Below are 57,671 nucleotides of genomic sequence, written 5' to 3'. Positions count from 1 at the left end.
GCCGACAAGGCCACCGCCAAGGCGCCACCCAAGAGCGCGCGTCGCCGCTCGCGCGAACTGGCGCTGCAGGGCCTGTACGAATGGCTGCTGAACCGTACCGATGCCGGTGTGGTGGAAGCGCACCTGCGCGATGCACAGGGCTTCAACAAGGCGGACAAGGCGCATTTCGATGCCCTGCTGCATGGCGCGATCCGCGAGGAAGCCACGCTGACCGCGTGCGTCCAGCCCTTCCTGGACCGCCCCGTGACCGAGCTGTCGCCGGTTGAGCGCGCCGCGCTGCTGGTCGGCACCTACGAACTGACACATTGCATCGATATTCCGTATCGCGTTGTCATCAACGAAGCTGTCGAACTGACCAAGACCTTTGGCGGCATGGATGGCTACAAGTACGTCAACGGCGTGCTCGACAAGGTCGCCGCGCAACTGCGCGCGACGGAAATCGCCGGCCGCCGCTGAGCGATGAGACGCCCGGCCGGCTGGCCGGGTGTGCTCACCCGGTGAGGGCCTGCCTTGCCACCCGGTTGTCGTCGCTCGACGCGTAACCACCTGATTCGCCGTCATCTACAGCGATTCGCCGCCATTCCACACGCTTGTCCACCCTTTTCGCGCTTTTACCATGTCCGCCGACCGCCTTCGCACCGCAGCCCGCCTGGCCCACATCGCCCCATTCCACGTCATGGAACTGGCCAAGCAGGCTGCGGCGCTTGAACGCGAGGGTCGCCATATCGTCCACATGGGCATCGGTGAACCCGACTTCACCGCGCCGGAACCGGTACTGCGCGCCGCCACGGAAGCCCTCCGGCAAGGCATGACCCAGTACACCGGCGCGACCGGCATCCCCGCGCTACGTGAAGCCATCGCCGGGTATTACGCGTCGTACTACGGGTTATCGGTTGCGCCGGAGCGGATCATCGTCACCGCCGGCGCCTCGGCAGCGCTGCTACTGGCGTGCGCAGTGCTGGTAGACATGGGCGACGAAGTGCTGATGCCGGACCCGAGCTACCCATGCAACCGCCATTTCGTGGCGGCTTTCGATGGCCGTGCGGTGATGATCCCGTCGGGACCGGCACAGCGTTTCCAGCTGTCGGCCAGCCAGGTCGAGCAGCATTGGGGAACGCGGACACGCGGCGTGCTCCTGGCGTCGCCATCCAATCCGACGGGCACGTCGATCCTGCCCGACGAACTGGAGCGCATCGTGCAGGCGGTCCGCGCGCGTGGCGGCTTCACGATCGTCGACGAGATCTACCAGGGCCTGAGCTATGACGCCACCCCGGTGTCAGGGCTGAGCTATGGCGACGATGTCGTCACCGTCAACAGCTTCTCGAAGTACTTCAACATGACGGGCTGGCGCCTTGGCTGGCTGGTGGTGCCGCCGTCGCTGGTAGACGCTTTCGAGAAGGTGGCGCAGAACCTGTTCATCTGCCCTTCGGCGGTCTCGCAGCATGCCGCGGTGGCCTGCTTCTCCGAGGAGGCACTGGCCATCTACGAAGCGCGCAAAGCCGAGTTCCGCCAGCGTCGGGCCCTGGTGGTACCGGCCTTGAAGGACCTGGGGTTCGAGATTCCGGTCGAACCGGATGGTGCGTTCTATGTCTACGCGGATTGCCGCAATGTCGCCCACCCCGCCGCCGGCGATGCTGACCGCCTCACCCAGGCCATGCTGCAGGATGCTGGCGTGGTGATCGTGCCCGGCATGGATTTCGGCCCGAGCACGGCACACAGCCATGTGCGCGTGTCCTACGCTACCTCGCAGGCGAATATCGCGCTGGCGATGGAACGGCTCGCGGCCCTGCTCGGGAAAACGCACGGGTAGCAGCAACCTCTGGCTGGCGCCCCTGTTCACGATGGCCAAGGCCGGCAACCATCACAGATACCAATCCCTCGGCGTGCGCTCGCGCGTGAATACCCCGGCCGTGATACAGCCGCGCTCCAGCGCCGGCGCATGACACGGATGCAACGTCGCAAATGAAATACTGCGAATGAAGCGCCCATGAAAAAAGCGGGATCGATCGACTGATCGGTCCCGCTCTTTTACATCTTGCAGGCGAATCTTGTGGCAGATGGGCGCAACGTGCGCACATGACCAGGGTAAACGGCGGGCGTCAGGCCTTGCCGCTGGCCGCAGCCATGACCGGAGCCGTGGCGGGCGTGACACGGGATTCGATGCGCACGGCGTCGGCCTTGGCATCCGCCGCGTCGGCCGATACCGGCGTGAGCTTCGCCTCATGCATTTGCTGTGCCGGGGCGATCGGGGCGGATGGGGCTGCAATGCCTGCGGCCTGGCGCAGCCGCGCACGTTCTGCCAGCACCTTGGCGCCGTAGCCGCCATCGGTGGCCGTGGTTGCACCGACGTAATACTTCAGGCCGCCTTCCAGCGAGCCGGCGCGGGCGATGCAGTCCTTCAGGACCAGCGCGCCGATCTTGATATTGGCATAGGGATTGAGCGCCGCCTTGACGCCGCCGACTGCCTCGTACTTATCCTGATGCACGCGCGTCATGACCTGCATGAGTCCCTGCGCCCCCATGCCGCTCTCGGCATAGGGATTAAAGCTCGACTCGATGGCCATCACGGCCAGCAGCAGCATCGGGTCGACGCCGACTTCCTTGCCGGTGACATAGGCCGCTTTCACCAGTTGCAGTGTCGCGTCATGCGCCACGCGGAACTTGCGGGCGATATAGCTCGCCACCGCCTGGCGCTGTTCGCCGGACGCGAGCGCGCCGGAGCTGCGGGCTTCGGCAGCCACGCGCTGCAGTGGAATCCGGTCGGCGAGATGCGCAACCGACGGCACCGCATGCAAGGCATTCCAGGCGTCCGCGGCATAGCTGGCGGTCGCCTTGCGCACGCCCGCCAACGCACCCGCTTCGGGATGGCTGACAGGCTGGGTAGCCGTCGATGCGTTATCCATGGCATCGCCAGGTACCGGCGCTGCGGACGATGCGCCAGACACGAGGTGATCGGCGACAGCAGCGCGCCAGTCGGTATTCAGGGTCAGCAGCACCGCAGCCACGATGGCCAGCACGCCTGTCCCGCTCAACACCACCTGGCTGCCGCGCTTTGCGCGATGTGCCAAGGGGTGGGTGGCAAACCGCTCGCGCAGCTTGCCGACTGCATTGGAATGAAGGGTTTTCCAACCGTCCATACTTACCTCCACACGGGCCTCCGGCCGGATGACGCAGTGACATCCTGCGATTGCTTCCTGCGGGAGCGTCCCGCAATGGCTTCCATCAACCGGCAGCTCGCTGCCAAGTAAGGACACCCGTCGTTGCCGACGGTGTCGGTGGGGGGCATTCCCCGTGTGCCCCGATCAGGCGCGGCCACGGTGTGGCCACGCACGTCAAATGCGCAAACCTGGCCAGGTACTGACACGCAGTGTCCCGGGCAGGCAGCCTTCCAGAGCGATGAGCCAGCGCGCCGATACGGAGAATTGGTCGCGAAAGCTCACTGTGAAGGCCGGGCGTTTGCTGCCAACATTTATGTTGCAGCGCACCATTCAAATCAGTGAACCGGATTTTAAGTAAGGCTTTTATATCGAGTCAAGCATAAAGAATCTCATAAACATTCTATTTTTATCTAAAGAACAGCCTCCTTGAGCCTGCTGTTGCCCCGTTCGGCCTGACTACGCCTCGGCTTCTGCAATTCCGCCCACTTTTCCAAGACATCGCCAACCAAGGTGTGACGAGGTGTAAAAAAGGGATTTGGCACGGCTTCAGGCACAATCACGGGAACGCACATGCTGCAAACGCATGCGGCACCCCGCTCACTTTTTGCAAATTTCGATGCAATACAAGGACTTACGCGATTTCATCGCCCAACTCGAACGCACCGGCGAATTGCGGCGCGTGCGCCAGCCCGTCTCGCCGCGCCTCGAAATGACCGAGATCTGCGACCGCCTGCTGCGCGCTGGCGGTCCAGCCGCGTTGTTCGAGAACGTGGTTGAAGAAGGCCGCCCCCCCAGCCAATCCCACAGCATGCCCGTGCTCGGCAATCTGTTCGGCACGCCTCGCCGCGTGGCCCTTGGCATGGGCGCGGAATCGATGGAAGCGCTGCGCGACATCGGCCGGGTCCTGAGCGCGCTGAAGGAACCCGAGCCACCGCGCGGGCTGCGCGAGGCGGGCAAGCTGCTCGGGCTGGTGAAGGCGGTGTGGGACATGGCGCCGAAGTCGGTCTCGTCACCGCCTTGCCAGGAGATCGTCTGGGAAGGCAACGATGTCGACCTTGCCCGGTTGCCGATACAGACCTGCTGGCCCGGCGACGTGGCGCCGCTGATCACCTGGGGACTGACCATCACCAAGGGCCCGCACAAGAAGCGGCAGAACCTCGGCATCTACCGCCAGCAGGTGATTGGCCGCAACAAGGTGATCATGCGCTGGCTCGCCCACCGCGGCGGTGCGCTCGATTTCCGCGAGCACGCGCTGGCTAATCCCGGCCAACCCTATCCCGTGGCCGTGGCACTCGGTGCGGATCCGGCGACCATCCTCGGTGCCGTGACGCCAGTGCCCGATACCCTGTCGGAATATCAGTTCGCCGGCCTGCTGCGCGGCGGACGGACCGAGCTGGCGAAGTGCCTGACGCCTTCCCTGTCGCACCTGCAGGTGCCGGCACGCGCCGAAATCGTGCTCGAGGGCCACATCCTGCCGGACGCCAGCCACCGCAGCGGCTACGAGCATGCGCTGGAAGGCCCATACGGCGACCATACCGGCTACTACAACGAGCAGGACTGGTTCCCGGTGTTCACCATCGAGCGCATCACCATGCGCCGCGACCCGATCTATCACTCGACGTATACCGGCAAGCCGCCGGACGAACCCGCCGTGCTCGGCGTGGCGCTCAACGAAGTGTTCGTGCCGCTGCTGCAAAAGCAGTTTCCGGAAATCACCGATTTCTACCTTCCGCCCGAAGGCTGCAGCTACCGCATGGCGGTGGTGCAGATGAAGAAGCAGTACGCCGGCCATGCCAAGCGCGTGATGTTCGGCGTGTGGAGCTTCCTGCGGCAGTTCATGTATACCAAGTTCATCGTGGTAGTGGACGAGGACGTCAACATTCGTGACTGGAAGGAAGTGATCTGGGCCATCACCACGCGCGTCGATCCGGCGCGCGACACGGTGATGGTGGAAAACACGCCGATCGACTATCTCGATTTCGCCTCGCCGGTCTCCGGCCTCGGTTCGAAAATGGGGATCGACGCCACCAACAAATGGCCGGGCGAGACGACGCGCGAATGGGGGCGGGTGATCGAGATGGACAGCGCGGTGCGCGAGCGCGTGGATGCCTTGTGGGAGAACCTGTTTGATGGGGCAGCGCCGCGCTGAGCCGAGGGCGGCACAGCGCGGCTGCGACTTCGGTTAGCATCCGCGCCCGGTCATCGAGGTCTGCGACCGCGGCCGGGCCAGCCTGATATAGAACCGGCCGTCGCGTACTTCGGCAATCTGTCGACCCAGGAGCACGGCTTGCAGCACCGCCTGTGCCTGCACCAGGTCCCGGTCCGCACAGGCTGCCAGTTCGCCCAGGGTCGCGCCGGTCCGGCCGCACGCGATCAGATGGTCCATCATCGCCAGCGCAGCCGTGTGCATCCCTGACGCGATCAGCGACACTGGCGGGCACGGTGCGCTTGCAGGCGGATCATGCGTTGCCGTGAGTGCGTCGGCCCGGCGACGAGCATTTGGCGCCGCTTGTGCGCCTGACGATCCTCTGCGGGAACCTTGCTCCCGCACGCTGACATCGGGACCGGTTTGGCTGGCTGGCCGGTTTCTCGAAATGCATCCGCCGATAGGACTCTCCACAGACAAGTTCGCGGACATACCGGGAGCCGCTTTCGCCATTTTGGCGGCCGCGACATTTGCCGCGTGGTCAAGAAAATGTGGCCCGATCTTACAAAAGCATTCATGTGGAGGCCGGGTTTTCATACCACCAGACATTCATGTTTGTCGCATCTAACGACATGACTGCCGATTTCCTGCATATCCCCGTGACTGCAAACGGATCGGCCTGCCCGGGGAGCTGGTCCAGGTGTGCCCTGAAGACTCGCGTGCTTTGGAGTATTCTTGCCGAATATTGCCAATCCCCCACCCGGAGTTCTCCATGTCGTCCGCGCTTTCCCGCCTGTCTGAACCCGCCCTGCTGAAGAGCCAGTCGTATATTGACGGTACCTGGGCCTCTGCGGCCGATGGCGCTACCTTTGCCGTCCACGACCCGGCAACCAACCAGGTGCTGGCGCAGGTCGCCAATCTCGGCCAGGCCGAAACCGCACAGGCCATCGCCGCAGCCGAGGCCGCGCTGCCTGCCTGGCGGGCCAAGACGGGCAAAGAACGCGCCAACCTGATGCGCCGCTGGTTCGATCTCATTACGGCGGCCACTGACGACCTCGCGATCATCATGACCGCCGAACAGGGCAAGCCGCTGCCCGAAGCCAAGGGCGAAGTCGCCTACGGCGCATCGTTCATCGAATGGTTTGCGGAAGAAGCCAAACGCGTCAGCGGCGATGTCATGTCGAGCACCTGGAGCGACAAGCGCATGGTGGTGCTCAAACAGCCGATCGGCGTGTGCGCTTCGATCACGCCGTGGAATTTCCCGATCGCGATGATTACCCGCAAGGTCGCGCCGGCCATGGCGGCCGGCTGCACCATCGTGGTCAAGCCGGCCGAGCAGACGCCACTCTCGGCGCTGGCACTAGCCGAGCTCGCGCATCGCGCCGGCATCCCGAAAGGCGTGATCAATATCGTGACCGGCGACAGCGAGCGCTCGATCGCCATCGGCAAGGCGCTGTGCGAATCGCCGGTGGTGCGCCACCTGTCGTTCACCGGCTCGACCCCAGTAGGTCGCATCCTCATGGAACAATGCGCGCCGACCGTCAAGAAGGTCGCGCTGGAACTTGGCGGCCATGCGCCGTTCATCGTGTTCGACGACGCCGATATCGATGCGGCAGTGGAAGGCGCAATCGCGTCGAAGTACCGCAATGCGGGCCAGACCTGCGTCTGCACCAACCGCTTCTACGCGCACGCCGACATCTACGACGAATTCGTCCGCAAGCTCGCCGCCAAGGCGGCGGAAATCACGGTGGGCAACGGCTTCGACACCGGCGTCAGCCAGGGCCCGCTGATCGACGACCAGGCGGTCGCCAAGGTGAAACAGCACATCGCCGATGCGCAGGCCAAGGGTGCCACCCTGCTGACCGGCGGCAGCGAGATCACCGGGCTGGGCACGGACCGCTTCATTGCCCCTACCGTGCTGGGCAACGCCACACCTGCCATGCTGATTGCCCGGGAGGAGACCTTCGGGCCGGTAGCGGCCGTGTTCAAGTTCCATGACGAAGCGGAAGTGGTGCGCCTCGCCAACGACACCGAATTCGGCCTGGCATCGTATTTCTACAGCCGCGACATCGGGCGCATCTGGCGCGTGGCGGAACAGCTGGAATACGGCATGGTGGGCATCAACACCGGCCTGATCTCCAATGAAGTCGCACCGTTCGGCGGCGTGAAGCAGTCCGGGCTGGGGCGCGAGGGTTCGGTCTACGGCATCGACGAATATCTCGAAATGAAATATCTCTGCATGGGCGGCATCTGAAGCCGGCGCGCGTCGGTACCGCTGCCCGGCAGGCCGGCGGTACCGGAGGCTTGCCGCCAACTGCCGGCCTGGCCTGCGTCGGCGCTCTCACAACACACTGAACCCATGCCCTCTCCCGCCTCGCTGCGCACGGCCGTTCCCATCCTGATCGGCGCGAGCCTGATGCTCAGCCTGAGCATGGGGCTGCGCCAGAGTCTCGGCATCTTTGTCCCGCCGGTGACGCGCGATCTCGGACTGTCGATTGCCGACATGACACTTGCGGTGGCCATCCAGAACGTCGCGTGGGGCGTGGTGCAGCCGTTCACCGGAGCACTGGTTGCGCGCCTTGGCTTCCGCCCCATCATGCTGACGGGCGCCCTCACTTATATCCTTGGTTTGCTGCTGATGTTCTGGGCCAATGGATTCCTGATGATCATGCTCGGCGCCGGGATCTGTATCGGCATTGCACTGGCTTGCCTCGCCAGTTCGATCTCGATGGCCGTCGCCTCGCGCGCGGTCAGCGGTGCCCACCGCAGCCTGGCGCTGGGCATGGTATCGGCGGCGGGCTCCCTGGGCGCGATGGTCGCGGCTCCCATTGGTCAGCTATTGATCCAGGGATTCGACTGGCGCATTGGCATCCTTGGCTTCGCCGTCCTGGCAGGCGGCCTGCTGCCGGCCGTGTGGCTGGCAGGGAAGGTGGACCGGCTACCCATCGCGCCGTTGGCGGGCAATGGCCTGCTCGGCGAGGGGCAGAACGGCGGCGAGATCATCCGGCGTGCGCTGCGGCACGGACCTTTCCTGATCATGGCGGGATCGTACTCAGTGTGCGGCATGCAGCTGGTCTTTCTGACCACGCACCTGCCGTCCTATCTCGAAATCTGCGGCATGGACCCCATGCTGAGCGCCCAGGCGCTGGGCCTGATCGGCGGCTTCAACATGCTGGGCAGCCTGTTCTATGGTTGGGCGGGCGGACGCTGGAACAAGCGGGCGCTGCTCGGCAAAATCTATATCCTGCGTTCGCTCACGCTCGCCGCCTATTTCGTGCTGCCAGCCACGCCGGCCAGCACCCTCCTGTTTGCTGCCATCATCGGTTTCTTGTGGTTTGGCGTGGTGCCATTGATCGCCGGCGCGATCTCGGACATGTTCGGCCTGCGCTGGCAGCCGATGCTCCAGGGCGTGGCCTTCCTCAGCCACCAGCTTGGCAGCTTCATCGGCGCCTATGGCGGCGGGCTTGTCTATGATCTGCTTGGGTCATACAACGTGGCTTGGAAAACCGGCGTGACGCTCGGGCTGATTGCCGGCATCGCGCAGCTCTGCTCGGCATGGCGGCGTCAGGATCCACCGCTGGCAGCAGCGCCTGCATGATCCGCTGCGCGGCGCGACCACGGTGTGACCATTGCGGTGCGATGACCACTGGGCCATGAAACGGTTCGAAAGCGGATGATCCCCGCCTGACTCACGAACCTGGTGGCACGCTTACACGCGGCCGAACCGGGAATTGCGCGGAAGATTGCACCGGCAGGCTGCCCAACCCCGGCCGCCTGCGCTAGAATACGCGCCACGCAGCTGAATATGGGGCTGAATGCGAATGCGCACCAAGCCTTCAAGCAGTTGCCGCAATGCGGGTGTAGTTCAATGGTAGAACGGCAGCTTCCCAAGCTTCATACGAGGGTTCGATTCCCTTCACCCGCTCCAGTTTCCTTCGCCGCCTTGGCGCTTTCCGGACCGTCCTGGAGCGTCGCCCCCCTTCCGTCGTTGGTCGTTGCCCCCAGCTACCCAGCCAGCCTCAGGGCGCGCCCTGGATCATCGCGGTCGCACCCTCGCCCAGCTCGTAGACCTTGCCTTCGGCGGTCGTGAGGTAATACATGCCATTCCAGGGATTCATGCGGATCGTGCCGTGCTCGATGCAGTCGTTCGAGGCACAGCCGGGCAGGCGCACGGTTGCATTCTCCGCCTTCCAGAAAAACGCTGTGACGCGCTGATGGCCAAACGTGCCGCCGATGACGAGCAGCGCGGCGCCCACCAGTAAAGCAATGCTTTTTTTCTTCATGCCGCTACCTGATGCCGGTCAATTTGCGTGAACGGCGCGCCGAGCGGCGTGCCTGCCGGTGAGTGATGATTGATGCGGGGTAGTTCCACATCTCCGCATCGAACGGCGGCAGGTACGTGATACAGCAATAAACATTCCCCTGCTTCCACGCATGGCCTGAGCACACTGTGAACAAGTGCAAGATCGCAACGGATTGTTAAATAAATTCACATTCTTGCGCAGCCATCGACGCAGCACATGGGTGATACGAAGTCATCTGGCATGCCGCGTAGAACTTACGATTTGTATTGCAAATTGCAAAATTTCCCACGCGGCCAGTGCAATATGGTGAATTTGTCATCAAAAGTTAAATTCGTTAACTCAGACAGAAATTTTCTTCAGTGGCATCTGCGCCATCGGCCTTCCACCATGCATAGGTCTGTGGCAGTGCGGTAGCCGCACACCAACGATTCAGCGAGAGGGGCGCATCCGGCCATAGAAGCCGGCATAGGTGTCTCGCTACGCCGCCACAGGCTTCCCGGCGGCCATGCGCATGTGCGCATGGCAGACGCCAGGGGTCACGGGAGAGAATCGTGCGGACGAGCATTCGAAACACTTCGAAACGCCATCTTTCATGGGCGCTGGCATTGGCAGCCGCGGCTGCAGTCATGGCATGCGGCGGCGGTGGCGGCGGTGGCAGCGGTGGCAGCGGTAGCGGATCATCCGCGAGCCTCTCGGGCGAGGCAGGCAACCTTCACGATCTGAGTGGTCAGGTGCGGTTTTCCACGACCGCGCCGCAGGCCGGCGAGATGCTGGAGATCCGCGGCGCCGGCCTCGAGCCGATTGCACTGCTCGACATCGCCGGCATCCGCCTGTCTCCCGAGAAACGTCGCGATGCCAATGGCGAGACCGTGCTGCGCGTCACTATGCCGCGCCTGACGCTGGCAGAAAACCAGCCGGTCAACGTCGTGGGCTACGGGGGTGACGGACAGGCCATGAAGCTGTCGAACAGCACATTCGCCTGGTGCCCCATCGGCATCGACCGTCTGTCAAGCGCTACGGCATCGCCGGGCATGGCGGTGGAGTTGAGCGGGGCATGCCTGGATCGTGCGACACAGGTCCGCTGGGGCGGCATGGACATTCCGATCCTGCGGCGTTCCGCACGTGGCGTCGTGATCGCCATCAACGCCACGCAAAGCGCCAGCTACCGGGTAGAACTCCGCACCGCCAGCGGCTTCGCGCTGAATGGGCCGACGCTCGACTTCAATGCAGGACTGGCCCCGGGATTGCGCATCGACCCGATGATCGGCCAGGTCAATCTGCTGCCGGCCGCGAGCCCTATGCTGCGCCTGATCCCCGGCAAGACGGCAATGGTCATGGCGCGTATCAGCCGCCCATACGGCGTGTCGGTATCGCGCGCCAGTGCCCGCGTCGAACTGCTGGACACGCTGGGCACCCGCTTTGCCACCTATCCGCTGCAGGGCGACGATGCGTTTCCCGATGTGCCGGGCGCCGACAATGCGATGGAGAACAACTACTTTGCCGTGATCCCGCCCGATCAGGTCGCCAATATCCGCACCGTGCGCATTGTCGCGGAGGATTCTGCCAGCAACCTGACACAGTCGGTGTCCTTCCAGCCGCCAGTCGCCCCGGGGACCAGCTTTCGACTGCACTTGGTGCCGATCGCCCGGCCGGGTGGCGCACCGGCCCCGCTGCCCAACCCGAACCGCGTGCAGGCGGTACTGTCCGCGATGTTCCCCGTCTCGCGCATCGAGGTCGTCGCGCATGCGCCCGTCACTTTCTCCGGCAGCAGCGATGCGTTCAGCCAGAAGGACCTGTTCGACCTGACGGCGCTGCGTGCACAAGAGGGTGCGCAGAGTTACGAGTTTTACTTCGGTGTCCAACCCGAGCCCCGCAATGCCGGGCTGGCCTATGTGGGCGGCACCACCGCCACCGGCTTCCACACCTGGCCGACCAATACCAGCACAGCGGGCCTGTTTGGCGGTGCTGACGCTGCGTTGATCACCGAACTGATTGCCCATGAAGTCGCGCACAACTTCGGCCGCACGCATACCTTCGAGGACAGCAGCTATCCGTACGCCAATGGGCGGCTTGGCACATACGCCGGCCTGAGCCTGTTCCAGAATAGTCCGGCGGCATTGCCCGGCTCGCAGTGGTATGACGTCATGTCGTACTCGGCGCCCAAGTGGTTCTCCGACTACAGCGCCTATGGCGTGCAGCGTGACGCCGAGCTGCGCGCCATCCGCTTGCCCACGGCGGGCGCGCTCGCTGGGCTTCGTTCGGACAGCACGCTGCAGGCCGTGGTGGCCCCGCTGCGATTGCTGGAAATCAGTGGCGACCCCGCAAGCGGCAATGTCAGCCTGCACAGCACGCTCGACCACACGGTGGATACGCTCGCGGCCCAGCCTGTGGCCGACGCCCTGCGCAGTGGCGTCAGCCAAAGCCTGTGGATCCGCATCGGCCTTGCCGACGGCAGCACACAATGGTTTGTGCCGACGCTGCGCAGTGTGTCCGATGGCGATGCCCAGGCGCTCACTGCGTCAGTGCATCTGCCGGCAGCCATGCAGATCGCCAGCGTCGCCCTGGTGCGCGACGGCTCCGTCGTCCGATCCTGGCCGCAGACGGGCGATACCGCCAGTACCGCGCCCACGGCCATGCTGCAAGAGAGCGCCGGACGCATCACCGTGCGCTGGGATCCGCAATACCGGCTGTCACTCGTGCATCTGTCGGCGCGCGGCGTGCGCACGGCGGTGGCGGTCAACCTGACCGGCGTCCAGGTCACGCTGAATGCCCCGCAGGAAGCCGGGGGCAGCTGGATGTGGAGCCTGACCGATGGCCTTGCCCTGCATCAGGGCAGCCAGAGCAGGACAGCAGGCATCTGAGCGTCGACGGGTCGGCAGCATAGCCTGCCGGCCACGATCACTTGGCGACGGGAATGACGGTCGACCGCGGTACCGGCACCGCGGTCACCGCATTTTGCGCCGAGCCGGAAATGATGCGATCGGAATAGGTGAGATAGACGAGGGTATTGCGCCGGGCATCGACGGTGCGCACCACGTGCAGGGCCTTGAAGATGACCGACATGCGTTCGGTGAACACTTCCTGCTGCTGCCGCAGGGGCTCGCGAAAACGTAGTTCGCCCACCTGGCGGCAGGCGATCGACGCCTCGTTCGGATCCTCGGCCAGGCCCACCGCACCCTTGATGCCGCCGGTCCGTGCACGCGACACATAGCAGGTCACACCTTCGACCAGCGGATCGTCATAGGCCTCGATCACCACGCGATCCGATCCGGTCAGCCGCCAGTTGGTGTTGACGCTGCCGATCTCTTCGGCGCGCGAGCAGGCGCTCAGCAGGGTACAGGCAGCAAGCGGCAGGAGCATCAGGCGTTTCATGGCAGCATGAGGCGAAGTTGGACGGTCGCCCATGGTAGCGGAATTCGCCGGCCTCCGGCTGGTACAATCCGGCCTCATTCGATTGCCTGCGCGCCATGCGTCCTGCCAGTGGTCCCGGATCCATCCGGGCTGCCCTCAAGGACGCGATTGTCCGCGCCAGCCCTGACACGCTGCTTCGCACGCCCGATTGCCATGCATTCTTCCGATCATCCCGACGCGCCGCCATCCCAGGATCACCCTGCCACGCCCGGCGGCGAAGCCGACGCGCGCCGCAGCCCGGCGGATGCCGCCCAGCCGGACACGACACAGCATCGCCGCATCCGCTCCTTTGTGCGGCGCGCTGGCCGCACCTCCGTGGCCCAGCAACGCGCACGCGACACGCTCGGCCCGCGCTTCCAGCTGCCCTATGCCGAAGCGCCGCTGGACTGGGAAGCCGCCTTCGGTCGCAGCGGTGCGCCGCGCATCCTGGAAATCGGCTTCGGCATGGGCGAGACGACAGCGCATATCGCCACGATCCGTCCCGCTGATGATTTTCTTGGCGTGGAAGTCCACGAGCCGGGCGTCGGCGCCCTGCTCAAGCGCATCGGCGAACAGGAGTTGACCAACCTCCGCATCATTTCGCACGATGCGGTCGAAGTCATCGACCACATGCTGCCGCCGGGTACGCTCGACGGCATCCATATCTTTTTCCCGGATCCCTGGCACAAGAAGAAGCACAACAAGCGTCGCCTCATCCAGACGCCGTTCGTCAGCCGCCTCGCGGCGCGCCTGCGGCCCGGGGGCTACCTGCATTGCGCCACGGACTGGGAAGACTACGCGGTCCAGATGCTCGAAGTCCTGAGCGCCGAACCCACGCTCGAGAATACCGCCGCCGGTTACGCGCCGCGCCCGGACTACCGCCCCGTCACCAAGTTCGAGAACCGCGGCCTGCGGCTGGGGCATGGCGTGTGGGACCTGGTGTTCCGCAAGCGCGTGGCCTGAGCCTGACACTGGCAACCGGGCGCTCGCCCGGTTGCGTCGAACGGGGGATCGACTGCCACGGGGTTGGCAAAGCGTGGCCCGGCAGTACGCACATGCCGGTGACACGGCTCCCTGAAATGGATCGCGGCAAACCCAGCGTCCGCCAATAGCCGCTCCCCTTGCGACAATCCGTCGCATTGCAATCAATAATGAGAACGGTTATCATAATCATCGCCTTTCCGGCCTGAGTCCGCTCACGGCTGGATTCGGCAGCCGTTCGCCGCGACTGTATGGTGCGGCTTCGTTTTGACTTCCTCGCGATTCTGTTTCGAGGCACGCGCGCAAGCGGGCCCGGGTCATTGTGCCCGCCAGCCGATCCTGCGGTGCAGGCTTCAGCGTTTTTTCAGGCACCTTAGCACCACACGGGTTGATGGCTACCACACCGAATCCTGCCAGCCGGTCGTTCTGGCTCAAGCACCTGCACCAATGGCACTGGATCAGTTCCGCGATCTGCCTGATCGGCATGCTGCTGTTCGCCGCCACCGGCATCACCCTCAACCATGCCGCGCAGATCGAGGCCAAACCCGCCGTTGAAACCGTGCGCAACACGCTGCCACCAGCGCTGCTGACCCAACTCGAAGGCCTGCACAACGACGGCAAGGACGCCAAGGCCCCACTGCCTGCTGCGCTAGATGACTGGCTGACCCGGCAGATGGCGGTTAGCGCGGACGGTCGCGATGCCGAGTGGTCCGGCGACGAAATCTACCTGTCGCTGCCACGTCCTGGCGGCGACGCCTGGCTGTCGATCGACCGCGAGAGCGGCGAGGTGACGCACGAGATCACTCGGCGCGGCTGGATCTCCTACCTGAACGACCTGCACAAGGGCCGCAACACGGGCACGGCCTGGAGCTGGTTCATCGACATCTTTGCCGTCGCCTGCCTGGTGTTCTGTATCACCGGCCTGTTCCTGCTGCACTTCCACGCCGGCAAGCGGCCTGCCACCTGGCCTTTGGTGGCGCTGGGGCTGGCGGCTCCGCTCGTGCTGGCCATCCTGTTTATTCACTGAAGAGGTTCATGATGAGGTTCAATAAGCACGCATGGCTTCCCGCTGCCCTGCCCGGCCTGCTCACCGGCATCGCCGCCGGCCCGGCAAGCGCCGCGGACATGAATGTCAAGGTCGAGATCCCGCGGCTCAACGTCGCCGAATACCACCGCCCGTACGTCGCGATCTGGGTCGAGCGCCCGGACCAGAGCGTGGCTGCCAACCTGGCCGTGTGGTACGACACCAAGCTCAAGGACAACGAAGGCACCAAGTGGCTGAAGGACATGCGCCAGTGGTGGCGCAAGAGCGGCCGCGAACAGCAGATGCCGCTCGACGGCGTGAGTGGCGCGACGCGCCCGGTCGGCGAGCACAGCCTGAGTTTCAGCGATGGCAAGGCACCGCTCGGCAAGCTGCCGGCTGGCAAATACCAGCTGGTGGTCGAAGCTGCACGTGAAGTCGGCGGCCGCGAACTCGTGAAGGTGCCCTTCGAATGGCCGCCCAAGTCCGCCCAGAACCAGAAAGTGAAAGGCGAGCACGAGCTCGGCACGATCACGCTCGACCTCAAACCATAACGATCCAGCAGAGGAGTTCCATCATGAAAACGAAACTGACCGCACTCGTGCTTGCCGCTTCCTTTGCCGCCGCCCTGCCGCTGTCCGCCCATGCGCACCGCGCCTGGATGCTGCCGTCGGCGACCGTGATCTCGGGCAACAATGCCTGGGTGACAGTAGACGGCGCGATCTCCAACGACCTGTTCTACTTCGAACACCATCCGCTGCGCCTCGAGAATCTGGCGGTGACCGCCCCGGATGGCACGCCGGCCAGGGCCGAGAACACCAGCACCGGCCGCTACCGCAGCACCTTCGACGTGCAACTCGCCAAGCCAGGCACGTACAAGATGGCCGTGGTCAATAACGGCCTGATGGCCAGCTACAAGGAAAACGGTCAGACCAAGCGCTGGCGCGGCACGGCGGAAAGCTTCGCCAGGGAAGTGCCGGCCAATGCCGAAGACCTGCGCGTCACCCAGTCGCAGGGTCGTATCGAAACCTTCGTGACGGCCGGCAAACCCACCACCACGGTGCTCAAGCCCACCGGCAGCGGCCTGGAACTGGCTCCGGTGACGCACCCGAACGACCTGTTCGTCGGCGATGCCGCAACCTTCCAGATGCTGCTGGACGGCAAGCCCGCTGCCAACCTCGACGTGAGCGTGGTGCCCGCGGGCGTGCGCTATCGCGACAAGCTGAACGACATGACGCTCAAGACCAATGCCGAAGGCAAGTTCTCGGTGAAGTGGACGCAGCCCGGCATGTGGTTCATCGAGGCCGACGTACGCGATAACAAGACCGCCCTGCCGCAAGCCAAGGAACGCCGTGCCAGCTACGCTGCGACGTTCGAAGTGCTGCCGCAGTAAGCATATCGGCAACTGCAACCAGGTCCGCCCATGATGCCCACTGCATCCCGCCGCGTCCTGGTACCGCTGGACCTGCCGCCGGCCGCAGTGCCGGACGGTACAGTCCAGTCGCTGCACGGCGCGACCATGGGTACCAGCTGGAGCGCCCGTCTGGTCACCGATGCGGCACGGCTGCCTGAACTCCATCACGTCATCCAGTCCGCACTGGATGACGTCGTGGCGCAGATGAGCCACTGGGAAGCCGGCTCCGACCTGGGCCGCTTCAATCGCGCCCTCCCGGGCACATGGCAGGTGCTGCCGGAAGCGTTTTTCACCGTGCTCGACTGTGCCATCGCCATCGCACGCGACAGTGCCGGTGCGTACGATCCGACCATCGGCACGCTGGTCGACCTGTGGGGCTTCGGGCCACGCGGAGCACAGGCGCCGGTCACCGCCCCGCCATCCGGGGCGGCCATCCGTCGGGCGCGCGCCACATGCGGCTGGCAGCGCATCACACTCGATCACGCCACACGCCGTGTACAACAGCCAGGCGGCCTCGCGCTCGATTTTTCTTCCATCGCCAAGGGCTTCGGCGTCGATCATGCTGCGCAGGCGCTCGAACGGGCAGGCGTGCGCAGCTACCTGCTGGAAGTCGGCGGCGAGTTGCGTGGCCTCGGGGCAAAGCCCGACGGTATGCCGTGGTGGGTGGAACTCGAACGTCCGCCGCACGATGCATGTACGACATCATCCACCGCACCCGACACGCGGGATGCGCCTGTTGATGTTGTCGCACTGCACGGCCTGTCGGTAGCAACATCCGGTGACTACCGCCGCTATTTCGAACATGACGGCGTGCGCTACGCGCATACGCTCGACCCGCGCACCGGCTATCCGGTGCAGCACACAGCATCGGTCACCGTCCTGCACGCCTCGTGCATGGTGGCCGACGCACTGGCGACGCTGCTGACCGTACTCGGACCGGACGCCGCGCCGGCCTACGCGGAGCGGTGCGGGCTCGCCGCACGCATGCTGTACCTTACCCCCACGGGCATGCGCGAATCCTGCTCATCGGCCTTCACCGACATGCTCACATGACTGCCGCCCAACCCGCCCGCCTGTTCACCATTCCGCGGCTACTCCTGATCGTTGTGCTGGTCCTGTCCGTTGCCTTGCTGGCCCAGCCGCAATGGCTTGGGACACCCACGGCGCGCAGCGCTGTCGCCGGACTCATCACGCTGCTCTGGCTAGCCTTTGCCGGCACGACATGGCTGCGTCACCGGCGCGCACAACGCGCGCTGGAAGCCGCGATGCGCGGTGAAGCCGGCGCCACCATCGTGGCCTACGCCAGCCAAACCGGCCAAGCCGAGCGCTATGCCGAGCAGACGGCCGAGGCGCTGCGCGCAGCCGGTACATCCGTGCGCCTGCTGCCGCTCTCGCGTCTCGATGCCGAGACGCTCGCGCAGACGCCCCGCGCGCTCTTCATCGCCAGCACGACCGGCGAAGGCGACGCGCCGGATAACGCCAGCGGCTTCGTCCGTCACCTGATGGCGAGCAGCCCGCCGCTACCGTATCTCGCGCATCTCGACTATGGCGTGCTCGCCCTGGGCGACCGCAGCTACAGCGACTACTGCGGGTTCGGTCATGCACTTGACCGCTGGCTGCGCCACCAACATGCACAGCCATTGTTCGACATCATCGAAGTCGACAACGGCGATACCGGCGCACTACGCCACTGGCAGCACCAGCTCGGCGTGCTCACCGGGCAAGCGTCGATGCAGGACTGGAGTACGCCTCACTATGCGCGCTGGCATCTGGCCGGGCGAACCTTGCTGAATGCCGGGAGCCCGGGTGCGCCAGCGTTTCATATCGTACTCAAGCCGCTGGACGGTACGCTCGACTGGCAGGCGGGCGATATCGCCGAGATCGGCCCGTGCAACGCGCCACATGCCGTAACAGAGACATTGCTGGCGCTCGGCGCGGACGGCGACGCAACGGTGACGGCCGATGGCCAGACCTTGCGCCTTGCCGACCTGCTGGCACGCTGCCAACTCCCAGCAGCAGATACATGCACGACACTGCGCGCCATCCCGGCACAGGCACTGGCGGAACAACTCGCCCGGCTGCCGCACCGCGAATACTCGATTGCCTCGCTGCCCGCAGACGGGCAACTGGAGCTGCTGGTGCGCCGCATGGCCTATCCGGACGGCACGCCCGGCGTCGGTTCCGGCTGGCTGACGCAGCATGCGGCACCAGGGTCGGAAATCGCGCTGCGCATCCGCACCAATCGCAACTTCCATACGCCGCCGGACGACCGCCCCCTGATCCTGATCGGTAACGGCACAGGGCTTGCCGGCCTGCGTGCGCACCTGAAGGCGCGCGCCTTGGCCGGGCACCATCGTAACTGGCTGTTGTTCGGCGAACGGACGGCGGCGCACGACCAGTTCTTCGCCGAAGAACTGCAGGCATGGCAGGCGCAGGGCGTCCTGCAGCGTGTCGACCTCGCCTTCTCCCGCGATACCGGCGGTCACCGCTACGTGCAGGACTGCGTGCAGGCCGCCGCCGCGGACTTGCGCGCCTGGGTCGCGGCAGGCGCCGCCATCTATGTCTGCGGCAGCCTGCAGGGCATGGCCAGCGGCGTGGACCACGCCCTGCACGACGCCCTGGGCACTGCAACCGTCGAGACGCTGGCGGATACCGGCCGTTACCGCCGCGACGTGTACTGATCTGTTCACCGGCCGGAGGCTGGCGGCACGTACGGATCACGCCCTGCCAGTATGCGGCCGCCACTGCGGGGACCATTGCGGGGACCATTGCGGACACGGACAAATCGGCCTGGCATGCGGCGCCCCAGCCGGGCTATCGCCTCAGACGGCCTGCGTGTCAGGTGATGCGCCCACGCAACATTCCCCATTCGCCCTCTGGAATTTTATTAAATGCGAATGATTTCCATTTGCCTTAGTGTTTTCATTGGACTACGATAGGGTCCGCGCGGAGCTGTGCGGCCACGGACGCTTAGCACGTCGCCGGCCGGGTGGACTGAGCCCCTGCCCTCCGCCGCCACAACCTAAAGGGAGTTTTTCTAGTGAACCGTAGTCACCACTCGTCGATGCGACTGAGTCCGCTGGCCGCCGCCCTGTGCGGCGCGCTGGCGGCCATGGCCGCGCATAGCGCCACTGCCCAAACCACCCAGGCTGCCCCGGCCGCTTCCGCCAGCGCCGCGCCGGTGCAACTCGAAGCCGTTACCGTGCAAGGCACGCGCGACAGCTACAAGGTCGAGGACGCCACCTCGCCCAAGTTCACCGCGCCGCTGCTCGACACGCCGAAATCGGTCACCGTGATTCCTTCCGAAGTGATTCGCCAGACCGGCGCCAGCACGCTGCAGGAAGCACTGCGCACCACGCCGGGCATCACCTTCGGCGCCGGCGAAGGCGGCAACCCGATCGGCGACCGGCCGTTCATCCGCGGCTTCGACTCGATGGCCGATATCTTCACCGACGGCGTGCGTGACGCCGGTTCGCAGACCCGCGAGTCGTTCAACATCGAACGCGTGGAAGTCATCAAGGGCCCCAGCTCCGCCTTCGGCGGCCGCGGCTCGGTCGGCGGCGCCATTAACCTGGTGACCAAGCAGCCGACCAAGGAAACCTTCGCCAGCGGCTCGGTGGCCCTCGGCACGGACAGCTACAAGCGCGCCACCGTGGACGGCAACTACCTCGTCAACGACAACGTGGCGTTCCGCATCAACGCCATGGCGCATGACCAGAACATTCCGGGCCGCGATGCCGTGGACCTGAGCAAGTGGGGCATCGCGCCCTCGGTGACTTTCGGCCTGAACTCGCCGACGCGCGTCACGCTCAGTTACTACCACATGCAGTCCGACGGCATGCCGGACTACAGCATTCCCTACCGTAACAGCGGTGCAGCCCGCACCAAGGCCAATCCCGACGGCCCGGCCGACGTCAACCGCAACAACTTCTACGGCCTGAAGAACCGCGACTTCCAGAAGAACGAAGTCGATATCGCCACGGCCCAGATCCAGCACGACTTCGGCAATGGCCTGATGCTGCGCAACACCACGCGCTACGGCCGTTCGACCAACGACTACATTGTCACCAACCCGGACGACAGCGCAGGCAACGTCCCGCGCGGCATGGTCTGGCGCAATACCAAGTCGCGCGACTCGGTGAATACCACGCTGGTCAACCAGACTGACGTGATGGCCGAGTTCAGCACTGGCGCGGTCAAGCATAACTTCGTCGCCGGCGTGGAGTTCTCGCGTGAGGAAACCGACAACGACCCGTACACCGTTGCCACCGGCAACCGCGATTGCCGCCTCGAGCCAGCGACCTCGTTCAACTGCACGAGCCTGCTCAACCCGAATCCGAACGATCCGTGGGTTGGCAGCATCCGCAAGCTGGGCAACACCACGGCGGCCAAAACGACCACGCGCTCGGTCTACGCCTTCGACACCATGGAGTTCAACAAGCAGTGGTCGCTGAACCTCGGTGTCCGCTATGACAGCTACTCCACCTCGGTCAACACGCCTCGCTATGTGAACGCCTCGGGCGCCACCGTCGCCGCTACCTCACTGCATAACGACTCCAGCTTCTTCAACTACCAGGCCGGCGTGGTGTACAAGCCGTTGCCCAACGGCAGCGTGTACGTGAACTACGCAACCGCTTCGACACCCTCGGGCCAGACCGTGAGCGATGGCGCGGACAACCTCAGCGCCACCAACCAGGATCTCGATCCGGAACGCAGCCGTGCGCTCGAACTGGGCACCAAGTGGGATCTGCTGGATGGCAAGCTGTCGCTGACCGGTGCAATCTTCCAGATCAAGAAGAGCAATGCGCGCGTGCAGGTGGATGCAAACACCTACGCCCTCGCCGGCAAGCAGGAAGTCAAAGGCTTTGAGATCGGCTTCGCGGGCCACATCACCGACAAGTGGGGCGTGTTCGGCGGCTATACCCGCCTGGACAGCAAGCTGAAGAACAACGGCACCTACGGTACCAACGCCAACAACGACGGCAACCGGTTCCCGAATACGCCGAAAGATGCCTTTAGCCTGTGGACGACCTATCAGCTACTGCCTAAGCTGACGCTTGGCGCGGGTGCCTTCTATGTATCGAAAGTCTATGGCAACCCCGCGAACACGCTGTACATCCCGTCGTATACGCGTTTTGACGCCATGGCCGCATATACTGTCAACAAGAACCTGTCGCTGCAGCTGAATGTGCAGAACCTGACAGACAAGACCTACTACACCAAGGCCTATGGCAACCATTACGCCGCGTTGGGTGAAGGCCGGTCAGCCATCGTGACGGCGAACTGGCGCTTCTGAACAGCGCTGGCACCTGTGATCTGCGGACGGCCTCCAGGCGGTTCTCAGGTCCGGTCCGTTGGCAGTTCGACGCCTGTCCGCACCCGGACAGGCGTTTTCATTGAATCACCGCGTTTCAGGAATCACCACGATGTTGCTCCAGATACCCGAGGTACTGACCAAGGAACAGGTCGCGCAGTTTCGCCAGGCCATGGACCAGGCGGAATGGATCGATGGCAACGCGACCTCGGGCGAACAATCGGCGCTGGCCAAGCGCAATATGCAGTTGCAGGAAGGCTCGCCACTGGCGCGCCAGCTGGGCGACCTGGTCCAGGATGCACTCGGCGCCAATGCACTGTTCTTCTCCGCCGCGCTGCCGCTCAAGGTCTATCCGCCGCTGTTCAACCGCTATGCGAGCGGCCAGACTTTTGGCGTGCATGTCGACAACGCCATCCGCCATCTGCGCGGCACCAATTTCCGTATACGCAGCGATCTCTCCGCCACGCTGTTCCTCGCCGAACCCGACGAATACGACGGTGGCGAACTGATCATCGAGGACACCTACGGCACGCAGAGCATCAAGCTGCCGGCCGGCCACATGGTGCTCTACCCGGCCACCAGCCTGCACCGCGTCACGCCGGTAACGCGCGGCGCACGCGTGGCATCGTTCTTCTGGATCCAGAGCATGGTGCGGGACGGTGAAGCGCGCACGCTGCTGTTCCAGCTCGACCAGTCGATCCAGGCGCTGGTCATGGAGCACGGCCACGGCCATGCGCAGGTGATCGCGCTGACCGGCATCTATCACAACCTCATGCGCCGCTGGGCGGAGTCCTGAAACGGCTCGCCACGGAAAGAAACCCGGTGCCTGCTGCCGACCGGCAGCACTGCCCCGAAAGGGGAACATGGCCTGAGGGCCATGAAAAATGCCCGGTCATGCCGGGCATTGTCATGTCAGGACGTGGTGCCCTGTCGCCTGCTCAACCGTGCCACTCGATCACGCCCGTATAGGCCGTGATCAGCACGATCAGACCGAAGACGATGCGGTACCACGCAAATGGACGGAAGTCGTGCGAGGCGACAAAACGCAGCAACCAACGCACGCAGAAAAAGGCGGAGATGAAGGCCGCCACGAAACCGATGCCAAACGTGCCGAGATCCGTCAGGGACAGCACCGAGCGCGCCTTGACCAGCTCATAGACGGTCGCGCCGAAGATCACCGGAATCGCCAGGAAGAACGAGAACTCCGTGGCCACCTTGCGCGACAGGCCAAACAGCATGCCGCCAATGATGGTCGCACCCGAGCGCGACGTACCGGGAATCAGCGCCGCGCACTGCGCCAACCCAACCTTGAGCGCATCGCTCCAGCGTAGATCGTCGATCGACTCGATGCGCGGGGCCGCCGCCTTCGCGGCTTCCAGCAGTGCATTGCCGCGCGGATCGCGCGTCGTGCCACGCCGGCTTTCGAGATGCTCGGCCCACAGGATCACCAGGCCGCCGACGATGAAGGCCGAGGCCACAACGATCGGGTTGAACAGCGTGTGCTTGATGAAACTGCCGAGCAGCAGCGCCAGCGTGATGGCAGGCAAAGTGGCGACGATCACATTGATGGCGAAGCGCTGCGACAGGCGCTCGGAGGCCAGGCCGCGCACCACGTGCAGGATGCGTTCGCGGTATTCCCAGCACACCGCCAGGATCGCGCCGAACTGGATCACCACTTCGAAGATGTGGCCCTGGTTGTCGTTGAAATCGAGCAGGTCGGCCGCGAGGATCAGGTGACCTGTACTCGAGATGGGCAAGAATTCGGTGAGACCCTCGACAATGCCGAGGATGATGGCCTTGAAGGCAAGCGCAATGTCCATGCGGAAGCGGAAGAGTGTTGTTGTTCGTCAAAAAACGGCTCAGCGCCGCATCCGGATGACAGCATGGCGGAGATCCGGCTCGGACGGGTGAATCTGGCCGGCCGGATTCAGCGCGGCGTCACTTGCACCGAGATGCCATCTGGCAAAACAGTGATTGTACCGGGCTCGAAGTCGCGCCCCTTGAAACGCAGCTGTTCCGGCTTGAAGGTGTAGAGCGGATAGCCATGCAACAGATCCTGTGCCAGCAACGTCCCGATGGCATTCAGCTGGCGCGTGTACTGCGCCGGCACATCCGCCAGTTCGAAGCGCTCCAGGCTGGGCCGGTCGAGCAGCAACGCGCGCTGCGCCGTCTCGTAGCGCAGCCCGCTATTCAGTGCCAGGATGCCATTGAAGGTCTGCCCGACGGCCAGCGGATTGTTGACCGCGGCATTCGCCTCGACCGTCACGCGGTTGCGTTCCGCATCGAAACGCAGGCGCGGATCAGTCAGGCGCACGTCCACCAGTGCCAGGTAGCGAGTCTGATACGGAAACTTGCGTGCCAGTGCGGCCTCGAGTTCCTTGCGCGAGAAGGTGTACTCGTTGGTCCAGAGGTTGTAGCCCGCGCATGCCGTCATGCTGGCGAGCAGGGCCGCCCCTCCGGCACCGGCAAGAATGAAGCGGCGGCGGCGTTGGCCGTCAGCGGAAAGATCCATGCGTGGTGAGGTCCGGGTGATCGTGGTGGTTGGACTGGCGACGGGCGGGAGCGTTCAAGACACCGGTTTCACCCGGGTGCAGTCTGCGCTTCCAGCGCTGCCAGCCACACAATCGCATCGTCGCGCTTCGCCCCGCACATATCCGCCGAAGGCTGCAGCCCACCACAGAACGCCGGCCGCTCAGGGCGACCGAAGATACGGCAGCGGAAGTCCACGGTCAACTGCACGCACGGCACGCCCGCCGGCTTGCCATGCGGCATGCCAGGGATCGGGCTGGTAATGGACGGAGCGATGCAGCAGGCTCCGCAGTTATCGCGGCAGTTCATGAAAGCAAAGATACGAGACGGGTCAAACCCCACATGAATTGCACACCACCCCGCCTGCTATGTGAGGCGACCCCGCGTGTCGTGCCGGACGCAACGCCGACGCGCGACGCGCTATTCGTACCGCAACGCCTGGATCGGCAGCAGCTGCGAAGCCTTGCGGGCCGGGTAAAAGCCGAAGAATACACCAATGGCCCCGGCAAACCCGACCGCCAGCACGATGGAGGCGGTGGACAGCTGCGTGGGCCACCCGGCCAGCGCAGCGACCGCCCAGGCGCCGAGCCCGCCGACGACGATGCCAAGAAAGCCGCCGATCAGCGACAGCGTCACGGCCTCGATCAGGAACTGCGTGAGGATGTCGTGAGCGCGCGCGCCGACAGCCATGCGCAGGCCGATCTCGCGCGTACGCTCGGTTACGCTCACCAGCATGATGTTCATGATGCCGATACCGCCAACCAACAGCGAGACAGAGGCGACGGCCGCCAGCAGCAGGGTCATGACGCGGCTCGATTCTTCCTGCGTCTGCAGGATCTCGGTCATGTTGCGTACGGTGAAGTCGTCCGCCGCGCCTGCCTGCAGGCGGTGCCGCTGGCGCAGCAGCGCACGGATGTCTTCTTCGGCCTGGTCCATGTCGAAGCCGTCGCGCACCTTGACGTTGATGTTGCCCACGCGCTTGAGGCGACCCTGCGAACTGCCGAAGATGCGGTTGCGGCCCGTGGAGAGCGGCACGAAGGCGATGTCGTCCTGGTCCTGGCCGAACATGCTCTGGCCCTTGCGGTCGAGGATACCGATCACCGTCATCGGTACCTTGTTGATGCGCACCACCTGGTCGATCGGATCGGCGTCGCCGAACAGCTGACGCGCCGTGGACTGGCCGAGGATCACCACCTTTCCGGCGCCGCTGATCTCGCTATCCTCGAACATGCGGCCCGCAATCACCGGCCATTCGCGTGCTTCGAAATAGTCGTTCCACACGCCCTGCATCTGCACGGCCCAGTTGTTGTTGCCAAACACGATCTGCCCGCTGCCGCGCAGCGAGGGCGCGGCAGCGCGGATCGAGGGGATCTCGCGCGTCAGCGCCAGGGCGTCGTCTTCGGTCAATGTCTGCGCCTGACCGGTGCCCAGCCGCACGCCGCTGGTCGTGGTCGAACCTGGAATGATGATCATCAGGTTCGAGCCGAGGCTCGCGATCTGCTGCTGCACGCGCGCCTGCGCGCCGCCGCCGACGGCAATCATGGTGATTACCGCGCCCACCCCGATAATGATGCCGAGCATGGTCAGCGCGGAACGCAGCTTGTTGATGCGCAAGGCGCGCAGCGCGATGCGGATCGAGGTCTGGAGGGTCGCGACGAGGGTCATGCGGACACCTCAGGCGGCTCCGACGGTGTACCCACACGCGCCACTTCCGGCGTCTGCCGGCGGTCCTCGATGACATGACCGTCGCGGAACATCACCACGCGTCCGGCATAGGCGGCGATGTCAGGCTCGTGCGTAACGAGCACCACGGTCATGCCTTCGGTGTTGAGTTGCTGCAAGAGCGCCATCACCTCGATACTGGTCTGCGAATCGAGCGCGCCGGTCGGCTCGTCGGCCAGAATCAGGTTGGGGTTATTGACCAGCGCCCGGGCAATCGCCACGCGCTGCTGCTGCCCACCGGAAAGCTGGGCCGGATGGTGATCCATGCGCGTGCCGAGGCCGACCTGCTGCAGGCGGCGCGCCGCCCGCGCATGGCGCTCGGCGGCGCTGACGTTGGCATACAGCAGCGGCAGTTCGACATTCTCCAGCGCCGAGGTGCGCGGCAGCAGGTTGAACTGCTGGAACACGAAACCAATGCGCCGGTTGCGGATCGCGGCCAGCGCATCGCCTGACAGGCTCGATACTTCCTCGCCCGCCAGCATGTAGGTGCCGGAGGTGGGACGGTCAAGGCAGCCGAGCATGTTCATGAAGGTCGATTTTCCGGAACCGGACGCGCCCATCACGGCCACGAACTCGCCTTCGTGCACGTCGAGCGAGACGCCGTCGAGCGCCCGCACCACGGTGCTGCCCATGGTGTATTCCTTGACCAGATCGCGCGTATGAATGAGTGCGGTCATGCCGGTCCTCAGAACATGCGCGGACCGCGTGGCTGGCTGCGCGAGCCGCCCGAATTGCCGCTGCGGTCGCCGCCAGTGGTGCGTACGCCGGTGATGACGGCATCGCCTTCCTTCAGTTCACCGCGTACCAGTTCGGTGGCGTTGCCGTCGGACAGGCCCAGCCGCACCTCGACACCCACCGGCTGGCCATCGCGCAACACATAGATCGTACCTGGCGTCGTCGCGCCGCGCGCGCTGCCACGACGGCCTGCATTCATGGCGGCATACAGGGCCTGCTGCTCGGGCGTCAGCATCGCGCGAATCTGTTCGCGCATGGCGTCGCGCTGCGCATCGTTGGCGCCAGGACGGCGAGCGCCGTCACCACCTTGACCGCCCGGCGCCCCACCTTGCGCGCCCTCGCCATCCTGGCCGCGTGCCGCGCGCTGCTGGCGGGCATTGGCGAGGATCTCGTCGAGGCGTGCCTGCTGCTTCTCGTCCAGTTTCAGTTCGGTGACGAGGCGCTCCTTCATGGCGTTGGCGCCACCGGCGCTGGTGCCAGCGTTGCCGCCAGCCATGCCCGCGTTGCGTTGCGCGGGTGCGGCATCGGCACTGGCCAGGCGGAAGCGCAGCGCCGCATTGGGCACCTTCAGCGCGTTCTCGCGCCGCGCGGTGACGATGCGCACATTCGCCGTCATGCCTGGTAGCAGCGACTGGTCGCGATTGGAGGCAGAGACCACGACCACGTAGGTCACGACGTTCTGTACCACCAGCGAGGCCTTGCGCACCTGCATCACTTCGCCACGGAAGGTCTGGCCGGGGAAGGCATCGACCGTGAAGGTGGCTTCCTGTCCCTCGTGGATGCGGCCCACGTCGGCTTCGTCGACCGACACTTCCACCTGCATGGCCGTCAGGTCCTGGGCGATGATGAACAGTTCCGGCGCCTGCAGACTTGCCGCCACGGTCTGGCCGGGCTCGACGCTGCGCTTGATGACGGTGCCGTCGACCGGGGCGCGGATGATGGTCTTCTCGAGTTCGGTACGGGCGGAGTACAGCAAGGCCTCGCGCTGCTTGACCTGCGCCTGGGCATTGGCCACCTGGGCCTGCGACGAGGCATACACCGCAGCCTGGGCCTCGTAGGCCGCCTGGTTGGTGTCGAATTCGGCCGCGGAAATGAAGTTCTTTTCCAACAATTCGCGCTTGCGCTTCAGATCGCGCTCGAGGTTCAGCGTGGTCACGCGCTGGCGGTTCAGCTCGGACTGCGAGGACAGCACGGAGGCACGCGCCGCCTGGAGATTGGCCTCCGCTTCCTGCACGCGCGACTCATAGGTCTGGGGATTGATGCGCGCAACGATGTCACCTTGCCGGACGCGCGAGTTGTAGTCGACCAGCAGCTCCTTGATCTGCCCTGACACCTGCGAACCGACCGACACCGATTTGACTGGATTGAGCGTGCCCGACGCCGAGACGGAGGCCACGATGTCGCCACGCTCCACCTTGCTGGTGAGGTACTCCGGCGCGCTGTTGCGCTTGCTCCAGTAATGCCAGCCTACGGCAGCCGCGGCGATCAACGCAACACCTGCGAGGAGGGACACGGCGCGGGTACGGGTGAATGTCATAGAAGATGCTTGGTCAGAAAATCACGGATCACGATCGAAAATTACCGCCAGCGCCCGCAGGGCGCGCAGTCTGCGCAACAAGACTATCCGCTTCCACGTCAAGCGGGCGCTAAGCCGGATCAAGAATTGTTACCGGCACAAACGGGCTGAGCCCCAGCTGACGCCACGCCGCCCGGAGCCTATGTTAAGGTCACTTACAATCAGTTACAAACCTGCGGGCGTCATGATACCGTGCCAGTGCTTGGCTGCCACGGGTTCGAGGCGGCCGCCGGCTTTTTACGCTCCACTTTCATGGCGCTGCCTGCGCATGCATCCGGATCCGGATCCGCTCGCCATTCCCCGCCCGCCTTGCCGACCAGCCCCCGGCGTTGCAACGGGTGGCCGCCCCATCTGCGCTGCACCAGCCGCACGCTCACGCTTCGCGCCGGCACACGGGAGCCGGACCAGTGCGTGCAACAAGAACAAGCATGCACAAGCAACTGACCGGGTACGCTCTTTATCCCCAGCTTGGCCCTATTGACCCGCTCCGGGTGCGTCATTACATTAATGACTCTTCAGTAAGTTACCTCGAGAAGGCTCGTGAATACGCCCGCCCCCGCCCCCAACCGCTCGTCCGGCCCCACGACAGCGCGACGCTGGGCCCGCCGCAAGGAGGCCCGCCGGCAGGAACTGGTGGCTGCGGCGCTCGGGCATTTCATCCGCGACGGCTACCATGCCGCGCGCCTCGATGACATCGCGCGCAGCGCCAATGTCTCCAAGGGCACGGTCTACCTGTATTTCGCCGACAAGGAAGCGCTCTTCAAGGCGGTCATCCGCGAGAACCTCTCCCCGGTTCTCGCCGAAGGCGAGGACCTGATCAGCCGCCACCAGGGGAGCACGGCCGAGTTGCTGCAGTGCCTGTTCGGCGGATGGTGGGAAATGATGGGCAAGAGCCCGGCTGCGGGGCTCGCCAAGCTGGTGATGGCTGAATCGGCACGCTTCCCGAACCTGGCGCGTTTCTATTACGACGAAGTGATCGCCCGAGCCGACGCGCTGTTTCGTCGCGCCATCCAGCAGGGCATCGACCGTGGCGAATTCCGCGCCGCCGCCCTCGCCCCTACCACCGCGGCGCTTACCGCGCCGATGGTGTTCCTGATGATGTGGAACCATTCGTTCGGCACCTGCGTGACACGCGAGTTTTCGCCGGAAGCGTTTATCGACAGCTACGTCAATCTCGCCCTGTTCGGGTTGGTGAAACGTCCAGACGATGCCACCCTCCCGCTGGCCAGCGGGGTATGCGAAATGGCCGCCGCCGAACTGGCAGAACGGCTGCACTCCGCCACGCAGGATCCTGCATGACGCGCCGCCGACTGATCCTGATCGTCGCAGTGGCTGCCCTGGCCGTAATCGCCGCTTTCGCGCTGCTGCGCCCGCGCGGCACTGCTGCGCCCGCTCCGGCCGTCGCGCCGCTCGAATTCCTGCCGAGCGACGTGTTCACCGTCCAGCCCACGGACGTGCAAGCCGTCCTGCCACTCACCGGCAGCCTGAGCGCCCTGCAACAGGCAGCGGTGCGCGCCAAGGTCAGCGGCGAACTGAGCCAGGTGCTGGTACGCGAAGGCGAAAGCGTAAAGCAGGGGCAAGTCATCGCGCGGCTCGACACCACGGAATACGATGCGCGCGTGGCGCAGGCCAATGGGCAGATGCTCGCCGCCAAGGGCGAGTACGACAAGGCCCGGCAGGTGATGGCGCGCAACCGCGACCTGGTGGCGCGCGGCTTCATCTCCAAGACTGCCTTTGAAAACTACGAGGCCAACACCGCCGTGGCCAAGGCCAACCTCGATGCTGCCAACGGCGGCCTGGCCGTGGCCCGCAAGGCATTGGCCGACACGGTGATCTACGCGCCATTCGATGGCATGGTCGCGGTCCGCAGCGCGGAGCCGGGCGAGAAGGTATCGCCCGACGCCAAGTTGTTCGATATCGTCAACCTCGCGCGCCTCGAGCTGGCGGCGGCGATTCCGCTCGGCGAAGCTAGCCGCATCCGCATCGGCCAGCGGGTGCAGCTGCAGGCCGAGGGGGAGGAGACGATGATCACTGGGGCACTCGAACGCATCAACCCGGCGGCCACGGAAGGCACGCGCAGCATCATGGTGTATGTGTCGGTCGCCAATCCCGACGGCCGCCTGCGCGCCGGGCAGTTCGTCAAGGGCGGACTGGTGCTGGAGCAACGCCCGCAGGTGCTGGCGATTCCGGCTATTGCGGTGCGCACCGAGGGCGAACGGCACTTCGTGTATGTCATCGACGCACAGGGCAAGCTGGCGGAGCAGGCGGTGCAGACCGGGCTGCGCTCCGCCGACCAGGTGGAGATCACCGCCGGGCTGCAGGCCGGCACGCGCATCGTGCGCAACAATCTTGGGACGCTGCGCACCGGTACGCCGGTGGTGGTGAAAGGCAGCTAGCCGATGTGGTTCACGCGGGTCTCCATCCACAACCCGGTGTTCGCCACCATGATGATGCTGGCGTTCGTGGTGATCGGCCTGTTCTCCTATAACCGCCTGCCCGTCGACCAGTTCCCGGAAATCCAGTTTCCCATCGTGGTGGTGCAGACTGCCTATCCCGGCGCCTCGCCGGAGTCGGTGGAATCGGACGTCACGCGCAAGATCGAGGAGGTGGTCAATACCATCTCGGGCATCGACGAGATCTTCTCGAACTCGTACCAGGACAACTCCGTCGTCGTCATCCAGTTCCAGCTCACGGTCGATATCGGCCGTGCGGCGCAGGACGTGCGCGACAAGATCGCGCTGATCCGCCCGCAGTTCCGCGATGAGGTCGAGGAACCGCGCGTGCTGCGCTACGATCCGACCGAGCTGCCGATCTTCTACCTGTCGGTGCAGAACGCACCGGGCATGGATCCGTCAATGCAACGTTCGGCGCGTGAGCTGACCACCATCGCCGACCAGATCGTCAAGAAACGCCTCGAAGCCGTGCGCGGTGTGGGCGCAATCTCGCTGGTCGGCGGCACCAAGCGCGAGATCGAGGTCAAGCTGCGCCCGCAGGCCATGGAAGCGCTGGGCGTGAGCGTTGATCAGGTCATGAACGCGCTGCGCAGCGAGAACCAGGAACTGCCGGCTGGTGCCCTGCAATCGTCCTCGACCGAACAGATCGTGCAGATCAAGGGCCGCGCGCTGGCGCCCGAGGATTTTGCGCGCATCATCGTGGCGCGGCGCGGCGGGCAGGCAGTGACGCTCGACCAGGTTGCCGAGGTGCGCGATGGCCAGGAGGAACAAGACAGCCTGGCCCTGCTCAATGGCCAGCGCGGCCTTTTCCTCACGGTGATCAAGGCCCAGGGCGAGAACGCCGTGGCGACGGTGGATGGCCTCGTGGCAATGCTCGACGACGTACGCAAGATGGTGCCGGAAGGCGTCGAACTGAAGGTCATCAACGACACCGCGCGCGGCATCCGCAACAGCGTCACCGAGGTGCGCAGCACGCTCCTGGAAGGCGCGGCGCTGACCATCATCATCGTCTTCCTGTTCCTCGGCTCGTGGCGCAGCACGGTCATCACCGGCCTGACGCTGCCGATCTCGCTGATCGGCACCTTCGGCGTGATGTATATGTCCGGCTTCACGCTCAACGTCATCACGCTGATGGCGCTGTCGCTGTGCGTTGGCCTGCTGATCGACGATGCCATCGTGGTGCGCGAGAACATCGTGCGCCACAATCTGATGGGCAAGACGCACCGCGCCGCGGCGCTCGACGGCACGAGCGAGATCGGGCTGGCGGTGCTGGCTACCACCCTGTCCATCGTCGCGGTATTCCTGCCAGTGGGCTTCATGGGCGGCATCATCGGCCGTTTCTTCCATCAGTTCGGTGTCACCGTGGTGGCGGCCGTGCTGATCTCGATGTTTGTCTCGTTCACGCTCGACCCGATGCTGTCCTCGGTCTGGCGCGATCCGGACCTGCACGGCACCGGCAACAAGGGCGGCTGGTACGGCCGTACCTTCGGCCGCCTGCTGGACTGGTTCAGCCGCCGCATGGACTCGCTCTCCCATGGCTATGCGGGCATGCTCGGCTGGGCGCTGCGCCATCGCATCGCCACGGTGGTATTGGCGGTGGTGGCTTTCTTCGGCAGCTTCACACTGGTGCCGCTGATCGGCACGGAATTCGTGCCGGCGGCCGACCTGTCGGAAACGCAGATCGGCTTCACCACGCCGGTCGGCTCGTCGCTCGATGTCACCGAAAGCAAGGTCAAGCAGGTACAGGCCGCGCTCGGCGAATTCCCCGAGGTGCTGTACTCCTACGCCACCATCAATTCCGGCAACACGGCCGGCAAGAACAACGCGCTGGTGTCGATCCGCCTCAAGGACCGCCGCGAGCGCAGCATGAGCGTCAAGCAATTCAACGGCGTGCTGCGCGAGCGCATGAGCCGCATCGCGGGTATCAAGCTCACGCAGGTCGGCATGCCAGACGGTGCGGGAGGACAAAAGGCGATCCAGCTGTCCATCCAGGGCGACAGCCTGCCTGAACTCAAGCGTCTGTCGGACGAGGCGCTGGCGCGGCTCGCCAAAATCGACGGCCTGGTGGATCTCGATTCCAGCCTCAAGGAAGACCGACCCACCGTGGAAATCCGTATCCGCCGCGAACTCGCCTCCGATCTCGGCATCGGCCTCAACCAGATCGGCAATGCCCTGCGTCCGTTGCTCGCCGGCGATGCGGTGACCAGCTGGCGCGGACCGGATGACCAGAACTACGACGTGCGCGTGCGCCTGCCGCGCGATGCGCGCACCGGCGTGGCCGATCTCGAGGGACTGATGATCGCCAGCACGCAAACCACGGCCGACGGTGCGCCGCGCATGGTGCCATTGCGCCAGATCGCGGAGATCGTGCCGTCCACCGGCGCGGCCAAGATCAGCCGCCGCGACCTGCTGCGCGAGGTGGAAATCACCGCCAACGCCGCCGGCCGCTCGCCCGGCGATCTGGCGCGCGAGATCGACTTGACGATGCAGTCACTTTCTTTACCCACGGGTTACAAATATCGTTTTGGCGGTTCCACCAAATCCATGCGAGAGTCCTTCGGGTACGCAGTTTCCGCGCTGGCGCTGGCGATCATCTTCATCTACATGATCCTGGCCTCCCAGTTCGGCAGCTTCTTCCAGCCGGTCGCGATCATGATGTCGCTGCCGCTGACGCTGATCGGCGTGTTCCTGGCGCTGCTGCTGTTCCGCTCGACGCTGAACATGTTCTCGATCATCGGCTTCATCATGCTGATGGGGCTCGTGACCAAGAACGCCATCCTGCTGGTGGACTTTGCCAACCAGGCGCGGCGCGGCGAACACGGCAAGGCGGCGCTGGGGCGCGAGGCGGCACTGGTGGAAGCGGCGCGCGTGCGGCTGCGGCCGATCCTCATGACCACGCTGGCGATGATCTTCGGCATGGTGCCGCTGGCCTTCAGCCTTGGCGAAGGCTCGGAGCAGCGTGCCCCGATGGGCCAGACGGTGATCGGCGGCATCATCACGTCGTCGGTGCTGACACTGGTAGTGGTACCGGTGATCTACACCTACCTGGACGACCTGGCAGCCTGGCTGCGGCGCAAATGGCGCGGCAAGGATGGTCCGGACGACGATGCGGACGGCAGGAGCGGTGAACCGGACGATCCGGCGCACCCCGCCGGGAACACCGTGGTGATCCCCTGAACCGCCCTGCGGACTTGATAGAATGCAGGGTTGGATGCCGTGGCCACGGTTTGGCCCGCGCGGTAGATGAATGGAAGGAAATGCAAATGGATATCGAACAGGCACGCTTCAACATGATCGAGCAACAGATCCGTCCGTGGGACGTGCTCGACCTGGAAATCCTCGATCTGCTGGCCATCGTCAAGCGCGAGCTGTTCGTCCCCACGGCCTATCAGGCGCTGGCCTTCGTCGACATGGAGATTCCGCTGCCGGCCGGCCAGAACATGCTGGCCCCGCGCGTCGAAGCCCGCATGCTGCAGGAGCTCGGCGTGCGCAAGCATGAGAACGTGCTGGAGATTGGCGCCGGTTCAGGCTACATGGCCGCCCTGCTAGCCCATCGCGCGCAACATGTCACGACGCTCGACATCGTGCCCGAGCTGGCCGACATGGCAAGCCAGAACCTCGCACGCCATGGCGCGACGAATGTTCAGGTCATCGAAGCCGACGGCGCGCACGGCTATGCTGCTGGCGCCCCGTTCGACGTCATCTGCGTCTCCGGTGCCCTGCCCGTGGTGCCGCGCGCCATGCTCGACCAGCTCAAGATTGGCGGCCGCCTCGGCGCCATCGTCGGCGCTGCGCCGGTCATGACGGCCCAACTGATCACGCGCCTGTCGGATACCGAGTTCCAGACCGTGAACCTGTTCGAGACCATGGCGACGCCGCTGATCGGCGCCGACGACCTGCCGCGTTTCCGCTTCTGAAGCGATGCAGATGACAGATCGGACCTGACAGACCAGACGGATCACCCTGACGATGCAGAATCTGACCGCTCCCGAACTCGCTGCGTGGCTGGCCGAGCCGGCCCCGGCACGCGGCCGGCCCGTGCTGCTCGATGTACGCGAGGACTGGGAATTCCAGACCTGCGCCCTGCCCGGCAGCGTGCACATGCCGATGGGCAGCGTGCCGCAACGGGCGGCGGAGGTCCACGAGGATGCACCCGTCATCTGCATCTGCCATCACGGCATGCGCAGCTTGCATGTGGCGAGTTTTCTCGAGCGCCAGGGTTTTACCGATGTCTACAACCTGACGGGCGGCGTCGACGCGTGGGCGCGTCAGGTCGATCCCCAAATGCCGGTCTATTGAATGTCGAACCCCGGAGTCTGCATGTCTTTCGCTTCCCTTGCCCCGACCCCGCTCCGTGCTGCCGTGGCGGCCCTGCTCTTGCTGAGTCCGCTGGCGCATAGCGCCGACCTCCTGCAGGTCTATCACGAGGCGCAAGGAAACGATGCGCAATATGCTAGCGCGCGCTTTCAGGCGCAGGCCGGGCAGGAAGCGCTACCGCAGGCGCGTTCGGGACTGCTGCCGCAGATCTCCGGCAGTGCCAGCCTCACGCGCAACGAGGTCGACCAGCGCTCGCCGATTCGCGTGGAGCGCAACGGCACGTCCAAGGGCTGGTCGCTCAACCTGACGCAGCCGCTATTCCGCTGGGACCGCTGGGAAACGTACAAGCAGGGCGAGCTGCAGGTCGCTATCGCCGACACCACGCTGGCGCAGGCCTCGATCGACCTGATCACGCGCGTGGCCGAAGCCTACTTCAACGTACTGGCGGCCCAGGACAATCTGTATCTTGCCGGCGCACAGAAGGATGCCATCTCCCAGCAACTCGAACAGGCCAAGCGAAATTTCGAGGTTGGCACCGCTACCATCACCGACACCAACGAAGCGCAAGCTAGCTACGACCTCGCGGTCTCGACCGAAATCGCCGCGCGCAGCGCGCTCGAAGTGGCACGCGCCACGCTGCAGCAGATCACCGGCAAGCCTGCCGAGGAGCTGATGGGCTTGCGTCCCGGCGCACCGCTACCGGGCCCCGTGCCGACGGACGTGAATAGCTGGGCACAACGCGCCGAGGACGGCAACCTGCAAGCCATCATCGCCAGCCTGAGCGGCCAGATCGCGCAGCGCGAAACCAAGAAGGCACGCGCCGGCCACCTGCCGACCGTCGACCTGGTGGCATCGCGCAGCTACAGCAGCAACAGCACGGCATCGCAGACCTCGACCAACCTGGGCGGCACGCGTAGCGACTCCAGCCAGATCGGCGTGCAGGTGACAATTCCGCTGTTCTCCGGCGGCTACACGCAGTCACGCGTGCGCGAAACGCTGGCGCTCGAAAGCAAGGCCGCCAGCGATTACGATTTTGCGCGCCGCACGGCTGCGCAGTCGGCGCGCCAGTACTACTCGGGCGTGACGAATGGACTCGCGCAGGTGGCGGCGCTCGAAGCTGCCGAGAAATCAGCGCTGAGCTCCCTCGAATCGAACCGCCTGGGTTACGAGGTCGGTGTGCGTATCAACATCGACGTGCTGAATGCGCAGGCGCAACTGTTTGCCACGCGGCGCGATCTGCAGCGTGCGCGTTACGACACGATCCTGAACGGACTGCGACTGAAGGCTGCGGCCGGCACGCTGACCGAGGACGACGTGGTGCAGATCAATACCCTGCTGACAGCCACGAGCGCCAGTCTCACGGCGCTGCCCTCCAGCACGGCCAAGGCTGCGCCGAAGAAGGCGCCGGTCTCTCCCTCCACCGCCCCACTGACGCAGCCGCGCACGTCCAGCCGGGCAGCCGGCTAAGGCCGAGGCGCGCCACTTACTTGCGGCGCGTCGGCTCGCGCTCCTGGAACTGCAGCAGTTCGCCTGCAGACGTTTTCCACATCACCTGCCGTCCGCCCGGTGCGGCGTCCGAAGGCTGTGCCGCGACGCGCTCAAGCGATCCGGAAAAGGCAGCCTGCAATCCCGATTCGATGGCCATGCGCTCCGGCTCGCACGCCCGGCGCGTACTGATCAGTTGCGTGAACCGAATGCCTGATGCGGTTTTGGCGTAGCCGCCCCGCACCTGATTGCAGCCCGTGTTGCCAGACACCGCGCCCTGCTCGGCATCGATGCCATTGCTGAACAGCAGGAACACCGGCTCGCCGACCGGCAGCGTGCGTTCGGCACCCTCGGTGGTCTGCCACCGCACCAGTTCCCAGCGCGCCAGTCCGGCGTCGGTGACGCCAGCCGCATCCCGCGACGTCGCTGCAGGCTTGCCGGCGCAGGCCGTCAGCACGCCCAGCGCCAGCAGTGCGAAGCCGCTGGCCAGACTGCGCCATGTTCCTGTCGACTCGTGTGGCTTGTGTGTCATGCGCATCTCCTCGAAGGTGACTGTCAGGATCGCTTGTTCAGCGCAGCGGCACCAGCGCCGCCAGCGCATCGACCGTACGTGCGGTCGCGCCCCGGTGCGCACCGGCAAACTGCGTGGCGGCCTCGCGCCGCGCGTGCAGATCGACGGGATCGGCCAGCAGCGCATGCACGGCCCGCGCCAGTGCCCCGGCATCGGGCACGCGCAGGCAGGCGCCAGCGGCGATCGCATCCTCCGTCGCCTGCGCAAAATTGAAAGTATGCGGCCCCACCAGCACCGGCGTACCCACCGCGCATGCCTCGATGAGGTTCTGCCCGCCCAGCGGCAGTAGGCTGCCACCGATGAAGGCGACTTCCGCGGCGCTGAAATACATCGTCATCTCGCCCATCGAATCGCCGAGCAGCACATCGGCATCAATGCGTTCCGGCCAGTCCACCAAGGCGCTACGCCGCTGCAGCGTGAAGCCGGCCTGCGTCACCAGTTCGGCCACCGCATCGAAACGCTGCGGATGACGCGGCACGAGGATCAGCGCCGCGCGGCGTCCCGTATTGTCGACCTGCTCCCGCCACGCGGCGAGCAGTAGCGCTTCTTCACCATCACGCGTACTGCCAGCGCACCACACGGCGCGCCCATCGCGCGCGAGCGCGGCGTGCAGCGCCGCGCCTTTGTCCTGGAGGGCTGGCGGCGGCGCCATGTCGAACTTGAGGTTGCCTGTGACCTCTACCTGCGACACACCGAGCGCGCGATAGCGCTCCGCATCGCCTGGCGTCTGCGCCAGAATGCGCGTAAAGCCGCCAAACACCTCACTCGCCGCGCGCCCCAGCCGCAGCGTGCGCCGGAAACTGCGCGGCGACATGCGCGCGTTCACCAGGCACAACGGCACGCCCGCGCGCCGGCAACCATGCACGACGTTCGGCCAGATCTCGGTTTCCATCACCAGCCCCAGTTCCGGCCGGAAATGCCGCAGGAAGCCACGGATGGCCCACGGTACGTCATACGGTAGATAGCATTCATGCACGCGAGGTTCCGCGGCAAACAGTTCGGCGCCCGTGCGCCGGCCGGTCGGAGTCATGTGCGTGAGGACAATGGCATGGTCCGGAAAGCGCACCAGCAGGGCCTCGATCAAGGGCTGCGCGGCGCGCGTTTCGCCAACCGAGACCGCATGCACCCACAGGCAACGATCCTGCGCCAGCGCCTGCCGGCCATAGCGGCCGAAGCGTTCGCCAATGTGCTGACGGTAGCCTGGCTCGCGCCGGCTGCGCCACAGCAGGCGCAGGCAGGCCACCGGCAGAGCCAGGTGCCACATGGCGGTATACAGCCACCGCAGCATCATGCGCGCCCCTCGGGCATCTCCATGGGCTCGACCATAGCTGCCATCCCCGTCATCTCCGCCATGACGCGCTGTGCGGCGGCATGGACTGTCTCCACATCCGGCACCACACCCTGGTCGCCCACATTGGCAATGCATGGCGCCCAGTAGCCCTCGGTCTTCCAGCGCCCGGTAGCGGTATAGATTTCGACGGTGGGCCGCTTGAGCGCAGCGGCGATATGCACGAGACCGGTATCCACACCGACGATCAGCGTGGCCCGCTGAATCAACCCGAAGGCCTGCAGCAGCGAAAAACGCGGCAGGACGCGTGCTTCCGGCACGCCGGCGGCAATGGCCTCGGCTTCGGCACGTTCGGCCTCGCTGCCCCAAGGCAGCAACAGGGTGAGGCCCTCGGACTGCAGGCGTTGGCCGAGGGCGTGCCAGTGCGCCACGGGCCAGCGCTTGCGCGCCCCGGCGGTGGCGTGGAAACCGACGGCGAATCGTTCCGGCAGATCCTGCCAGAGCGGATCATCCACGTGCAGGTGTTGTGCTGCCGGCCCGAAAAATGCTGGCATGCTGTCCGGCACGCGCCCGGTCACAGCCGCACCCAGCAAGCGCGAGCGCTGCACCGCGTGCGTGCGCAGTGGCACGGTGATGGAACGTGTATAGAACCAACGGCTCGCCGGTTCGTAGCCCGAGCCTTCGGTGGCATTGGCCAGTCCGATCACTTCCGCGCCGGGCGCACGACGGGCCCAGCCTGCGACCACGGCAGTCTTGAGCAGGCCCTGCGTGTCGATCACGGCATCGTAGGTCTGAGCCTTGAGGGCGCGCCGGAACGCCACCAGTTCGCGCCAGGCCGAACCGCGCGTCAACTGCTTGCGCCAGCGCCGCAAGGCGAACGGAATGATGCGGTCGACACCGGGCACCAGCCGCACCAGGTCAACATAGCCTTCTTCCACCACCCAGTCGATGGCACAGTCGGGCCAGCGCGCCTTGAGGTCATAGACGAGGGGCATGTTGTGCACCACGTCGCCGAGCGACGAAACCTTGACGATCAGGATGCGGCGCATCGTCTCAGAACGGCAGTTGCGCATCAGGCTTGGCCGCCAGGATGACCTCGCGGAAAGCAGCCTGGATGCGCGCCAGCGCGGCATCGTTGTCGGCCTCGAAACGCATCACCACGACCGGCGTGGTGTTGGAGGGCCGCGCCAGCCCGAAGCCGTCTTCGTACTCCACGCGCACGCCATCGATCTTGATGACTTCGCGCGCGCCGGGAAAGGTGGCGTTGGCCTTGATGCGGTCCAGCAGGGTGAACGGTTCGCCTTCGGCGCACTTGAGCTGCAGTTCGGGCGTGCAGTTGGAGTTCGGTAGCGCATTGAGCAACGCCGCCGTATCGGCCACGCGCGACACGATCTCGAGCAGACGCGCGCCGGTATAGAGCCCGTCATCAAAGCCGTACCAGCGGTCCTTGAAGAAGATATGGCCGCTCATCTCGCCGGCCAGCGGTGCGCCGGTTTCCTTGAGCTTGGCCTTGACGAGCGAATGGCCGGTCTTCCACATCAGCGGTTCGCCGCCATGCTCACGGATCCACGGCGCCAGCTTGCCCGTGCATTTGACGTCGTAGATCACCTGCGCGCCCGGATGGCGCGACAGCACCTCCTGTGCGAACAGCATCAGTTGGCGATCGGGAAAGATGACCTGCCCGTCCTTGGTCACCACACCGAGGCGGTCGCCATCGCCATCGAAGGCCAGGCCGATCTCGCAATCGGTCTCGCGCAGCGTGCGGATCAGGTCGTCGAGATTCTCGAGATGGGCCGGATCCGGGTGGTGATTAGGGAAGGTGCCATCGACCTCGCAAAACAGTTCCGTCACCTCGCAGCCGAGCGCGCGGAACAGGGCCGGGGCAAACGCACCGGCGACTCCGTTGCCGGCATCGACGGCGATCTTCATCGGGCGTGCCAGCTTCACATCGCCGGTGATGCGATCGAGATACTGCTGCGCGATATCGACCTGCACATAGCTGCCCGCGCCGCTGGCAAAGCCGCCCCGGACGATGCGCTCGCGCAGCGCCTGGATCTGTTCGCCATAGATCGCCTGTCCGGCCAGCACCATCTTGAAGCCGTTGTAGTCAGGCGGATTGTGGCTGCCGGTCACCATGATGGCCGAGGTGGCGCGGCGCCCGTCGAGTTCGACATTGGCGCCGAAGTACACCATCGGCGTGGCCACCATGCCGAGGTCGATCACATCCACGCCAGCGGCGCGCAGCCCCTCCACCAGGCCGCCCAGCAGGTCGGGACCGGAGAGGCGGCCGTCGCGGCCCACCACCGCGGTCTGCTCGCCCAATTCGCGCATGGCCGAGCCGAAGGATCGGCCGATCAGCCGCGCCACGTCGCGGTCCAGAGTCTTGCCGATGATGCCGCGGATGTCGTAGGCCTTGAAAATGGAGGCGTCGAGTTGCATGGATGGATTCCTGAACGGTCGTTGCGTTGGAGCACGCCTGGCGGACGAGTTCGCCGGCCACGCGCTGCTCCGCACAGTCAAACCCGTATTTTGCCGGATTCTGGCGAGCGGGCCAGTTTATAATGCCCAGCACCTCATTTCCGTGCGGTCTGGCAGTAAAGATGGACGCACACGGAACAGACACCGGCAGACCATGGCAGATTCCCCGCTGAAAATCGCGTACCTGATCACCGACTCGGGGACCGGGGGTGCGCAACGGCATCTGGCCGACCTGTACGCCGCGCTTGCGGGACGGGTCGATGCGACCGTCCTGGCGGGCGGCGAAGGCGCCATGCTGCGCGAGATGGAAGCAAGCGGCGCGCGGGCGATTCCCGTGCCGCTGCTCGACAACTCGCTCTCGCCGCTGCGCGGCATGCGCCTGCTGGGCCAGATCATGACCACCCTGCGCCGCATCCGCCCCGACCTGATCCATGCCCACAGCGCCAAGGCCGGCGCCATCGCCAGGCTGGCTGGCGCACTGTTGCGCATTCCCGTGGTGTACACGGTGCACGGCTTTGCCTTCAAGCCGGAAGCGCCAGCCCTGCAACGGCTGGTGGCCCAGCTCACGGAAAGCCTGCTGGCGCCCTTCACCACGCGCATGATCTGCGTATCCTCGGCCGAGCAGGCCATGGCGCGCCGATTGCCGCTACGCACCGCGCGCATCGCGACGATTCCCAACGGCATTCCCGATACCATGCACCGCGCCGATCCGACCGCGCGCGTCGAACGCATCGTCATGGCCGCGCGCTTCGCGCCGCCCAAACGTCCCGACCTGCTGATCGACGCGGGACGCCGCCTGCAGCCGTCCCAGCCAGTGGAGATCATCATCGCTGGCGACGGCCCGCAGCTCGACATCATGCGCGCCTATGCCAGCCATACGCCGCCGCTGGTGCAGATCACGCTGCCTGGCGAGGTCGAGGACATGCCGGCGCTGCTGGCCTCTGCACAGATTTTCGTGCTGCTGTCCGACCACGAAGGCTTTCCGCTCTCGGTACTTGAGGCGATGCGCGCTGGCCTCCCGATCGTCGCCAGCGATTTGCCGGGCATCCGCGAGCAGCTCGACAACGGCAACTGCGGCGTGCTCGTGCCGCCGCGCAACCCCGGCGCCGTGGCAGCTGCCCTGCAGGCACTGGCTGCCGACCCGGCGCGGCGCGCCGAGCTCGGCAATGCCGCACGCCGGCGCTATGCTTCACACTATCGCATCGGGCCGATGGCCGAACTGACCTGGCAGGTCTATCTCGATACCCTGCAGGCACACAAACGTTCATGACGCCTTCCAAGCCGCCCGCTTCCAAACCCCCGGTGCCAGCCGGCCAGCCGGCCCTCTCCGGTCCGGGCACGATGTCCGAACTGGCGCGCCGTCGCAGCCGCATGCTGGCGTGGGGCGTGCTCGGCCTGACGCTGTTCGCGTGCAACCTCTGGCTGGCGCATCAGGCCGCGCAACGTGGCTATGTCACGTATGTGTTCACGCAGACCATCCTGTGGTCGGTACTCCCTTACCTGCTCGCCTGCCTGATGATCGACCGCACCATCCACGTGCCGTCCATCGAAGGCAACAGCCTGATCGGCCTCTCCACCGCCGTGCCCTTCGCCGCGCTGCTCGGCGTGGTGCTGATGTTCCATCTACCGTATTCGCGCGGCGCGCTGCTGCTCAGCTACGGTGTCACGTTGCTGTGGCTGTGGCTCGGCTACCGGCGTTTCATCAGCCGCTACGTACCGGTGTTCGGCGCGCTCGATGCACAAGCCGTCGGCACGCTGCAGGCCATGCTCGACATGCCGGGCGCGGCGCGTCCCGCTCCGGCCACGCTGCGCGTCGTGCGCAGCGAGACCGAAGCCCGGCAGTGCGACGGCATCATGCTCGACCGGAGCGCCCCGCTCAACGACGAGCAAGCCCGCCTGCTGGTGCAGCTGAAGATCAGCCATGTGCGCATCTATTCGGTGGAGCGCGTGGGCGAGCTGCTGACCGGCCGCGTGGGGCTTGCGCATATCGATACGGAATTCCACGACGAGCACGTCTCGCGCCTGCTGTTCGATGCCTTCAAGCGCCTCACTGATATTGCCGGCGCGCTGGCGCTGCTGCCATTCGCCCTGCCCGCCTCGCTGCTGGTGGCGCTGGCCATCCGCGCCGAATCGTCCGGGCCTGTGCTGTTCCGCCAGGCCCGCATGGGGCGCTTTGGCCGGCCTTTCACGCTGCTCAAGTTCCGCAGCATGACGCACCAGCATGGCACGGAACACCAGTTCGCGGTGCGCGACGATCCCCGCGTCACACGCGTCGGGCGCATCATCCGCAAGTACCGCCTCGACGAGCTGCCGCAACTGTGGAACGTGCTGGCGGGCGAGATGAGCCTGATCGGCCCGCGCCCGGAAATTGTCGAGATCGCGCAGCGCTACGCGCAGAGTATTCCCTACTATCCGTACCGCCACCTGGTACGCCCCGGCCTGTCGGGCTGGGCCCAGGTCCAGCAGGGCTACACTGCGACCGATGCCGAAAGCGTGACCAAGCTGGGCTACGACCTGTACTACGTCAAACACCGCTCGCTGGCGCTCGACCTGCTGATCGCTGCCAAGACACTGCGCACGCTGCTGACCGGCTACGGTGCGCGCTGAGACCGCCAACACATGCGCATTCTCCTCATCACCACAGGGCTGCTGACCGGCGGCGCGGAACGCCAGGTCGTGGATCTCGCAACCGCGTGGGATGCTGCCGGCCACGCCGTGCACATCATCAGCCTCACGGGAACCGCCAGCAAGTTCCCCATTCCGGAGGGTGTGGATGTCACCTTCCTGGGCCTGCGCAAGCAACCGCTGGCGGTGCTGCGTGGCCTGCGTGCCGCACGCGCCGTGGTGCGACAGTGGAAACCCGATGTACTCCACAGCCACATGTTCCACGCCAACGTGTTTGCGCGCCTGCTCCGCCTGACGTCTCCCGGCGCCAGCACGGTGCCGCTCTTCTGCACCGTGCACAGCACGCAGGAAGGCGGCTGGCTGCGCATGCTGGCGTATCGCCTGACCGACCCTGCCTGCACTCTCACCACGCATGTCAGTGCTGAGGGCCGCACCAGCCTGATCAAGACAGATGCGGCGCCGGCCGAACGCGTGGTCGTGATTCCCAACGGTATCGATACTGCGCGCTTCGCACCCGACCCCGCGAGCCGCGTACGCCTTCGCACCGCCCTGGGCATCGCCGAGACAACGCGCCTGCTCCTGCACGTCGGCCGGCTGGTGCCCGAGAAAGCGCAGCACACGCTGGTTGAGGCATTTGCCCAGGTGCATGCTGCCCATCCGGCCACGCACCTCCTGATCGCTGGCGATGGGCCATTGCGTACCGCACTGGCACAGCAGATCGCCGCTGCCGGGCTCGATGGCGCCGTCACCCTGCTGGGCAACCGTGACGATATTCCGGCACTACTGCAAGCCGCCGACCTGTTCGTGCTGTCATCCAACATCGAAGGCATGCCGCTGGCGGTTGCCGAGGCGCTCGCCAGCGAACTGCCGGTCGTGGCCACCGATGTCTCCGGCATCCGCCTGCTGGTACGCGACGCACAGCGTATCGTGCCGCCTGGCGATGCAGCCGCGTTGGCAGCCGCGATACGCGCTACCCTCGATGCGCCGCGCAGCCCCGAGGCGCGTGCCGCCATGGTGGAGACATTTGGCATCAGCGCGATCGCCGAGTCCTGGCTGACCCTCTACGAACAGTGCGGTGCGTATGACGCGTCGCGGGACGACGCATGCAACGGCGACTGACGCATAACGTCCTGTGGGTACTGGCCGAGCGCAGCGTACAGACCGTAGCCGGTATCGGTATCGCCGCCATGTTGGCACGGGCGCTCGGCGTGGAAGGCTTCGGCCTGTTCCAGTACGCACAGTCGCTCGTATTGATCGCGGCAGCCGCGACGCTTGTATGCGGCGCAGAGGTCACCGTGCCACGGCTGGTCGCACTGCCAGCGCCAGACACCCACCCTCGACTGCTGCGCCATGTCTTTGCGCTGCGGCTCATGGCCGCGGCGCTGGCCTATGTCGGCTTGCTGGCGGCCGTGTTCTGGCTGAGCGAATCTACCCTGCTACGAGCCACGGTCGCCATCCTCGGTCTCAGCATCCTGCTGCGCGAGCCCTTCGGCACGGTTATCGCATGGCTCCAGGCAATGACGGACAACCGGCCTGCCTCGGTCATCGCCATGGCGGCGCTGCTGGTGAAACTGCTGCTGATCGGCACGATGTATGGGCTGGGCGTACGCGCGCTGCCGGCTTATGCCGGCGTGCTGGCGCTCGAATCGCTGCTGATCGCGGCCTGCCTGGCGATGCTGTATGTACGCCGCACGCGCGGCATGCCGCCACACGCCGGCCCACTCGACCGCGGCATCCTGAAAACGCTGTTGCATGACGGGGCGCTGTTCTGGCTCGCGATGCTGGTCATGATGGCCGCACGCCGGGTCGATCAGCTGTTGCTCAAGCCGGCCGTGCCACTGGCCGAGCTCGGCGCATACGCGGCCAGCATGCAGCTGCTCGACAACCTGCTGCTGCTCGCAACCGTCATGGTGAATGCGCTCGCACCGCTGCTGGTCTATGCGCAAGCCGACCGCGCCATGGCGATGCGCCGCGTGGCACAACTGGCAAGCGGCATGGCCCTGCTCGGCCTGGCTGGCGGTGCGGTACTGGCGCTGCTGGCGCCCTGGGTCGTGCATCTGCTGTATGGCGCGGCCTTCAGCGATGCTGCCGCCCTGCTGCGCCTCGTGGCGCTCGGCAGCGCCCTGCTGTTTGCCGATGCCGCCCTGACCCTGCTGGCCGTCATGCTGCGCCGCCCGATCTGGATCGTCGGTAAATGGCTTGCCGTGCTGGCCGTGACGATTGCCATCGACAACATGCTGATTCCATCCATGGGTGCGCGCGGAGCAGCCATCGGCTATTTGTGCGCCAACGCCTGCGCGGTGCTGATCGGCGTCACGCTGCTGGTACGGGCATGGTGCGAGGAGAAACCGGCATGAGCGCCCGCCCGGTGGTGTGCTTCCTGACCGGCACGCTCGACGCGCTGGCTGGCGCCGAGCGCGTGACCGCCGTGGTCGCCAGCGCGCTCGCTGCGCGCGGCTACACCGTCCATGTGCTGGCGCTATGGGGCGAACGCAGTTGCTTTCCCTTGCATCCAGCGGTGCATCTGCATGCGCTGCACGCCCTGCGCCCGTCGTTCAAGCGCCGTTACGTGGCCACGGTACGCGGCATCCGCGCTTACCTGAAGCAGCACGGCATCGAGGTGCTGGTCGGCGTGGATACCATGCTGGCGTGGTTCACCGCACCCGCCGCGCTGGGCCTGCCGGTACGGCAGATCGCCTGGGAGCACTGCAACTTCGATGAAGACCTCGGTCGCCGCAGCCGCCGCGTGGCGCGCCGTCTGGCGGCCAGCCGCTTTGATGCGGTGGTGGTACTGACCGAACGCGACCGCAAACGCTGGCAGCAAGCGCTGCGTCCGCGCGCACCGATTGTGGCGATCGCCAATCCGCTGCCGTTTGAGATGGGTACGGAGATAGATGCCGATATCGCGACCGAGATGACTACGGGAGGGGCAACCCGGATGACACCGGATGCGCCTGCGCCAGGCACTGCGGCCAGCAGCCCCGTCTCGCTCACCGTTCACGACGCGCCATTGCTCCTGGCTGTCGGTCGCCTGATTCCCGCCAAGGGTTTCGACCTCCTCCTGCGTGCGTGGCAACAGGTCGTGGCACGGTACCCCGAGTGGCGGCTGCGCATCGTGGGTGAAGGCGAGTCACGTGCGGCGCTGGAAGCGTTGCGCGACACGCTTGGCATCGGCCACTGCGTTGCCCTGCCGGGCACGACACCCGACATCCTGCCGCACTATCGTACCGCCTCCGCATTCTGCCTGAGTTCGCGCTACGAGGGATTTGGCATGGTGCTGATCGAAGCCATGGCCTGCGGCCTGCCGATTGTCTCGACCGACTGTCCGACAGGCCCGCGCGAGATCCTGGAAGGCACCGGCGCCGGCCTGCTGGTGCCGCCGGACAACGTGGATGCCCTGGCCGCCGCGCTCATCCGCGTGCTCGGCGATGCCGCGCTGCGCACACAGCTGGGCCGGGCCGGACGGCAGGCAGCACAGCGCTATCGCGCCACCACCATCGCCGCGGCGTGGGATACGCTGCTGTGTGTGCACTGCCCGGGCTGAACACGCCGAACGACGTCAACCACGACCTGATCTGACGTCGTACCGCAACAGCATGTCGCTGCATGTCGCGACATCCCGCAGCAACAACACATCGTCACGTACCGGAGCGTCCCCAGATCCCGCCGTCGCCCATCTGCCTGGCAGCCTCCCGGATGGTCCTTGGCGCAGGATCATAGAGCAGGTGCGCACGTGCCAAAGGATCCATGCCCCGCGCCTCGGCCAGTACCACGATTTTCCGGCCTGGCACCAGCTCGATGAAGTAATGCGCCGGAGTACTGTTCCCCACCGAACACATCTCGACCACAGCCGTCTTCCGGTCAGGCGCAAACCGCGCCGAGGCGCACAGTTCGTGCAGGTCTTCATAGAACATCTCGGGCGTGCAGCGCCGGCCCAAAAAGGTCTCGTAGTCCCGGATGGCGGCCCGATGATCTTGCAGCTGGCCCGTCATCGGCGTACGAGAACGCCGTAACAGGCGCTCGATACCCATCTCGGCCGATTCTTCGGCGCGCCGCTGCAGCAACGTGTCGCGCACCTGCGCACGCAACATGGCATGCACGCGGGCGTTCGATTGCCGCATCTCCGGCGTGCGCGTGCTGATCTGGCGCAGCGCCGACGCATGGATAGCCGGCTCGATTGGCGCCTGTGTACGCGATATCGGCGGGTTAGATCCTGCAACGGATGGCTCCGCTGACAATTCCGTCGAGGCGCGAGCTGATACGCGGACCACTGCAGGCCCGGGCGCGTGCCCTTCGCACCGTGCAGGCCGCGGCATGTCCTGACCATCCCGATTGCCCGGGCGATACGCACCTTCAGGCGACGGCTCCGGTGGCGTCAGCAGCGTGTGGATCGGAATCTTCGTGCCTCCAAGCTTGCGTACTGGTGGGGCTGTCGATCCGGAAAGTGCTGGTGGCACCCATCGGGGAGGGCGCTCCGACAAGGCCACCAGCGCGGACAATACGACCGCGGCGTTGGACTGGCGCCGTGGTCGGTCATTCAATCCGCCATTGCGTCGATCGTCGGGACAATCATGCCGGCCCGCCATAGGCCCCTCTGATCGCGCATCGCACGGAGCGGGCCGAGACGCACCGATGTCGGCAAGTTCCGAGGCCTTGCGCTTTTCCGCGCGACGTGACGCAGGCACAGGAGGTAGCTGTTCAGGCTCACGCGTCCGCGGGGGTAAGGCGGCAGATAAGGCATCGGCCTCCGCACTATCGATACGGTCCACCAGGCTTTGCAACAGCATATAGTGTGCTACCGGCTGCATCTCCCCCACATGAAACGCCACTCGCGGCGACTGCGACGCGGTAAACGGATATGGCGCCAGGACCGTGATCGTATGCGCCCCGTCCAGCGCCATGCGGTACTGCGCAATTCCCAGCCGCGCCGCCTTGTCGCGCAGGACCCGGAATACCATGCGCTGTTCCGGATCCTGCGCATGCAGCGTCTCTTCACTGATGCGCGTACACCCCAGCTCGGCCGCAAAGGACGGCGAACCCTCGGTGAGCGCGCTGACCGTATGCAGGTTTTCCAGGACCCAAAGTGTCAGTTGGTATACATACCGCTCGCACGCCGCTTTCCGATCGGCGGACAGCTGCTCCTCATGCGCATGCTCCCAGCGCTGCATCGCCTGCCGCAGCGCGCTCCGGCCGATGATGAGTTCGATACGCTCCATGCTCCGCCCCCGTCGCGCCTTGCACAGGTGAGCGTAAGCTCGCAGCGTCGCCTCACCCGCCTGCCACCATGGCGTAAACGGAATCGCCGCAAAGTGGGGCGGCGGCGCGCTCCCATGCTGCGCAATGGATGACACCAGGCGCGATCCAACCGGCGGCAATGCCAGTGGTGACTCCGGCAGCAAAGGCGCAGACGATGCCAACAGCCACGCAAAAGGCTGTGGCAGGCCAGCCGAAGAATGCGCTACGCCCTCCTCGCGCTGCCACGCTCCCGCCACCGGCAGCCCGACGCCCCCACAAGACGCCGGCGACGCCATGGCCCGCGTGCGTGGCATCCACACCACCTCCGGCATATCCACCCCAGTCCGAGGCGTTCCGCCACCTTCAGACCCCTCTACCTCCCGAGCCAACGAAGGAAAGCGAAACGTAGAAGAGGCTCCCGCCAACGGGGACCGGACCGGCGTAAACAGAGGAGGATTCGGCATGACGACACTGGAGAAAACACAAGCCCAAGACGATAGGCAGTCGGTGCAAGCCGCTCAAGAAAAATGATGTAAGACGGGAGGGGAACGGCGGGATTTCAGGGCGAACTTCGGAATGGAGTCCGCGGTCCGGCGACGGGCTCAGTCCTGTGCCAATCGATGTGCATGGTGTCCGCCAAGCCATCGCTGCAGATCGATAAACGATTGCTTCTCCGGCTTAACGTGGCGCGCTGCTTCCACCCAGGGCAACCTCATTGGACATTTCCCTGACAACGTCCTCAATCTCCTGCGCGACAGGGGAATATAGAATCGCCATCCTGTCGAACGGATCTTCGCAGGTGCGTGCCAGCACGACGAAACGCCGTTCGTTCGACAGTTGTACGAAGTAGCGCCTGACCCCGTTGAGGGTGAGGCCGCGATCGATCCGATCGACCTGCAAGGCGGCAGAAAATTCGGCCTGCGTGCCGGCATGCATCAGTTCGATACGCGGCGACTCAAGGACATGATCGGCCCGGTAGCACAGGCTCAACAGACCCCGATATAGTTGTTCAGGAGCCAGATGTACGCCACTGTCCGCTGCGTAGATCCTGCACATTTCGCGGAGTCGGGCATCGTAGCCATATCCCAGCGTATCCTGCATGCGCAATCGCAGCCCGCGCTCCCGCACTGTATTGCGCGTGGCTTGCACACTCTGTTCGCTCTCCTCCTCCAGGACACCCATCGCACCGAATGTATCGCTCCCTATTGCCTGGGTCAGCACAGTTAGAGAAACCGTCCGGGGCAACCTCACTGAATAGCGTCGTTGCAACCCATCGCTCTCGACCATCTCCACGAAATCGGTGCGCAGTTGCGGCGCGCGCCGGGCAGCATTGCACATGTTCTGCAGGCTGAGATAAAACGCTTCCGCGGAGCAGGGCACGGCCGTTGCACGGCAGTACCGCGCATGAATGCGGCGGAAGGCCTGCTCGTCCAGGCCGAGCGCCCGACGCATATGCAGTGCCACACGTACACTCGCTTCCCGTGGCAACTGGATCGCCATGCGATCAGGAACACCTGCTCGCCGAAGAATCTCCCTGGTGATACCGGAGGCCACATGCGCGGCCGCATCGGCCTCGTCATCAGGATGGGGCCGCTTGCGCGACGCGGCAATTGCAGAGGATGGAAGGGGTGGCGTTGGCTCTCTATCTTCGCGCGAAAGCCCGGGCGGCAAATCCACCGGAGTGGCAGGCGGGGCATTGCTTCCCGGCGCGGCCATGCGGTCACGCGAAGCAGCCGGAGGCGCTGCGAGAGGCGGCGATAACGCATGTCGGCGGGCATGTTGTGCGCCGCTAAAGTAATGGCCGTGGTAGACCATAACATGCCGATCTCCCTGCCCTGGCGGTGCAGATGGAAGTGTTGAGGAACCCGTCGCCCGTGCTTGATGAGGGAGGGAAAGCGGATACCCCACGGACATTGCGGTACCCATGGCAGAAGATGCGTTCGCACCCGCCGGCGGAGCAAGAACCGTTGTTGCGCCCAACACTACGACCCCGCTGGTATGGGTGTCCGGTGCCGGTGCGAGCGATGGGTTTCTATCGGACGAGCGCGGCAGCAGCACACGCAACTCCGGCCGCCGCCCGCCTCTTCTCTGCTCTTGCTGGACATCGTTGATGCGCCAGCCTCGTCGGGAAGACACTGCTGCGGAGACATTCGTCGTGGGCTGCGGTACAACCTGCAGCGGCGCAGTCTGCCTGCCCGCGCTGGCGCCGGCCGCTGACGTCGACAAGTCCGTGCTACGCAGTCGCGCTACGCCCATGCTGGCATCAGGCTGTACCGCGGCGGACGAGCTGTGACTGCTCTTTATTAGTGAAACCTCGTTCGTCGGAGACGAAGATGAAACCGGAGGAAGGCTTCCAACGGGCGTATTCGGCATGGCACATCGGCAAGGGAAAATGGACACGCTGACGACGATAGGCAGCGTTGCCCCGAGTCCCAAGAACAATTTTGTATCGATGCACAATGGCAGCGCCCTGCTGCCCGGCACTTCGCATCCGCTGAGCGCTTCCGGTAGCAGCCATCAGGAAGCGACCTAACGCTCGCCGAGCGCTAACGTATTCGCCATCCGTTTCGAGACTCGTCTGATGAGGCAGTTGGCAGGGTGATACAGGAGAGCGCACGCGCGAGCTGCGCTACACCCACGGATCAGTACAACAACTGCGCCGCGCGCGCCATTTCACCTGCGTTCGGATTCAACAGCAGGGCCACTCGCGCGAGCGGATGCCTACGGCTGGGTCGCACCACCACCGTGAGTGGCGGCAGCCCGGGTAACGTGGCGCGATAGTAGACAATGCCAGGCTGAAATGGCGTAGGACCGGAGGCCGATGTGGATGGTCGCGATGGACTATGCCGGGCGGCTTCGCAATGCACGCACAGTGCCACGAAAAATTCTTCGAGACAGGTGTATGGGCTCCGACGCACGAGGCGCGCGTAGAGTGCCTGGAAAGCGGCACGAGTCCCCTGCAACACGGAGCGCATGCGGCCCCTGACGATTTCGCGTTCCTCGAGCGTTGGTGTGCGGGTGCCAAACCAGCTATGTGCATAGGGCACGACCGATCTGACGGCTTCATCGATATAAGGCGACACCACGGACGGCTCAGCAAACGGAATATCGCTCATGCCAGGCCGCGGGGCCTCCATCGCCGACAAGGTGGAAGACGACGCCGGAATGACGGACGACGGACTCCCCCAGGAAACAGGCGACCGGGGATGCACCATTTCATCAGTGTCGGATTCATCATCAGATGTACTGCCCTGCGGGGACGATGCCTTCACCTCGCCGGATGGCTGATCCGCTCGCCGTTGCGGACGCTGATCCCGCATCGCTCCGTACGATAACGCATCGTCTGGCGAGGCATCGGGAAACGGCACAGACCCTCCCGTCATGCCAGGCAGCACGATTCTCTGCGCCAGATCCTGTACCGTCGCGCATCGTGCCTCAAGGCTGGCAGTGGCCATGGTCATCCCGAGCACGGGAAACAACAGGCAATCATCCTGTTGCACCAGGATATCGAGTTCAGCGCGTACGCCTACCCGGACACGGACGCGGCACAGACCGAGTGTTTCGGCCTGCCGGATCCACGCTTCGGCCATCCGGGTCGTACCCACCCTGTCCGGCATTTCGAGATAGGACCGGATCTGCAGCATCTCTACCAAAAAGGGCGCGATATCCGGGCATTCCAGTCCGCTATGCAAAGTGGAGAGCCGCTCTAGCAACCACAAGGCAAAACGGCCGGCAAAGGCGTCATAGTCCTCGTCCACACCACCACCTGCGTGCGCCTTCTCCCAAGCCCGCCGGACAATCGCCATGCCCGCGGCGCCGACCATCGGCAGTACATCATCAGCGTTTGCATAGAGCGGGCTGAGTATGGCGATGGCAGGATCCGTGGGTTGCCAGTGGCGCGAGAAGGGGGTTTCGCACAAGATGTTCCTCAACGCTACGGCTTCTGCACTGATGCCAGACGCCAACGGCACAGATGGCGCGGGACGCGGGCACTGCACACTGCATGGGCGAATGCGCATGCGTCGCTCTCGCCGCGGCTTAGCTGCGTCCTTAGCCTCCTTGGCGGGCTCTCCAGTCGCTTCAGCGTGTTCCGGGGACGCTCCCCCTCCCCGCGCGGCAGATGGAAAAGAATTCGAGACAGACCGGAACACCTGATTTCCAAGCAAGAAAAATGGCGCAACGATAAGCAACGGTCAGCTTGCCAGCAAGCACATGCACTGGGTATGCCGGGAACAGCAACGTATATGCGGTCACTGATTCGTATCCGCGTGGCAACCGTCCCTGGGCCATCTGCCATTGCCCGTCGGTGCATGCTGTCACTGTGAGTGATGGGCAACATGCAATTGATGGGTACAAAACGGGCTGTGAGTGGCACAATCCTGTCAAGATCGCTTGCCAGGAAAGACATGATGCGTGCACGATGGCTCACACTTGCCGCGATGCTACTCGCGGGCTGCGGAACACCTCCCTCGACCGGGGATACTGTATGGGTTTCGGTCAACCGGATAATCAAACCGGCCGATCTGGAACAATCATGGAACCACCAGGTGGTAGCGCGTGCGCATGCCGCCGGCCTGACCCGCAGCGATCTGGAAGCCGGGCGGCTCCTGCAAGTGGAGTGTGGTCTGGGGCCGGACTATCAGTGGAGCAGCTACGCCATCCTGCCGCGCGACTGGGCCGCGCCGGTCAACAAGGTGTTGGAGATGCGCGTGGACCAGCCTTCGACCGACGAACGGCTGGGCCTGAATCCCGTGACAGGGCTGGTCGACAGCTTCCGTTTTCCCGGCAAGCTGCGCCAGTTCGAATTCATTCCGGACTGGAAGGAAAAAGGCCTGAGTTCGAACCTGCGCGCCATTCCCCTGCAACCCGGGCAAGAAGGACGGTATGTGTCCCTGCACAGCGACTATCTGATAGCGTGCCAGCAACGACGCTAGATGCAGATTGCCGCGTGAACTCGATCGTTCAGAGCCGGATCACCTCCGAAATTTTTGTCCAACAGCACCCCGGGTTTTCCAATCATGGGACAGCCGGTCGATTACGTGATTGAACAGAGGATACATATCACCGCGCTGGCAGGCGTCACTCTTTGATCAATATCCAGTAAAAATCGCGATGGTTTGGCGTGTGGCAAATATGATAGCCCGAGTACTTCAACTGTTCAGTCGCATACGCCAAAAGCCTCGCCATATTCTCTCGGGTGTAGAAGTGCACATGAATGGAACGACGCGCCAACATCGCTTCCTCGGCTCTTGCGCTCCACCCTCCCCGTGTATTGGCCCATCTCTGATAATGAGTCAGAGTAGGACGCCATATTTCATTCTGATACTCGGTCAACATCTCATCAAGCAGGCAGGGGCTATGCCGGAAGTCTTTGGTACCGGCAATATCCGGAACGACAGCCAATATCACGCCTTTTGATTTTAGCTTCCTACCCCAATGCTCCAGATGCCCGATAGGATTAGCTAGATGCTCGAATACATGGCTCGAGAAGATAAAATCAAGCGAGCCATCCGGTACTGGTATCTCGTTCGCGGGGCCAACGATATATTGGGACCAGTCTGCATTTCCGGAATTATATTTCCCGCTTTCGTCATAGAGCGTATTCCATTCGGCCGCCGACATTTCCTCAAGATAGCGTACGCTGACCCCAGGACCATTGAGTATCTGCGGTTTGGGGCCAGGGCCAATTTCAATGCCAACACCCTTTGCAAGAGATATCAGTTGAGTACGATCAAGAGCCTTGTTGATCATCAGATCAGCCACCTGACCTTGCAGAAGCAGAAACTCCAGCGTAAGGGATACCTCCGGAGGCAAGGGATCAGCGCAAAGCGGCCAAGGAATGATGACGTCGACCGGCCGAGGATCGATGTCTTGCAGATTGGTGGCGATGATTTGCTGACGATGCCGCAGCGTCACACGCAACTTCGCCTCACCGCCTAGGGTACGCGCGTACCAGCCCACTGTTTCAGGGCGCATGGAGAACGGATACCATTGGATGACATCCTTAACCACGACCTGGGGTTCCACGTCTTCACGCAATCGCAAAGAGCGCCAGGTATCGCCGTTCTTCGCGACCCACTTTGCCATCTTCACCTGAGGCTGTAAGTACAAGGCGTCATCTTGTCGATTGGCCATGTCGAACAAATTCATCAAGACCTCCTTCCTGTACACAAACCTTACAAGCACAGTGCGCTACTGTGCCACCGTTGTCATCGATCTCTCGAAACCGTCAGCCGTAGTGGCGATATGCACGAGGCCCTTGGCCTCCAGAATGCGGTCGGACAGTTCGCGGAATGCGCCATGCCCGCCAGGCAGCGTCAGCACGCCGGAGGCTTGCCGCTTGACGTAGTCGGGAGCGTCAGCAACCGCAAACGACAAGCCGCAGGTGCGGAAAGCTGGTAGGTCGATGCTGTCATCGCCGGTACACACAGTCTCATGCGGCAATGCACCGCACTCCGCCATCAGCGCCCGGCACGCTTCTGCCTTGTCCTTTACGCCTAGCCGTGATGCGGAAATCCCCAGATCGGCAATGCGTTTGCGCAGGGTTGCGGAGTCACGCCCCGACAGCACTGCCACGCGAATACCGGCCTCCTCGAGCATGCGGATGCCGAGGCCATCGCGCACATGGAAACGCTTGAGGCATTCGCCCGTGGCATCGTAGTAGATGCTGCCATCGGTCAGTACGCCATCGACATCGGTAATCACCAGCTTGACCTTGTCGAGCCTCGCTTCCTCTGCGGTTTCGCCGGACAGCAGGCGGCGTACCTGCTCGAGGCACGCTGGCGTGTCCACCCCGGGGCCTGTCGGCTCCACTTCAAAGGCATAAATGGAAATGCCGGCATGCATCAGTCTCAGCTGTTCGAGCACTTCCGCCTGCTCGGGCATGCTCTTGTCGAGCGCGCTGTACTGGGCCAGCACCTCGGCCCGGTAGCCATACACGCCCACATGCTTGAGATAGCGTGCCCGCTCGCCATCACGCGGAAACGGAATCGGGGCGCGGCTGAAATACAGCGCGCGCCCGCCAGCGTCGAGCACCACTTTCACGCAATTGGGATTCTGCGCTTCGCGGGCGCCGACCGGATGGCACAACGTCCCCACGCGAATCTCCGGCTGCTGGCGCATGCCGTCGACGAGGCGCTGTACATCCGCCGCACGCACCAGCGGCTCGTCGCCCTGGAGGTTGATATAGATCGCCGCCGGAAAGCGTTGCATCACTTCCACCAGTCGATCGGTGCCCGAGGAATGCTCGGCAGAGGTCATGACGGCCTGCCCGCCAAATGCCTCGACTGCGGCCATGACGCGCGCATCATCTGTGGCAACCACGACCACATCTACATTCTGCACCTGCTGGGCACGTTCGTAGACATGTTGGATCATGGGCTTGCCGAGAATGTCGGCCAGCGGCTTGCCCGGCAGGCGCGTCGAGGCGTACCGTGCGGGAATGACGATAACGCAGCGCTGGGTAGAGGAAGTCTCGCTCATGCGCGCGTATCCAGCGCCGGAAACGACTTAACCAGATCGTCGATGGCCTTCATCTGCTGCAGGAATGGCTCGAGCCTGGCCAGCGGTAGCGCACTCGGACCATCACACTTAGCCTGATCGGGGTTGGGATGCGCTTCCAGAAACAGTCCTGCCAAGCCCGTGGCCATGCCTGCGCGTGCTAGCTCGGCGACCTGTTCGCGGCGGCCGCCTGAGGCAGCGCCCAGCGGGTCGCGGTTCTGCAATGCATGCGTGACATCGAAGATGATCGGCTTGTCACCACTGACCTTCTTCATCACGCCAAAACCCAGCATGTCGACCACCAGATTGTCGTAGCCGAACATGGTACCGCGGTCGCACAGCAGCACATTCGGATTGCCGCATTCGGCGAACTTGTCGACGATATTGCCAACCTGGGTCGGGCTCAGGAACTGCGGCTTCTTGATATTGACTGGACGTCCCGTTTTTGCCAGCGCCACCACCAGATCGGTCTGGCGGGCGAGAAACGCGGGAAGCTGCAGCACGTCAACTACCTCCGCGACCGGCGCGGCCTGGGCCGGCTCATGGACATCGGTCAGCAGCGGCACGCCGAACTCCGCCTTGACGGCTTCGAAGATGCGCAGCCCTTCTTCCAGGCCAGGGCCGCGGAAGGAATGGATCGAGGACCGGTTCGCCTTGTCGAATGAGGCTTTGAAGACGAAGGGGATGCCCAGGCGCCGCGTCACATCGACATAGTGCGCACAGCTTGCGAGGGCAAAGTCCTTCGATTCGAGGACGTTCACGCCACCGAACAGTACGAACGGGGCGGTATTGGAAACTTCGAGGCCGGAAATATTCATCAGTATTCTCTGTCGCGACAGCGCGCCATGGCGCGGTCAGGGATGATCAAAAATGTCGAGCAGGCCCACTACGGCGCCGTTCTCGTCCTGCACCACCAGTGCATGGACATTGCGTGCGCGCATGAGGTCTTCGGCTTCCGCCAGCCTGGCTTCCGGCCGCACCGTGATGGGCGAACGGGACATGAAGCGGTCGACCGGCTGGTCCAGCGCCTGCCGGTCCGCCAGCATGGCGCGCCGCAGGTCGCCATCGGTCAGTACGCCCGCGAGCCGCTCGCCGTCCAGCACCACGGCCATGCCGAGGCGCCCCTTGGTCATCACGTCGATGGCCTCGTACAGCGGTGCGGCCGCGGCAACGCACGGCACGCGCGTATGCATGACATTGGCCACGCGCGTGAGAAGCCGGCGGCCGAGGCTGCCGCCGGGATGGTAGCGCGCGAAATCCACGGGCTTGAAATCCCGCAGCGTAATCAGCGCGACAGCCAGCGCATCGCCAAGCGCCATGGTGACCAGCGTGGAAGTCGTCGGCGCCAGCTCGTTCGGGCAGACCTCGCGGTCATCCGGCAGAATCAGTGCGACGGTGCTGTGCGTGGCCAGCGTCGAGCCGGCCTTGC

At 64.8% G+C, this 57,671-nt stretch carries 47 protein-coding genes and 1 tRNA gene (2 of these 48 running past the window's edge); 27 read left to right on the top strand and 21 right to left on the bottom strand.

All coding sequences use genetic code 11. The annotated features are described in order from the left end of the window. Positions 1–456, top strand: the 3' portion of a protein-coding gene (gene nusB, locus ACQ3C8_RS03335; protein ID WP_428852459.1) for a transcription antitermination factor NusB. It extends 45 nt beyond the left edge of the window; the window shows 456 of its 501 coding nt (coding positions 46–501); its start codon lies beyond the left edge, outside the window; the stop codon is at positions 454–456. A 160-nt stretch (positions 457–616) separates the two neighbouring features. Continuing rightward, positions 617–1,810, top strand: a complete 1,194-nt coding sequence (locus tag ACQ3C8_RS03330) for a pyridoxal phosphate-dependent aminotransferase (RefSeq protein ID WP_428852458.1) — start codon at positions 617–619, stop codon at positions 1,808–1,810. Positions 1,811–2,099: 289 nt separating this feature from the next. Here the strand turns inward: ACQ3C8_RS03330 and ACQ3C8_RS03325 are convergent, their stop codons facing one another. Next, positions 2,100–3,137 carry a transglycosylase SLT domain-containing protein gene (locus ACQ3C8_RS03325; RefSeq protein WP_428852457.1) on the bottom strand — a complete coding sequence of 346 codons (1,038 nt, stop codon included), beginning with the start codon at positions 3,135–3,137 and terminating at the stop codon, positions 2,100–2,102. Positions 3,138–3,774: 637 nt separating this feature from the next. Here ACQ3C8_RS03325 and ubiD point away from each other — a divergent pair. Further along, on the top strand, positions 3,775–5,307 hold the full coding sequence (gene ubiD, locus ACQ3C8_RS03320; protein WP_428852456.1) for a 4-hydroxy-3-polyprenylbenzoate decarboxylase: 1,533 nt from the start codon (positions 3,775–3,777) through the stop codon (positions 5,305–5,307). A gap of 33 nt (positions 5,308–5,340) precedes the next feature. On the opposite strand, the gene ACQ3C8_RS03315 is transcribed toward ubiD, so the two are convergent. After that, the gene (locus ACQ3C8_RS03315; RefSeq protein ID WP_428852455.1) at positions 5,341–5,589 is read right to left on the bottom strand and encodes a hypothetical protein; all 249 of its coding nucleotides are present in this window, start codon (positions 5,587–5,589) and stop codon (positions 5,341–5,343) included. A 487-nt stretch (positions 5,590–6,076) separates the two neighbouring features. Between ACQ3C8_RS03315 and ACQ3C8_RS03310 the strand changes: the two genes are divergently transcribed. The 3 genes from ACQ3C8_RS03310 to ACQ3C8_RS03300 all read left to right on the top strand — a co-directional run bounded on the left by ACQ3C8_RS03310 (position 6,077) and on the right by ACQ3C8_RS03300 (position 9,232). Beyond that, the gene (locus tag ACQ3C8_RS03310) at positions 6,077–7,558 is read left to right on the top strand and encodes an NAD-dependent succinate-semialdehyde dehydrogenase (RefSeq protein ID WP_428852454.1); all 1,482 of its coding nucleotides are present in this window, start codon (positions 6,077–6,079) and stop codon (positions 7,556–7,558) included. A gap of 105 nt (positions 7,559–7,663) precedes the next feature. Continuing rightward, the gene (locus ACQ3C8_RS03305; protein WP_428852453.1) at positions 7,664–8,902 is read left to right on the top strand and encodes an MFS transporter; all 1,239 of its coding nucleotides are present in this window, start codon (positions 7,664–7,666) and stop codon (positions 8,900–8,902) included. A 256-nt stretch (positions 8,903–9,158) separates the two neighbouring features. Further along, positions 9,159–9,232 (top strand) — tRNA-Gly (locus tag ACQ3C8_RS03300). A gap of 91 nt (positions 9,233–9,323) precedes the next feature. Here ACQ3C8_RS03300 and ACQ3C8_RS03295 read toward each other — a convergent pair. Beyond that, on the bottom strand, positions 9,324–9,587 hold the full coding sequence (locus tag ACQ3C8_RS03295; RefSeq protein ID WP_009521508.1) for a hypothetical protein: 264 nt from the start codon (positions 9,585–9,587) through the stop codon (positions 9,324–9,326). A 626-nt stretch (positions 9,588–10,213) separates the two neighbouring features. Here ACQ3C8_RS03295 and ACQ3C8_RS03290 point away from each other — a divergent pair. Further along, positions 10,214–12,469 (top strand): M12 family metallo-peptidase, encoded by a 2,256-nt coding sequence (locus ACQ3C8_RS03290; protein ID WP_428852452.1) that lies wholly within the window; start codon positions 10,214–10,216, stop codon positions 12,467–12,469. A 37-nt stretch (positions 12,470–12,506) separates the two neighbouring features. On the opposite strand, the gene ACQ3C8_RS03285 is transcribed toward ACQ3C8_RS03290, so the two are convergent. Beyond that, the gene (locus ACQ3C8_RS03285; protein ID WP_009521506.1) at positions 12,507–12,980 is read right to left on the bottom strand and encodes a CreA family protein; all 474 of its coding nucleotides are present in this window, start codon (positions 12,978–12,980) and stop codon (positions 12,507–12,509) included. Between the two features lie 192 nt (positions 12,981–13,172). Between ACQ3C8_RS03285 and trmB the strand changes: the two genes are divergently transcribed. The 8 genes from trmB to ACQ3C8_RS03245 all read left to right on the top strand — a co-directional run bounded on the left by trmB (position 13,173) and on the right by ACQ3C8_RS03245 (position 22,524). Next, positions 13,173–13,961: a tRNA (guanosine(46)-N7)-methyltransferase TrmB gene (gene trmB, locus ACQ3C8_RS03280; protein ID WP_428852451.1), complete on the top strand. Its 789-nt coding sequence runs from the start codon at positions 13,173–13,175 to the stop codon at positions 13,959–13,961. Positions 13,962–14,370: 409 nt separating this feature from the next. Further along, entirely contained in the window at positions 14,371–15,006 is a 636-nt protein-coding gene (locus ACQ3C8_RS03275) for a PepSY-associated TM helix domain-containing protein (protein ID WP_009521504.1), read from the top strand. An 11-nt stretch (positions 15,007–15,017) separates the two neighbouring features. Then, positions 15,018–15,554, top strand: coding sequence for a DUF2271 domain-containing protein (locus ACQ3C8_RS03270; RefSeq protein WP_428853021.1), 537 nt, complete (start codon positions 15,018–15,020; stop codon positions 15,552–15,554). 23 nt (positions 15,555–15,577) lie between these two features. Next, positions 15,578–16,393 carry a DUF4198 domain-containing protein gene (locus tag ACQ3C8_RS03265; RefSeq protein WP_428852450.1) on the top strand — a complete coding sequence of 272 codons (816 nt, stop codon included), beginning with the start codon at positions 15,578–15,580 and terminating at the stop codon, positions 16,391–16,393. 30 nt (positions 16,394–16,423) lie between these two features. Then, the gene (locus ACQ3C8_RS03260) at positions 16,424–17,467 is read left to right on the top strand and encodes an FAD:protein FMN transferase (RefSeq protein ID WP_428852449.1); all 1,044 of its coding nucleotides are present in this window, start codon (positions 16,424–16,426) and stop codon (positions 17,465–17,467) included. Continuing rightward, positions 17,464–19,095 (top strand): flavodoxin domain-containing protein, encoded by a 1,632-nt coding sequence (locus ACQ3C8_RS03255; protein ID WP_428852448.1) that lies wholly within the window; start codon positions 17,464–17,466, stop codon positions 19,093–19,095. Before ACQ3C8_RS03260 ends, ACQ3C8_RS03255 begins: the two co-directional genes overlap by 4 nt. Positions 19,096–19,478: 383 nt before the next feature. Then, on the top strand, positions 19,479–21,710 hold the full coding sequence (locus ACQ3C8_RS03250) for a TonB-dependent receptor (RefSeq protein WP_428852447.1): 2,232 nt from the start codon (positions 19,479–19,481) through the stop codon (positions 21,708–21,710). Positions 21,711–21,840: 130 nt separating this feature from the next. Beyond that, a complete protein-coding gene (locus tag ACQ3C8_RS03245; RefSeq protein WP_428852446.1) occupies positions 21,841–22,524 on the top strand; it encodes a Fe2+-dependent dioxygenase in 684 nt (227 codons plus the stop codon). A 142-nt stretch (positions 22,525–22,666) separates the two neighbouring features. On the opposite strand, the gene ACQ3C8_RS03240 is transcribed toward ACQ3C8_RS03245, so the two are convergent. The 6 genes from ACQ3C8_RS03240 to ACQ3C8_RS03215 all read right to left on the bottom strand — a co-directional run bounded on the left by ACQ3C8_RS03240 (position 22,667) and on the right by ACQ3C8_RS03215 (position 28,251). Further along, positions 22,667–23,548: an undecaprenyl-diphosphate phosphatase gene (locus tag ACQ3C8_RS03240; RefSeq protein ID WP_009521497.1), complete on the bottom strand. Its 882-nt coding sequence runs from the start codon at positions 23,546–23,548 to the stop codon at positions 22,667–22,669. A 107-nt stretch (positions 23,549–23,655) separates the two neighbouring features. Further along, positions 23,656–24,240, bottom strand: coding sequence for a DUF1439 domain-containing protein (locus ACQ3C8_RS03235; RefSeq protein WP_428852445.1), 585 nt, complete (start codon positions 24,238–24,240; stop codon positions 23,656–23,658). Positions 24,241–24,308: 68 nt separating this feature from the next. Then, positions 24,309–24,566, bottom strand: coding sequence for a YkgJ family cysteine cluster protein (locus ACQ3C8_RS03230; protein ID WP_428852444.1), 258 nt, complete (start codon positions 24,564–24,566; stop codon positions 24,309–24,311). A 111-nt stretch (positions 24,567–24,677) separates the two neighbouring features. Next, on the bottom strand, positions 24,678–25,922 hold the full coding sequence (locus tag ACQ3C8_RS03225; protein WP_009521494.1) for an ABC transporter permease: 1,245 nt from the start codon (positions 25,920–25,922) through the stop codon (positions 24,678–24,680). After that, positions 25,919–26,656 carry an ABC transporter ATP-binding protein gene (locus ACQ3C8_RS03220; protein ID WP_428852443.1) on the bottom strand — a complete coding sequence of 246 codons (738 nt, stop codon included), beginning with the start codon at positions 26,654–26,656 and terminating at the stop codon, positions 25,919–25,921. The genes ACQ3C8_RS03225 and ACQ3C8_RS03220 overlap by 4 nt, the downstream gene beginning before the upstream one ends. An 8-nt stretch (positions 26,657–26,664) precedes the next feature. Next, positions 26,665–28,251 carry an efflux RND transporter periplasmic adaptor subunit gene (locus ACQ3C8_RS03215; RefSeq protein ID WP_428852442.1) on the bottom strand — a complete coding sequence of 529 codons (1,587 nt, stop codon included), beginning with the start codon at positions 28,249–28,251 and terminating at the stop codon, positions 26,665–26,667. A 579-nt stretch (positions 28,252–28,830) separates the two neighbouring features. On the opposite strand from ACQ3C8_RS03215, the gene ACQ3C8_RS03210 reads away from it, so the two are divergent. From ACQ3C8_RS03210 to ACQ3C8_RS03185, 6 genes are all read left to right on the top strand, one after another. After that, positions 28,831–29,589, top strand: a complete 759-nt coding sequence (locus ACQ3C8_RS03210; protein WP_428852441.1) for a TetR/AcrR family transcriptional regulator — start codon at positions 28,831–28,833, stop codon at positions 29,587–29,589. Continuing rightward, positions 29,586–30,686 carry an efflux RND transporter periplasmic adaptor subunit gene (locus ACQ3C8_RS03205; RefSeq protein WP_428852440.1) on the top strand — a complete coding sequence of 367 codons (1,101 nt, stop codon included), beginning with the start codon at positions 29,586–29,588 and terminating at the stop codon, positions 30,684–30,686. Before ACQ3C8_RS03210 ends, ACQ3C8_RS03205 begins: the two co-directional genes overlap by 4 nt. A 3-nt stretch (positions 30,687–30,689) precedes the next feature. Then, positions 30,690–33,920 carry an efflux RND transporter permease subunit gene (locus ACQ3C8_RS03200; RefSeq protein WP_428852439.1) on the top strand — a complete coding sequence of 1,077 codons (3,231 nt, stop codon included), beginning with the start codon at positions 30,690–30,692 and terminating at the stop codon, positions 33,918–33,920. A gap of 86 nt (positions 33,921–34,006) precedes the next feature. Further along, the gene (locus ACQ3C8_RS03195) at positions 34,007–34,660 is read left to right on the top strand and encodes a protein-L-isoaspartate O-methyltransferase family protein (RefSeq protein WP_428852438.1); all 654 of its coding nucleotides are present in this window, start codon (positions 34,007–34,009) and stop codon (positions 34,658–34,660) included. A 52-nt stretch (positions 34,661–34,712) separates the two neighbouring features. After that, entirely contained in the window at positions 34,713–35,042 is a 330-nt protein-coding gene (locus tag ACQ3C8_RS03190) for a rhodanese-like domain-containing protein (RefSeq protein ID WP_428852437.1), read from the top strand. Positions 35,043–35,063: 21 nt separating this feature from the next. Further along, the gene (locus tag ACQ3C8_RS03185) at positions 35,064–36,527 is read left to right on the top strand and encodes a TolC family outer membrane protein (protein WP_428852436.1); all 1,464 of its coding nucleotides are present in this window, start codon (positions 35,064–35,066) and stop codon (positions 36,525–36,527) included. A gap of 16 nt (positions 36,528–36,543) precedes the next feature. On the opposite strand, the gene ACQ3C8_RS03180 is transcribed toward ACQ3C8_RS03185, so the two are convergent. From ACQ3C8_RS03180 to ACQ3C8_RS03165, 4 genes are read right to left on the bottom strand one after another with little or no spacing between them, the layout of a single operon-like run. After that, positions 36,544–37,077 (bottom strand): META domain-containing protein, encoded by a 534-nt coding sequence (locus ACQ3C8_RS03180; protein WP_009521485.1) that lies wholly within the window; start codon positions 37,075–37,077, stop codon positions 36,544–36,546. 37 nt (positions 37,078–37,114) lie between these two features. Beyond that, a complete protein-coding gene (gene waaA, locus ACQ3C8_RS03175) occupies positions 37,115–38,404 on the bottom strand; it encodes a lipid IV(A) 3-deoxy-D-manno-octulosonic acid transferase (RefSeq protein ID WP_428853020.1) in 1,290 nt (429 codons plus the stop codon). After that, the gene (gene waaC / locus ACQ3C8_RS03170; protein WP_428852435.1) at positions 38,404–39,453 is read right to left on the bottom strand and encodes a lipopolysaccharide heptosyltransferase I; all 1,050 of its coding nucleotides are present in this window, start codon (positions 39,451–39,453) and stop codon (positions 38,404–38,406) included. The genes waaA and waaC overlap by 1 nt, the downstream gene beginning before the upstream one ends. 4 nt (positions 39,454–39,457) lie before the next feature. After that, positions 39,458–40,843 carry a phosphomannomutase/phosphoglucomutase gene (locus tag ACQ3C8_RS03165; protein WP_428852434.1) on the bottom strand — a complete coding sequence of 462 codons (1,386 nt, stop codon included), beginning with the start codon at positions 40,841–40,843 and terminating at the stop codon, positions 39,458–39,460. A gap of 193 nt (positions 40,844–41,036) precedes the next feature. On the opposite strand from ACQ3C8_RS03165, the gene ACQ3C8_RS03160 reads away from it, so the two are divergent. Genes ACQ3C8_RS03160 through ACQ3C8_RS03140 form a run of 5 tightly spaced genes read left to right on the top strand, consistent with a single transcriptional unit; the run spans position 41,037 to position 47,051 of the window. Next, positions 41,037–42,152: a glycosyltransferase family 4 protein gene (locus ACQ3C8_RS03160; protein ID WP_428852433.1), complete on the top strand. Its 1,116-nt coding sequence runs from the start codon at positions 41,037–41,039 to the stop codon at positions 42,150–42,152. Further along, on the top strand, positions 42,149–43,489 hold the full coding sequence (locus tag ACQ3C8_RS03155) for an exopolysaccharide biosynthesis polyprenyl glycosylphosphotransferase (RefSeq protein ID WP_428852432.1): 1,341 nt from the start codon (positions 42,149–42,151) through the stop codon (positions 43,487–43,489). The genes ACQ3C8_RS03160 and ACQ3C8_RS03155 overlap by 4 nt, the downstream gene beginning before the upstream one ends. A gap of 12 nt (positions 43,490–43,501) precedes the next feature. After that, positions 43,502–44,626 carry a glycosyltransferase gene (locus ACQ3C8_RS03150; RefSeq protein WP_428852431.1) on the top strand — a complete coding sequence of 375 codons (1,125 nt, stop codon included), beginning with the start codon at positions 43,502–43,504 and terminating at the stop codon, positions 44,624–44,626. Next, entirely contained in the window at positions 44,611–45,864 is a 1,254-nt protein-coding gene (locus ACQ3C8_RS03145) for an oligosaccharide flippase family protein (protein WP_428852430.1), read from the top strand. The genes ACQ3C8_RS03150 and ACQ3C8_RS03145 overlap by 16 nt, the downstream gene beginning before the upstream one ends. Next, the gene (locus ACQ3C8_RS03140) at positions 45,861–47,051 is read left to right on the top strand and encodes a glycosyltransferase family 4 protein (RefSeq protein WP_428852429.1); all 1,191 of its coding nucleotides are present in this window, start codon (positions 45,861–45,863) and stop codon (positions 47,049–47,051) included. The genes ACQ3C8_RS03145 and ACQ3C8_RS03140 overlap by 4 nt, the downstream gene beginning before the upstream one ends. Positions 47,052–47,145: 94 nt before the next feature. On the opposite strand, the gene ACQ3C8_RS03135 is transcribed toward ACQ3C8_RS03140, so the two are convergent. The 3 genes from ACQ3C8_RS03135 to ACQ3C8_RS03125 all read right to left on the bottom strand — a co-directional run bounded on the left by ACQ3C8_RS03135 (position 47,146) and on the right by ACQ3C8_RS03125 (position 52,662). Continuing rightward, positions 47,146–48,723: a hypothetical protein gene (locus ACQ3C8_RS03135; RefSeq protein ID WP_428852428.1), complete on the bottom strand. Its 1,578-nt coding sequence runs from the start codon at positions 48,721–48,723 to the stop codon at positions 47,146–47,148. A gap of 697 nt (positions 48,724–49,420) precedes the next feature. Further along, positions 49,421–50,458, bottom strand: a complete 1,038-nt coding sequence (locus ACQ3C8_RS03130; protein WP_428852427.1) for a hypothetical protein — start codon at positions 50,456–50,458, stop codon at positions 49,421–49,423. 926 nt (positions 50,459–51,384) lie between these two features. Continuing rightward, on the bottom strand, positions 51,385–52,662 hold the full coding sequence (locus ACQ3C8_RS03125) for a hypothetical protein (RefSeq protein WP_428852426.1): 1,278 nt from the start codon (positions 52,660–52,662) through the stop codon (positions 51,385–51,387). Between the two features lie 627 nt (positions 52,663–53,289). On the opposite strand from ACQ3C8_RS03125, the gene ACQ3C8_RS03120 reads away from it, so the two are divergent. Beyond that, positions 53,290–53,676, top strand: coding sequence for a hypothetical protein (locus ACQ3C8_RS03120; RefSeq protein ID WP_428852425.1), 387 nt, complete (start codon positions 53,290–53,292; stop codon positions 53,674–53,676). Positions 53,677–53,821: 145 nt separating this feature from the next. On the opposite strand, the gene ACQ3C8_RS03115 is transcribed toward ACQ3C8_RS03120, so the two are convergent. The 4 genes in view from ACQ3C8_RS03115 to ACQ3C8_RS03100 are tightly spaced (at most 42 nt apart) and all read right to left on the bottom strand, a layout consistent with a single transcriptional unit that may run on beyond the window. Next, on the bottom strand, positions 53,822–54,892 hold the full coding sequence (locus ACQ3C8_RS03115) for a class I SAM-dependent methyltransferase (RefSeq protein WP_428852424.1): 1,071 nt from the start codon (positions 54,890–54,892) through the stop codon (positions 53,822–53,824). A 42-nt stretch (positions 54,893–54,934) separates the two neighbouring features. Beyond that, positions 54,935–56,224, bottom strand: a complete 1,290-nt coding sequence (kdsB, locus tag ACQ3C8_RS03110) for a 3-deoxy-manno-octulosonate cytidylyltransferase (RefSeq protein ID WP_428852423.1) — start codon at positions 56,222–56,224, stop codon at positions 54,935–54,937. Beyond that, complete coding sequence (kdsA, locus tag ACQ3C8_RS03105; RefSeq protein WP_428852422.1) at positions 56,221–57,060, bottom strand: 3-deoxy-8-phosphooctulonate synthase; 840 nt, start codon at positions 57,058–57,060, stop codon at positions 56,221–56,223. The genes kdsB and kdsA overlap by 4 nt, the downstream gene beginning before the upstream one ends. A 36-nt stretch (positions 57,061–57,096) precedes the next feature. Continuing rightward, a protein-coding gene (locus ACQ3C8_RS03100) for a KpsF/GutQ family sugar-phosphate isomerase (protein ID WP_428852421.1) crosses the window boundary here: on the bottom strand, positions 57,097–57,671 show its 3' portion. It continues 406 nt past the right edge of the window; 575 of the gene's 981 nt are visible here — the last part of the coding sequence; its start codon lies beyond the right edge, outside the window — the gene reads right to left on this strand; its stop codon occupies positions 57,097–57,099.

This window comes from Imbroritus primus (assembly GCF_964332355.1).
Taxonomy (GTDB): domain Bacteria; phylum Pseudomonadota; class Gammaproteobacteria; order Burkholderiales; family Burkholderiaceae; genus Imbroritus; species Imbroritus primus.
Note: the sequence above shows the minus strand (reverse complement) of the source record. Positions and strands in the feature narration are given on the sequence as shown.

Coding starts and splice junctions, on each gene's coding strand:
- ACQ3C8_RS03205 (WP_428852440.1), top strand. CDS start 29,586: ATGACGCGCCGCCGACTGATCCTGATCGTCGCAGTGGCTGCCCTGGCC.
- ACQ3C8_RS03140 (WP_428852429.1), top strand. CDS start 45,861: ATGAGCGCCCGCCCGGTGGTGTGCTTCCTGACCGGCACGCTCGACGCG.
- ACQ3C8_RS03160 (WP_428852433.1), top strand. CDS start 41,037: ATGGCAGATTCCCCGCTGAAAATCGCGTACCTGATCACCGACTCGGGG.
- kdsB (WP_428852423.1), bottom strand. CDS start 56,224: ATGAGCGAGACTTCCTCTACCCAGCGCTGCGTTATCGTCATTCCCGCA.
- ACQ3C8_RS03135 (WP_428852428.1), bottom strand. CDS start 48,723: ATGGAGCGTATCGAACTCATCATCGGCCGGAGCGCGCTGCGGCAGGCG.
- ACQ3C8_RS03225 (WP_009521494.1), bottom strand. CDS start 25,922: ATGACCCTCGTCGCGACCCTCCAGACCTCGATCCGCATCGCGCTGCGC.
- ACQ3C8_RS03195 (WP_428852438.1), top strand. CDS start 34,007: ATGGATATCGAACAGGCACGCTTCAACATGATCGAGCAACAGATCCGT.
- ACQ3C8_RS03165 (WP_428852434.1), bottom strand. CDS start 40,843: ATGCAACTCGACGCCTCCATTTTCAAGGCCTACGACATCCGCGGCATC.
- trmB (WP_428852451.1), top strand. CDS start 13,173: ATGCATTCTTCCGATCATCCCGACGCGCCGCCATCCCAGGATCACCCT.
- ACQ3C8_RS03285 (WP_009521506.1), bottom strand. CDS start 12,980: ATGAAACGCCTGATGCTCCTGCCGCTTGCTGCCTGTACCCTGCTGAGC.
- ACQ3C8_RS03310 (WP_428852454.1), top strand. CDS start 6,077: ATGTCGTCCGCGCTTTCCCGCCTGTCTGAACCCGCCCTGCTGAAGAGC.
- ACQ3C8_RS03245 (WP_428852446.1), top strand. CDS start 21,841: ATGTTGCTCCAGATACCCGAGGTACTGACCAAGGAACAGGTCGCGCAG.
- ACQ3C8_RS03330 (WP_428852458.1), top strand. CDS start 617: ATGTCCGCCGACCGCCTTCGCACCGCAGCCCGCCTGGCCCACATCGCC.
- ACQ3C8_RS03200 (WP_428852439.1), top strand. CDS start 30,690: ATGTGGTTCACGCGGGTCTCCATCCACAACCCGGTGTTCGCCACCATG.
- ACQ3C8_RS03155 (WP_428852432.1), top strand. CDS start 42,149: ATGACGCCTTCCAAGCCGCCCGCTTCCAAACCCCCGGTGCCAGCCGGC.
- ACQ3C8_RS03115 (WP_428852424.1), bottom strand. CDS start 54,892: ATGAATTTGTTCGACATGGCCAATCGACAAGATGACGCCTTGTACTTA.
- ACQ3C8_RS03325 (WP_428852457.1), bottom strand. CDS start 3,137: ATGGACGGTTGGAAAACCCTTCATTCCAATGCAGTCGGCAAGCTGCGC.
- ACQ3C8_RS03270 (WP_428853021.1), top strand. CDS start 15,018: ATGAGGTTCAATAAGCACGCATGGCTTCCCGCTGCCCTGCCCGGCCTG.
- ACQ3C8_RS03130 (WP_428852427.1), bottom strand. CDS start 50,458: ATGGCCGCGCCGGGAAGCAATGCCCCGCCTGCCACTCCGGTGGATTTG.
- ACQ3C8_RS03275 (WP_009521504.1), top strand. CDS start 14,371: ATGGCTACCACACCGAATCCTGCCAGCCGGTCGTTCTGGCTCAAGCAC.
- ACQ3C8_RS03235 (WP_428852445.1), bottom strand. CDS start 24,240: ATGGATCTTTCCGCTGACGGCCAACGCCGCCGCCGCTTCATTCTTGCC.
- waaA (WP_428853020.1), bottom strand. CDS start 38,404: ATGCTGCGGTGGCTGTATACCGCCATGTGGCACCTGGCTCTGCCGGTG.
- ACQ3C8_RS03305 (WP_428852453.1), top strand. CDS start 7,664: ATGCCCTCTCCCGCCTCGCTGCGCACGGCCGTTCCCATCCTGATCGGC.
- kdsA (WP_428852422.1), bottom strand. CDS start 57,060: ATGAATATTTCCGGCCTCGAAGTTTCCAATACCGCCCCGTTCGTACTG.
- ACQ3C8_RS03240 (WP_009521497.1), bottom strand. CDS start 23,548: ATGGACATTGCGCTTGCCTTCAAGGCCATCATCCTCGGCATTGTCGAG.
- ACQ3C8_RS03230 (WP_428852444.1), bottom strand. CDS start 24,566: ATGAACTGCCGCGATAACTGCGGAGCCTGCTGCATCGCTCCGTCCATT.
- ACQ3C8_RS03145 (WP_428852430.1), top strand. CDS start 44,611: ATGCAACGGCGACTGACGCATAACGTCCTGTGGGTACTGGCCGAGCGC.
- ACQ3C8_RS03215 (WP_428852442.1), bottom strand. CDS start 28,251: ATGACATTCACCCGTACCCGCGCCGTGTCCCTCCTCGCAGGTGTTGCG.
- ACQ3C8_RS03265 (WP_428852450.1), top strand. CDS start 15,578: ATGAAAACGAAACTGACCGCACTCGTGCTTGCCGCTTCCTTTGCCGCC.
- ACQ3C8_RS03185 (WP_428852436.1), top strand. CDS start 35,064: ATGTCTTTCGCTTCCCTTGCCCCGACCCCGCTCCGTGCTGCCGTGGCG.
- ACQ3C8_RS03220 (WP_428852443.1), bottom strand. CDS start 26,656: ATGACCGCACTCATTCATACGCGCGATCTGGTCAAGGAATACACCATG.
- ACQ3C8_RS03255 (WP_428852448.1), top strand. CDS start 17,464: ATGACTGCCGCCCAACCCGCCCGCCTGTTCACCATTCCGCGGCTACTC.
- ACQ3C8_RS03260 (WP_428852449.1), top strand. CDS start 16,424: ATGATGCCCACTGCATCCCGCCGCGTCCTGGTACCGCTGGACCTGCCG.
- ACQ3C8_RS03295 (WP_009521508.1), bottom strand. CDS start 9,587: ATGAAGAAAAAAAGCATTGCTTTACTGGTGGGCGCCGCGCTGCTCGTC.
- ACQ3C8_RS03180 (WP_009521485.1), bottom strand. CDS start 37,077: ATGACACACAAGCCACACGAGTCGACAGGAACATGGCGCAGTCTGGCC.
- waaC (WP_428852435.1), bottom strand. CDS start 39,453: ATGCGCCGCATCCTGATCGTCAAGGTTTCGTCGCTCGGCGACGTGGTG.
- ACQ3C8_RS03190 (WP_428852437.1), top strand. CDS start 34,713: ATGCAGAATCTGACCGCTCCCGAACTCGCTGCGTGGCTGGCCGAGCCG.
- ubiD (WP_428852456.1), top strand. CDS start 3,775: ATGCAATACAAGGACTTACGCGATTTCATCGCCCAACTCGAACGCACC.
- ACQ3C8_RS03250 (WP_428852447.1), top strand. CDS start 19,479: ATGCGACTGAGTCCGCTGGCCGCCGCCCTGTGCGGCGCGCTGGCGGCC.
- ACQ3C8_RS03150 (WP_428852431.1), top strand. CDS start 43,502: ATGCGCATTCTCCTCATCACCACAGGGCTGCTGACCGGCGGCGCGGAA.